General features: G+C 59.9%; 45 protein-coding genes (1 of these 45 cut by a window edge). 17 read left to right on the top strand and 28 right to left on the bottom strand.

Annotation, left to right across the window (positions count from 1 at the left end; all coding sequences use genetic code 11):
- Positions 1-71 precede the first annotated feature (71 nt).
- Complete coding sequence (locus KORLAC_RS18165) at positions 72-1,358, top strand: NAD(P)/FAD-dependent oxidoreductase (RefSeq protein WP_068309174.1); 1,287 nt, start codon at positions 72-74, stop codon at positions 1,356-1,358.
- Positions 1,359-1,559: 201 nt separating this feature from the next.
- Here KORLAC_RS18165 and KORLAC_RS18160 read toward each other — a convergent pair whose 3' ends face one another.
- The 11 genes from KORLAC_RS18160 to KORLAC_RS18110 all read right to left on the bottom strand — a co-directional run bounded on the left by KORLAC_RS18160 (position 1,560) and on the right by KORLAC_RS18110 (position 19,639).
- Positions 1,560-5,630 (bottom strand): calcium-binding protein, encoded by a 4,071-nt coding sequence (locus KORLAC_RS18160; RefSeq protein ID WP_068309172.1) that lies wholly within the window; start codon positions 5,628-5,630, stop codon positions 1,560-1,562.
- A gap of 249 nt (positions 5,631-5,879) precedes the next feature.
- Positions 5,880-6,722 (bottom strand): carbon-nitrogen hydrolase family protein, encoded by an 843-nt coding sequence (locus tag KORLAC_RS18155; protein ID WP_068309170.1) that lies wholly within the window; start codon positions 6,720-6,722, stop codon positions 5,880-5,882.
- A gap of 15 nt (positions 6,723-6,737) precedes the next feature.
- Positions 6,738-7,955, bottom strand: coding sequence for an MFS transporter (locus KORLAC_RS18150; protein ID WP_068309168.1), 1,218 nt, complete (start codon positions 7,953-7,955; stop codon positions 6,738-6,740).
- Positions 7,952-9,661: a serine hydrolase domain-containing protein gene (locus KORLAC_RS18145; RefSeq protein ID WP_139167373.1), complete on the bottom strand. Its 1,710-nt coding sequence runs from the start codon at positions 9,659-9,661 to the stop codon at positions 7,952-7,954. Before KORLAC_RS18145 ends, KORLAC_RS18150 begins: the two co-directional genes overlap by 4 nt.
- Positions 9,658-11,220 carry a tetratricopeptide repeat-containing sulfotransferase family protein gene (locus KORLAC_RS18140; protein WP_241493456.1) on the bottom strand — a complete coding sequence of 521 codons (1,563 nt, stop codon included), beginning with the start codon at positions 11,218-11,220 and terminating at the stop codon, positions 9,658-9,660. Before KORLAC_RS18140 ends, KORLAC_RS18145 begins: the two co-directional genes overlap by 4 nt.
- A 108-nt stretch (positions 11,221-11,328) precedes the next feature.
- Complete coding sequence (locus tag KORLAC_RS18135) at positions 11,329-13,713, bottom strand: TonB-dependent receptor (protein ID WP_068309162.1); 2,385 nt, start codon at positions 13,711-13,713, stop codon at positions 11,329-11,331.
- A gap of 108 nt (positions 13,714-13,821) precedes the next feature.
- Positions 13,822-14,442, bottom strand: a complete 621-nt coding sequence (locus tag KORLAC_RS18130) for a TetR/AcrR family transcriptional regulator (protein WP_068309160.1) — start codon at positions 14,440-14,442, stop codon at positions 13,822-13,824.
- Positions 14,443-14,630: 188 nt separating this feature from the next.
- Positions 14,631-15,443 (bottom strand): HvfC/BufC N-terminal domain-containing protein, encoded by an 813-nt coding sequence (locus KORLAC_RS18125; RefSeq protein ID WP_068309158.1) that lies wholly within the window; start codon positions 15,441-15,443, stop codon positions 14,631-14,633.
- Positions 15,440-16,411, bottom strand: coding sequence for an MNIO family bufferin maturase (gene bufB, locus KORLAC_RS18120; protein ID WP_082714776.1), 972 nt, complete (start codon positions 16,409-16,411; stop codon positions 15,440-15,442). The genes KORLAC_RS18125 and bufB overlap by 4 nt, the downstream gene beginning before the upstream one ends.
- A complete protein-coding gene (locus tag KORLAC_RS18115; protein WP_068309157.1) occupies positions 16,411-18,561 on the bottom strand; it encodes a ferritin-like domain-containing protein in 2,151 nt (716 codons plus the stop codon). Before KORLAC_RS18115 ends, bufB begins: the two co-directional genes overlap by 1 nt.
- Positions 18,562-18,634: 73 nt before the next feature.
- Positions 18,635-19,639: a heme-binding protein gene (locus KORLAC_RS18110; protein ID WP_068309154.1), complete on the bottom strand. Its 1,005-nt coding sequence runs from the start codon at positions 19,637-19,639 to the stop codon at positions 18,635-18,637.
- Positions 19,640-20,143: 504 nt separating this feature from the next.
- On the opposite strand from KORLAC_RS18110, the gene modA reads away from it, so the two are divergent.
- The 3 genes from modA to modC are packed head-to-tail and all read left to right on the top strand — an operon-like array spanning position 20,144 to position 22,681.
- Complete coding sequence (gene modA / locus KORLAC_RS18105; protein WP_206595007.1) at positions 20,144-20,905, top strand: molybdate ABC transporter substrate-binding protein; 762 nt, start codon at positions 20,144-20,146, stop codon at positions 20,903-20,905.
- Positions 20,898-21,587, top strand: coding sequence for a molybdate ABC transporter permease subunit (gene modB / locus KORLAC_RS18100; RefSeq protein ID WP_068309150.1), 690 nt, complete (start codon positions 20,898-20,900; stop codon positions 21,585-21,587). Before modA ends, modB begins: the two co-directional genes overlap by 8 nt.
- Positions 21,584-22,681, top strand: coding sequence for a molybdenum ABC transporter ATP-binding protein (gene modC, locus KORLAC_RS18095; RefSeq protein WP_068309148.1), 1,098 nt, complete (start codon positions 21,584-21,586; stop codon positions 22,679-22,681). Before modB ends, modC begins: the two co-directional genes overlap by 4 nt.
- A gap of 17 nt (positions 22,682-22,698) precedes the next feature.
- Here modC and KORLAC_RS18090 read toward each other — a convergent pair whose 3' ends face one another.
- The 5 genes from KORLAC_RS18090 to KORLAC_RS18070 form a co-directional block, all read right to left on the bottom strand.
- Positions 22,699-23,259: a GNAT family N-acetyltransferase gene (locus KORLAC_RS18090; RefSeq protein ID WP_068309145.1), complete on the bottom strand. Its 561-nt coding sequence runs from the start codon at positions 23,257-23,259 to the stop codon at positions 22,699-22,701.
- A 31-nt stretch (positions 23,260-23,290) separates the two neighbouring features.
- On the bottom strand, positions 23,291-23,641 hold the full coding sequence (locus KORLAC_RS18085; protein WP_068309142.1) for a DUF6916 family protein: 351 nt from the start codon (positions 23,639-23,641) through the stop codon (positions 23,291-23,293).
- 98 nt (positions 23,642-23,739) lie between these two features.
- A complete protein-coding gene (locus KORLAC_RS18080; protein WP_068309141.1) occupies positions 23,740-24,381 on the bottom strand; it encodes a phage tail protein in 642 nt (213 codons plus the stop codon).
- A gap of 20 nt (positions 24,382-24,401) precedes the next feature.
- Entirely contained in the window at positions 24,402-24,848 is a 447-nt protein-coding gene (locus KORLAC_RS18075) for a DUF6916 family protein (protein WP_068309139.1), read from the bottom strand.
- A 45-nt stretch (positions 24,849-24,893) separates the two neighbouring features.
- The gene (locus KORLAC_RS18070) at positions 24,894-25,520 is read right to left on the bottom strand and encodes a phage tail protein (protein ID WP_068309137.1); all 627 of its coding nucleotides are present in this window, start codon (positions 25,518-25,520) and stop codon (positions 24,894-24,896) included.
- Between the two features lie 481 nt (positions 25,521-26,001).
- On the opposite strand from KORLAC_RS18070, the gene KORLAC_RS18065 reads away from it, so the two are divergent.
- Positions 26,002-33,936: a DUF4347 domain-containing protein gene (locus tag KORLAC_RS18065; protein WP_068309136.1), complete on the top strand. Its 7,935-nt coding sequence runs from the start codon at positions 26,002-26,004 to the stop codon at positions 33,934-33,936.
- 103 nt (positions 33,937-34,039) lie between these two features.
- Positions 34,040-35,272: a cation:proton antiporter gene (locus tag KORLAC_RS18060; RefSeq protein ID WP_068309133.1), complete on the top strand. Its 1,233-nt coding sequence runs from the start codon at positions 34,040-34,042 to the stop codon at positions 35,270-35,272.
- Positions 35,273-35,279: 7 nt separating this feature from the next.
- Here KORLAC_RS18060 and KORLAC_RS18055 read toward each other — a convergent pair whose 3' ends face one another.
- Positions 35,280-35,909 (bottom strand): 2OG-Fe(II) oxygenase, encoded by a 630-nt coding sequence (locus KORLAC_RS18055; protein WP_153012243.1) that lies wholly within the window; start codon positions 35,907-35,909, stop codon positions 35,280-35,282.
- The gene (locus KORLAC_RS18050) at positions 35,884-36,093 is read right to left on the bottom strand and encodes a hypothetical protein (protein ID WP_068309130.1); all 210 of its coding nucleotides are present in this window, start codon (positions 36,091-36,093) and stop codon (positions 35,884-35,886) included. Before KORLAC_RS18050 ends, KORLAC_RS18055 begins: the two co-directional genes overlap by 26 nt.
- Positions 36,094-36,223: 130 nt before the next feature.
- Between KORLAC_RS18050 and KORLAC_RS18045 the strand changes: the two genes are divergently transcribed.
- The 3 genes from KORLAC_RS18045 (at position 36,224) to KORLAC_RS18035 (ending at position 41,077) form a co-directional block, all read left to right on the top strand.
- Positions 36,224-37,105, top strand: coding sequence for a LysR family transcriptional regulator (locus tag KORLAC_RS18045; RefSeq protein ID WP_068309128.1), 882 nt, complete (start codon positions 36,224-36,226; stop codon positions 37,103-37,105).
- 139 nt (positions 37,106-37,244) lie between these two features.
- Positions 37,245-39,449, top strand: coding sequence for a TonB-dependent receptor (locus KORLAC_RS18040; RefSeq protein WP_068309126.1), 2,205 nt, complete (start codon positions 37,245-37,247; stop codon positions 39,447-39,449).
- Between the two features lie 158 nt (positions 39,450-39,607).
- Entirely contained in the window at positions 39,608-41,077 is a 1,470-nt protein-coding gene (locus KORLAC_RS18035; protein WP_068309124.1) for a TrkH family potassium uptake protein, read from the top strand.
- 7 nt (positions 41,078-41,084) lie between these two features.
- Here KORLAC_RS18035 and bla read toward each other — a convergent pair whose 3' ends face one another.
- From bla to KORLAC_RS18000, 7 genes are all read right to left on the bottom strand, one after another.
- The gene (bla, locus tag KORLAC_RS18030; protein ID WP_074519232.1) at positions 41,085-41,816 is read right to left on the bottom strand and encodes a subclass B1 metallo-beta-lactamase; all 732 of its coding nucleotides are present in this window, start codon (positions 41,814-41,816) and stop codon (positions 41,085-41,087) included.
- Between the two features lie 130 nt (positions 41,817-41,946).
- On the bottom strand, positions 41,947-42,912 hold the full coding sequence (locus tag KORLAC_RS18025) for an Hsp33 family molecular chaperone HslO (RefSeq protein ID WP_074519266.1): 966 nt from the start codon (positions 42,910-42,912) through the stop codon (positions 41,947-41,949).
- Between the two features lie 64 nt (positions 42,913-42,976).
- The gene (gene argF / locus KORLAC_RS18020; protein ID WP_068309118.1) at positions 42,977-43,915 is read right to left on the bottom strand and encodes an ornithine carbamoyltransferase; all 939 of its coding nucleotides are present in this window, start codon (positions 43,913-43,915) and stop codon (positions 42,977-42,979) included.
- A 35-nt stretch (positions 43,916-43,950) separates the two neighbouring features.
- Positions 43,951-45,144 carry an aspartate aminotransferase family protein gene (locus tag KORLAC_RS18015; protein WP_068309116.1) on the bottom strand — a complete coding sequence of 398 codons (1,194 nt, stop codon included), beginning with the start codon at positions 45,142-45,144 and terminating at the stop codon, positions 43,951-43,953.
- Between the two features lie 501 nt (positions 45,145-45,645).
- Positions 45,646-46,149 (bottom strand): hypothetical protein, encoded by a 504-nt coding sequence (locus tag KORLAC_RS18010; protein ID WP_068309114.1) that lies wholly within the window; start codon positions 46,147-46,149, stop codon positions 45,646-45,648.
- Between the two features lie 292 nt (positions 46,150-46,441).
- Positions 46,442-46,819 (bottom strand): hypothetical protein, encoded by a 378-nt coding sequence (locus tag KORLAC_RS18005; RefSeq protein ID WP_068309112.1) that lies wholly within the window; start codon positions 46,817-46,819, stop codon positions 46,442-46,444.
- A 51-nt stretch (positions 46,820-46,870) separates the two neighbouring features.
- Positions 46,871-47,719 (bottom strand): ABC transporter permease, encoded by an 849-nt coding sequence (locus KORLAC_RS18000; RefSeq protein ID WP_068309110.1) that lies wholly within the window; start codon positions 47,717-47,719, stop codon positions 46,871-46,873.
- A gap of 147 nt (positions 47,720-47,866) precedes the next feature.
- Here KORLAC_RS18000 and KORLAC_RS17995 point away from each other — a divergent pair, with 147 nt between their 5' ends.
- Together KORLAC_RS17995 and KORLAC_RS17990 are read left to right on the top strand one after the other, a co-directional pair.
- Positions 47,867-48,283 carry a GcrA family cell cycle regulator gene (locus KORLAC_RS17995; RefSeq protein WP_068309108.1) on the top strand — a complete coding sequence of 139 codons (417 nt, stop codon included), beginning with the start codon at positions 47,867-47,869 and terminating at the stop codon, positions 48,281-48,283.
- Positions 48,284-48,525: 242 nt separating this feature from the next.
- On the top strand, positions 48,526-48,993 hold the full coding sequence (locus tag KORLAC_RS17990; RefSeq protein WP_068309106.1) for a c-type cytochrome: 468 nt from the start codon (positions 48,526-48,528) through the stop codon (positions 48,991-48,993).
- A 75-nt stretch (positions 48,994-49,068) separates the two neighbouring features.
- Here the strand turns inward: KORLAC_RS17990 and KORLAC_RS17985 are convergent, their stop codons facing one another.
- The 3 genes from KORLAC_RS17985 to KORLAC_RS17975 are packed head-to-tail and all read right to left on the bottom strand — an operon-like array spanning position 49,069 to position 51,682.
- On the bottom strand, positions 49,069-49,728 hold the full coding sequence (locus KORLAC_RS17985) for a cytochrome b/b6 domain-containing protein (protein WP_068309104.1): 660 nt from the start codon (positions 49,726-49,728) through the stop codon (positions 49,069-49,071).
- Positions 49,729-49,730: 2 nt separating this feature from the next.
- Complete coding sequence (locus tag KORLAC_RS17980; protein ID WP_068309102.1) at positions 49,731-50,735, bottom strand: alpha-ketoacid dehydrogenase subunit beta; 1,005 nt, start codon at positions 50,733-50,735, stop codon at positions 49,731-49,733.
- Entirely contained in the window at positions 50,732-51,682 is a 951-nt protein-coding gene (locus KORLAC_RS17975) for a thiamine pyrophosphate-dependent dehydrogenase E1 component subunit alpha (protein WP_068309100.1), read from the bottom strand. The genes KORLAC_RS17980 and KORLAC_RS17975 overlap by 4 nt, the downstream gene beginning before the upstream one ends.
- A 251-nt stretch (positions 51,683-51,933) precedes the next feature.
- Between KORLAC_RS17975 and KORLAC_RS17970 the strand changes: the two genes are divergently transcribed.
- The 6 genes in view from KORLAC_RS17970 to KORLAC_RS17945 are tightly spaced (at most 48 nt apart) and all read left to right on the top strand, a layout consistent with a single transcriptional unit that may run on beyond the window.
- Complete coding sequence (locus KORLAC_RS17970) at positions 51,934-52,404, top strand: SUF system Fe-S cluster assembly regulator (protein ID WP_074519233.1); 471 nt, start codon at positions 51,934-51,936, stop codon at positions 52,402-52,404.
- Between the two features lie 44 nt (positions 52,405-52,448).
- Positions 52,449-53,918 (top strand): Fe-S cluster assembly protein SufB, encoded by a 1,470-nt coding sequence (gene sufB / locus KORLAC_RS17965; protein WP_068309098.1) that lies wholly within the window; start codon positions 52,449-52,451, stop codon positions 53,916-53,918.
- 18 nt (positions 53,919-53,936) lie between these two features.
- Positions 53,937-54,674 (top strand): Fe-S cluster assembly ATPase SufC, encoded by a 738-nt coding sequence (sufC, locus tag KORLAC_RS17960; protein ID WP_068309096.1) that lies wholly within the window; start codon positions 53,937-53,939, stop codon positions 54,672-54,674.
- Positions 54,675-54,722: 48 nt separating this feature from the next.
- Positions 54,723-56,027 (top strand): Fe-S cluster assembly protein SufD, encoded by a 1,305-nt coding sequence (gene sufD, locus KORLAC_RS17955; protein WP_068309094.1) that lies wholly within the window; start codon positions 54,723-54,725, stop codon positions 56,025-56,027.
- Positions 56,027-57,271: a cysteine desulfurase gene (locus KORLAC_RS17950; protein WP_068309092.1), complete on the top strand. Its 1,245-nt coding sequence runs from the start codon at positions 56,027-56,029 to the stop codon at positions 57,269-57,271. Before sufD ends, KORLAC_RS17950 begins: the two co-directional genes overlap by 1 nt.
- Positions 57,271-57,671 carry the 5' portion of an SUF system Fe-S cluster assembly protein gene (locus KORLAC_RS17945; protein ID WP_068309416.1) on the top strand. It continues 115 nt past the right edge of the window, so 401 of the gene's 516 nt are visible here — the first part of the coding sequence; the start codon lies at positions 57,271-57,273; the stop codon falls past the right edge of the window. The genes KORLAC_RS17950 and KORLAC_RS17945 overlap by 1 nt, the downstream gene beginning before the upstream one ends.

Genomic DNA, 57,671 nt, shown 5'->3' with positions numbered 1-57,671 from the left:
TATATTGTATACAATATGTTATTTCAAGTCCTGATTTGATATCAATTCGCGTTTTGTTGGAAAGGTTTGCCATGAACAACCCAGCCCCCCTTAAAGGGCACGCGCCCGCGCGCTCACACCGGCTTGACTGCGAAATCGCCGTGGTGGGCGCTGGGATCATCGGCGTGTGCACAGCGCTTGAACTGCAGGCGGCGGGCCATGATGTCTGGCTCCTGGACCGCAAGGGCGTGGCCGAGGAATGCTCGTTCGGGAACGCCGGCCATATCGCGGTCGAGCATATCTTTCCGCTGTCCAGCCCCGCCACGCTTCTGGAGGTGCCGAAGATGCTGATGGCGCCCAACGGGCCGCTGTCGATCCGGATGCTTTACCTGCCACGGCTGATGCCATGGCTGATGCGGTTCCTGTGGGCCGGGCGCCCGGCACAAGTGGCCCGCGCCACCGCGGCGATTGCCTCCCTGAACGCCCACGCCTTGCTGGCCTTCCGCAGCCTGCATCAGCGATTCGGCCTGGGTGACCTCCTCCATGAAGACGGCACCCTGGTGGTGTATGAGGCCGAGAAAAACTTGGCTGGCGCCAAACATGAACAGCAGGCACTGGCCGCCTTCGATGTGGAAACAGAGCTGATGGACGCCCCGGCGCTGAAAGCCTTTGACCCGGCGCTGAACCCATCGCTCAGGGGCGCGCTACGGTTCCCGCATTCTGCGCATGTAACAGACCCGGCCCGGCTGGTGCGCAAGCTGGCGGGGCATTTCGTGCGCCTGGGCGGCCATATTGAAAAACAGGCGGTCCTGGGCATTGAGCCATGCCGTGCCCGCACGGTACTAACCACAGACCGCGGCCGGGTGCGCACGGAAAAGCTGGTGATCGCGGCCGGTGCCTGGTCACACCAGCTGATGCGCATGTTGGGTCATAAAGTGCCGCTTGAGACCGAGCGCGGCTACCATCTGATGCTCGAGGGACCAAATGCGCAGCCGCGCGTGCCCACCACCTTTTTCGAACGCCGCTTTGTCGCCACGCCGATGGACGGGGGCCTGAGGCTCGCGGGCCGGGTGGAGCTGGGCGGGCTCAAGCTACCAGCCAAAGGCCGCCATGCCCATGCCCTGCTTCCGCTGGGGCAGGACCTGTTGCCGGGGCTTGGCGCCAAGGCCACAACGCCGTGGATGGGTTTCCGCCCCACGCTGCCGGACAGCCTGCCGGTGATGGGCGCGGTGCCGAACCATGACGGCATCTATGCCGCTTTCGGCCATAACCATATGGGGCTGACCCACGGTGCCATCACCGGCGCGCTGATGCGTGACCTGGTGACCGGCGAAAAGCCCGCACTGGACCTGACGCCATATCGGCTCAACCGATTTTAGCGGGTTACCGGTGCCGGAGGACCTCAAGTGGGACCAAGGCCCGGAGCCCCTTCGACCGGGTCCGGGAAGGCGTTGACGGCATTTAACTTGCCGCCCTAGAACTTCCCAAGCCGCACAAGGGCGGCATGGGACCCTGAATATCGGCGCCGAACCTTCCTGCGGCAATCAGTGTGCCGCAGGATAAAGCCAGCCTGCCGCAGCCTAAATTTCGATCGCCATGGTGGCCAGGTCAGCGACGCTGTATCCTTCAATCAGGACGCTACCGTTTCCTAAGTCGATCAACAGGCTGCCTCTATGGTCGCTGGCCGCGGCAACCACCGCGTCGAAATCCGCGAAATAGCCATCATGGGCCCGAAGCTTCAGGGTGTCCTGGTTTATGTCGAAATCCATGATCACATCCTGGCCGTGCCCGGCACCAAAGACAAAGAGGTCTGCGGCGCCGCCGCCGGACAGCAGATCGTCGCCTGCACCGCCCCAGATGACATCCTCGCCGTTGCCTGCGAAAATCGTGTCATTGCCGTTGCCGCCAAAGATCAGATCTGCACCCAAGCCGCCGTCAATCCAGTCACTGCCGCTGCCGGCGTATATTTTATCGTCGCCCGCGTTTGCCAACACCCTGTCGGCACCCGACCCGGCCATGATGATGTCGTCACCCGACGCCGCATGAAACACATCATCACCGGCGCCGCCCTTCATGGTATCGCTGTCGGTACCGTAGGTGAGGGCTTCGCCTTCGTCGAACTGGCCGTTGGCTGCAACAATGCCGTCTACCCAACCGCCGCCGATGATCGTGTCGTCGCCCTCTTCGCCAATCAGATAGTCTGAACCGTCATGCTCGCCGCCACCCACATAGCCGTTTCCGGCCACGGAAAATGCTACTTCAGCGCCACCGCCAATCAGCAGGTCATTGCCGCCGCTGCCGTTCACATGGTCATTGCCGTCGCCGCCAACAAGTGTGTCGGATGCTGCGGTATCCGTGTCGCCATACAGCCGGTCATCGCCATCACCGCCCAGCAAGAGATCTTCACCGTCGCCGCCGTGAAGGGTGTCCGCCCCGCCAGCGCCGAACAGGATGTCAGTTCCGCCGCGCCCGGACAGGGCGTTGGCCTCATCCCCACCTGAAATCGTGTCATTGTCATTGGTGCCGATCACTGCTTCGATTGAATGGAATTCGTCCCAGATGGCATCGCCTGCAGTCCCGGTCCCTGTGCCCAGATCAATGGCGATACCGCCGGCAGACCCGCTGAAGTCCGCAGTGTCGAAGCCGCCTTCGCCAAGGAAGCGCTGATGGTCGTCATACCCGATGAACAGATTATCGCCGTCGTCGCCCTGGAAAGTATAAACCGGGATTTCAGGATCAGGACCCGGCAAAGGCGTACCCCCGCCTGTGCCCGGCCCCTCCACCGGTTCGACATGCGCCAGTTCGTCGCCCACGGCCTGCCAGACAAAATCGGCGATAGCCGCATAATTCTGCTGAACCAGCGGATGAACGTCATCCGGTACCTGGAAGGTATCCGGCGCTGGCTGACCATACAGGGCAGTATAATTGATCAGCGAAGACAGGAAATACATGGTGGGCGTACCGTGCGGGTCGGCATCGACATAGAGGTCACTTGGCGTGATGCCGCCCAGACCCAAGCTGTCGTCTGTCAGCATCTGGCTGATCAGCGATCCAACCGGGATCAGCTCCACGACCACATCTGGGCGCGCTTCCCGGATCGCATCGACATACGTCTCGAACCAGTCGTGGAACTCCCCCTGGGCGTAGTCGTGATATATCGCGAACTCAGCTTCCGTCGGCGGGAACGACAGCTGTCGCGCTGCCATGTCCGGCCAGCTTTCATAGATATAGATAACCGCGCCGGGTTCCTGTTCCTGCACCCAGTCAATGATGGTGAGCGTAGACTGGAGTGGGGTTGTGCCCTCGGGGTTCTCGCCTTCGAAAGGTTCCGTAGGCGCCAGCCCCTGGATGAAATTGCCCGGCGTGATTGTGACGGTGGTAAAATCGGCATCGGCGAAGCTGGTGCCGGATTCCGAGTTCCATGGGTTGGGCACCCCTGCAAAACCCCACTGGGAGACCGGGTTCAGGTCGTCATGAAGGCGCAGGAAGCCGAACTGACCGGTGAAGGCATAGTCATTCCCGGCCGTATCTGCCAGCTGATGCAGCCAGTAGGGCATGGCCGTTTCCGGCACTTCCTGATAATTCACCAGGCTGTGGCCAAAGATATAGTTGCTGATTTCATAGTGGTTTCCGGTGGTCGGCACGCCGCCACCACCGCCGCCGCCGCCTGAACCGCCTGACGTTGAAGGTACCGGCAGCGGATCAAGCTGTATCTGCGTACCGTTGGCGAACTCGATGGTTTCAACAGCGACAAGGCGGTCGGACCCATCCGGGCCCACGACGCGGTAGCCATAACCTTCCACGCTGATTTCATAGTCATCGGCTGTACCGCTCAGCAGCACAATGTCGGTGCCGTCGCCGCCATGCAGGCCGTCATCGCCCGCGCCACCAACAAGCACATCGTCCCCGCTTGAGCCAACCAGATAATCTTCCTGCAAAGTGCCGATCAGTGTGTCGTCGCTACTGGTTCCCTCAGCCTGGACCCCTTGCTGGAAATGGGTGCCGCCCCGGCTTTCCCACCAGGGCGATACGGTGGCATTGAGGGTGTCGATCAATTCTGCGCGCGGGTTTGTGTCCTCCAGAAAGGCCCGCAAGCCCCAGGAGCCGAACTGGCCCGGCGCCGAGACATCCACGAATTGCATGAAGGCTTCGCCACCCACTGCCTGCCAGCCGTCAAACAGTTCCTGATACAACTCGGCCATCTGGTCCGACCGCACAAAGTCAGCCAGAAAATCGCTGAGGATAAGGCTGGACCCATTGGTCCCGGCATAGTGGTGGATATGCTGCCCGCCTTCATAGGACAGAAGCGCGAGGCCATAGTCGGCCGCGAAAGCCTGCTGGGTGGCAAGGGCATCCAGAACCTGCGGGATCGAGCTTTCCACATTTGGGTCCCGCAGAAGGTTTGCGGTTACGTCGAACGCATCCACTGCGGGGTCGTCTATGGCATCCAAAATGGTTTGCCGATGCGTGTCATCAAGCGGGACCGCGCCCCCGAAGTAGGTGGTGACGGCCACGGCGTCGAAATAGGTATGTGGCGGCTCGTACCCTTCCGGATCGGTCTGCTGCCAGGATGAGGCGGTCAGGACCTGCTCGGTCACCCAGGTGTTGTCCGTCATGGACCCGGCGACCCGCACGAGGCTGTCTTCGGCCCGGTCACCATACACTTCGGTAAAGATCTTCATCACCTGCGACGCGCGCATGCCGTACCAGTCAAGCCGAACCTGATAGCTGGGCTCGACGCCCGGAAACGCGGCCTGGCCCAGGGCGTCCATTTCGGCAGAATGGGCAAAGATGGTGTTCCATGCCTCGTTTGAAAACTCCACGGTCACCTTCAGGGCCGGGTCCAGATTGTCCCGGATATACAGGGCCATGTTTTCCACATAGTCGTCAGTTGCCAGGTGGGGGATGTTGATCCAGATATCGGTCCCCGCTTCGTTGGCCAGCTGGACAATCACCTCAATGGGGACGCCGTTGGCCGCATAGGTGAAGTCATCCACCTGTGGCCGATCGGACCATTCGGAAATCGGGGAATGATTGGTGTTCATCCAATCCATGAAGCGAAATTCGCGCATATCGTCCACAAGGTCGAGCCAGGTTGGATTGAAGACCGCGCCCGCCTGATAGAGCTCCAGATGTTCTTCCCGAACGATGGAAATATCCCTGATATAGTCACCGGTATTGGCCGGGTCGGTGTTCGCAATCTCGAAACCGAATGTACCGCCACTGGTATTCTCGAACACGATTTTACCGTCTGTCTCGCTCAATATATTGATGCTGACACCGAAGATATTGATGTCGCCTTCGCCTTCATACTGCAGCACATAGACACCCGCCCGTCCCGCATTCGCCCCTTCGGCAATGGGTCCAAGGTCCCAATCGAAGATGGTCTGGATGCTGTGAAACCCGTCCACCATTTCTGTCGGCCAGCCATTTTCATCCAGCGTCATCAAGGGCCGGAAAGACTCATAGTCCACATACCCTTCGGTGTCGGAGACCCCGAACCAGGGCCGCATCATCTTTGTCAGGTCCAGGAAAGGAAGTTGGGTCGAAGTATCGGTGATTCCCTGAAGGCCGATAGCCACGGAAGGATCAATGTAACCGGTTACATTATTGGCCTGAGCCAAAAGGTCGTTTGCATTTGAGATGGGCATGTTTGATTCTCGCTTAGATTACCTGATGACGCGGTGGGTGCCTGACGCGTGAACTTAGCGTATAGCACGAGCGATACAACCGGCAAAGCCATGCATGCAATTTTCATAAAATTGTCACGGCTGCCGTTCCGGGACAGGCAAGGCCAGCCCCCCTCGGCGCCGTGACAGGTGCGGTGATGCGCGACCCTGTGACCGGCGAAAAGCCCGCACTGGACCTGACGCCATATCGGCTCAATCGATTTTAGCGGGTTACCGGTGCCGGGTGGGGACCTCAAGCGGGCCAAGCGCCTTGAGCGCCTTGCTTGCCTGTGGGTCCGGGAAGGTGTGGGCGGCGTCGCGGAAGCTTTTGAGCGGCTGGCCAAGGCCCAGAACACCGCGTTCCCGGCTGCGGGTAACACGGTCCAGATCCAGCTCCACCACGATGATTTCCTCATCATCGCTCGCGGCGTGGATAACCTCGCCGTCCGGCCCCGCGATCACGGACCGGCCGTAGGCCTGTTCGCCTGCGCCGTTCACGTCCACCACATAGCATTGCTGCTGGGCGGCGGTTGCGCGCACCATGGTGCATTCCACATCGCGGTCTGCGGTGTTCGTCAGCGTCGGGTGGATGATCACCTCCGCGCCCTCCAGCACCATTGCCCGGCTGGTTTCCGGAAACCACATGTCATAGCAGATCGACAGGCCGAACCGGCCTACGTCCGGCACATCGAACACGCAGATGTCGGTGCCTGCGGCCACCCCGACTTCATAAGGATAGAAGGGATACATTTTGCGGTAGCGTGTCACCACCTCACCCGCCGGGTTGATCACCGACGCGGTGTTATAAACATCATCGCCGTCTTTTTCATACAGCGACCCTGTCACCAGCCAGATGCCCAGCTCTTTGGCCAGCGCCGCCAGCTTGCCTTCGGTGGCAGACGGCATGGGTTCCGCCGTGCCGGTGCCCGCACCGCAGATCGCAAGTTCGCTCAGGACCACCATCTGGACCCACGGATAGCGCACAAGCGTGGTGCGGATTTTCTTCACAACAAGATCGAAATTGCCGTTTGGCTTCAAATCCAGCTGCAACCCTGCAATAGCAAATGGTTTCACGGTTGGTTCCCTTCCCTACTCTAACACACCCTGGTCAGGCGCCTTGTAGGCTGCTTCCTTCTGGTCCAGGAGCCGCGCGGGCATAAAGGCCGCGAGCGTACACAGGATGACGCCGGAAACCGCCAGATTGATAATCAGGTTATAATTGTCATCGCCCACCACTTGGGCTGCGATGAAGGGGCCTGACGCCAGGCCCATTTTGGAGAAAAAGCCCGACAGCGCCGCCATCCGCCCGTGCCCGTCAAAGGCTGAGCACATCCCGAGGAGGTATGGGATCAGGAAGGCCCAGGTGATGCCCGTGATGATGTTGGCGGCAAAAAAGACGCCCACTTCACCGGAAAAACGAAACAGGATCATGCCGATAACCGTCAGCACCAGGCCGCCCATCAGCGGCAGCAGGCGGCCAAAGTTGGTCCCCACCCCATAGACAAGCACCGCACCAATCACGGCAATCCAGTTGGCGAGGCCAAGCGTGGTGCTGATGGAGCCAGTCTTGAGCCCGAAGCTTTTGCCCAGTTCAATCACATAGGCCGCGAGGCCCATATTGGCCGCCTGGAAGAAAAACACCGCAAACAGCGCCATCACCAAGGGCTTCAGGTAAACCTTGTCCTCGCCGCCGCTTTCATTTGAAAGCGCCGTCTTTTCCTTGGGGGCGTATGTTCCCATGAACGGCACCATCAGAAGCGTGACAAAGCTGAAGGCAATCAGCGCGAAAAACAGGACCTGCGTACCGTAAAGCGGCACCAGCTTGGGCAGGAACATCAGCCCCAAACCGCCCAGACCATACTGCACGATCAGGAGCATGCCGAAGCTGCGGTCCGGCGCGTGCGTGCGCGCGATCACGGAAAAACCAACGCCCACAAGGAAGCCGCCTGTTGACCCATGGATGAAGCGCATGACGGTCAACAGTGTCGGGTCGGTGATCGTGCTGGAAAAGACATCGAGCGCGATCAGGATCAGGAGCGCGGCAATGGCCGTCGGCCGCCAGCTGAGATGCTTGATGGCAAACACCGCCACAAACGCCCCCAGGGCAGCCCCGTACACATTGGCCGACGCCACATGGCCGGCGGCCTGCTTGGAAAAGCCAAGGCCCTCCACAAGGCCGCTCACCAGCGCAGGCATGATGTTCACATAAAACAGCCCCGCCGTTGTCAGGAAGGCCAGCAGCACACTGGCCAGGTGGCCATTGGGGGCCACCACCGGAAAGCGTGCTTTATTGCCGGTATCGATCATTCTGTCACCCCGCATACCGGGCTGACTTTCGCCAATTCTTTCACCGGTTCTGAAAATGTAAAATTATAGCCGTCACTGAAATAATAATAGACCCTGCCACCCGGCAGCATCACCACCGTGATCCCGCCATAACCAGAGAAGAAAGGCAGCCAGGCGTCGCCCGTGCAGCCCAGCGCATCCTTGGCATTCCAGCCCCAGAAAGCATTGTTGTAGCGCAACGTGCTGCTGCCTGCCTCAGACCCACTGTCAGAAGGGTCGCGCTGCATGGCGCTGTCCAGAAGGCCGGTGTCGAGCATGGTTTCAAGTCGGGCGTCGCGTCCGGCAAGGTCCGTGGCAATGCGGGCGATATCGTCGCGGTAAAACAGCATGCCGTAGCCGCTGAAGGGTTCCGGGTTCGCGCCGCTCGTGCGGCGGATTTCTTGGCTGAGCGGCCCGAGGTGAAGCGCGCGCCACAGCGGGGCCACCAGATCACGATAATAGTCGGCACCACCGCCATGCCGACTTTTGAGAAAGCCGTTCATGGCCACGCCCAAAAGGTAGGTATCAGACGTGTGATACACCCACCGTTCGCCCGGCTGGCTCTTGCGCGGGAAATAGCGGCAGGAAAAATCTGTCTTGTCAGCTGAAATTTCCGCCAGGAAGAAGGGCAGGTAGCCGGTCGAGCCTTCGTCCTCATGGGCTTCGGCGCTGATATAGTTGCCGGTGGTCATGTCCGCCAGATGCTCAAGTGTCACATCCTGCCACTGGCTGCCTGTGCACTGGGGCACAAAACGCTGCAGAGCGCCGTCTTTCAGACCCTGATAGAGCTTCTCCAACCGCATCAGGCCGATGCCGGCCGCAAGCGACTTGGCGACCGAATAGGACGGCAGGGCCATGGTGTCACAGAAGGGGTAGGCGCCGAAGCGCGTGTCGCAGCCGCTGACATAATGCGTGCCGTCATGCACCACGCCAAAGGCGGTCATATTGTCAGAAGCGATGGTGCCGGATTGAGCGAAGACGTCGGCATCCGTGCCCGCGAGGCTTTCGATCGGAGCCGTCGGCAGGCGGTGCGCCACCTCTGCGACATAAGCCGCGCGCACGCCGTCTGCACCGAGGGGGGGCGCATAGGCCCAGGCCGCGTCATAGCTGCCCCACAGGTTGAATTTGAAATAGCCGCAGGTCTCGCTGGCTACCTGCACCAGCGCCCTCGTGGCCTGGCCCGACCCGCTGATACGCACAGTCAGCACCCCGTTGTGGATACAGTTGGCGTTCTTTTCCATCAGCGCAAACGGCAGGGAAATGCGGTTGGCGCCGCTGTCGTCCTGCCACACGGCGCCCGGGGAAAAGACAAGGTCGAAATAAGGGTGCGGGGCGTTCACAATACCGCGCACCACGGGCACGATGGCGTCGCCCGATTGCACCAGCCAGATGTCCATGGCCGGCAAGGTGTTGACCTGGTTGGCTGGCACGTCTGCGATGCCATCGGCATCATCCAGCGCTTCAAAGCCACTGGCCGCCTGATTGCCGCCCAACACAAGGTGGCCGTCCATCAACCGGCTTGTCGGGCTGGCGCCCGCGGGCTTGGCAAAATCTGCAAAATCAAGCGGGTCCGTGGAGGCCGCGCCGCCAAACAGCGCATCAAGATCGGACGCTGCAGCACAGGCCGACAGACCCACGGCCTGAAGGAGCACAGCAGCAGACAGGAAGATGCGGCCACCCACTATCACTTCGCGCCCCCTTCGGTGGTTACACCAGCGGCCTCAAGCCGTGCCTTCAGGGACGCCAGCGCTTCAGCATGGTCTTTCCAGCGCCCGACAGAGGACGCATAAAGGGGCTGCCGCACTTGCGCGGCACTGGCCGTGGCCGACGCGCTTTTGTTTTCATGGAACGTCAGGCAGGCGTCCTCAAATGGCAGGCCACAATGATCCAGCATCCGGCGCGTCTGGCCATCAAGCTCCGCGACCAAGCTTTCATAGGACACATCCAGAATGCGGCCGGGCAGCACAGCATGCCAGTGGGCCATCAGCTTCCGGTAGGCAATGAAATAGTCGGCCAGATCCTCCAGCCGGTAGCTATAGGGGTACCCGAGCCGGAACAGGGTTTTATAGATGGCAAAACAGCTGTCCATGGCCCCGCGTTGCAGATGGATGATCCGGGCGGTCGGCATGGCCCGGGCGATCAGGCCCAGATAGAGGAAATTCGCTGGCGTCTTGTCCACCAGATAGGGGCCTGCCTGCCCGCGCGCCGCCGTGCTGGTGAGATAGGCTTCCCCGAGCGCCTCAAAATCAAGGGCCGCAGATTTTTCAATCAGGTCTGTCTTATTCGAAGCAGGGCCCGCGAGCCTCATCAGCGATTGGGCAAAATCATGAATTTCGCCAAGGCTGTCGACGCTTGAGTGCGAGCTTAATATCCGGTCCACGAGCGTCGTGCCCGTGCGCGGCAGGCCGACGATGAAGATCGGCCCCGGTGCGTCTGAGGTGGATACACCGCCTTTGAAAAAGTCGGCACTGAAAACCCGCTCGATGTCGGCCATGGCGCCTGTGTCGGTGCTGACATGATAGGCCATCATGGAGGCGCGCAGGTCTGCGCCGCGCCGGAGGTGCGCAAAGCTCGCGCCCGCGTCCCCGAGGTCTTCATATTCTTTCGCGAGCGCGTAGAAAAGCTGCACGGCGCCCTTCATGTCGGGAATACCGGACTTGAGCAGCGCTTCCATGTCATTGATGTGATTATTGTCCGCCGTCCATTTCCGCAGCGTGGCGCGGTTATAGTAGGCGTCATAGTCGCTCGGCTTCAGGGCGATAACCTGATCATAAAGCGCAACCGCTTCATCAAGGTCCCCCACCGCCGTGGCGGCAGTTGCCAGATTATAGAGCGCCTGCGTGTCCTTTGGCGCAAGTGCGACCGAACGCTTGAAACAGTCATAGGCCAAATCAAAAACCGCCAGGTGCGTGTAGAGCTGGCCGATATGCATCAACAGATAGCTGTCGCCCCAGGCAAGCGCGCGAAGACGTGCGAGTTCATCTGTTGCGGCTTTCAGCTCGCCTTGCTGGATCAGGGCCTGGGCCACCTTGAGGTGGGCGTGCAGATCTTCTTCCACCAGTTCGACCACTTTCTGGAAGCTTGTGAGCATGGCGCCAAAGTTCCCAGAAGCCTCGTGCACCCGCCCGAGCCGCCGCCACCCATCCGGATTGGTGGGATGCTTTTCCGCCAGAAGGGCCGCAAGATCACCGGCTTCTGCCAGGCGTCGCTCCTTCATCAGGGCATCAATTTGCTGTAGGGCGGTCATGATATTCACAAGGCTCTCTCCGCTGCCGGGACATCTGGTATGCCTGAGCATGCGGCAAATGAGGGGGGGAAGGGAAGCCCCTTCCCCACGGACGCTTTCAGCGTCGCTTTAGAAGTTATATTTGACCGCAAGGCCAACGGTGCGCGGCAGCGTGATTTCGCTTTTAGCGCCGCTGCCCAGATAGTTCTGGCTGGCGTCGGTGCCCATATAGGCGTCGCCGTAAACGGCCGAGATACCGCGGTTGTTGAAGATGTTCTTGGCGAACAGCGTTACGTCAATGTCACCCTTGGTGAAGGTCAGGCCCGCACCCCAGATGGAGAAGCCACCAAGCTCTGCCCCAAGGGTGGCGTTATCATTGTCGATATAGTTCTGGCTGCTGCTTTGAACATAACCGTTCACCCGTGCCACCATCTGGATCTCGCTGGTGATATCGGTGGTGTAATCAAACGCGATATTCAGCATATGCTTGGGCACGCCGGTGAGCTGGTTGCCGTCAGTGGCAATCACGCTGCCGGTTGGCGACAGGAAGTCGCTCGTGAGCTTGGCGTCAGCGAAAGCGTAGCCGAGGTTATAGTGCAGCGCGTTGCCGATATAGCCTTCGACTTCGGCTTCGATCCCGATGGAGCGGGCGCTGTCGCCGTTGGCAACCGTGAAGAAACCCCAGTTGCTTGTCGCCGTGTTGATCTGCGGGTTGGACCAGTCCACATAAAAGCCGCTGACACTATAGCGGACATCCGCGGTCGCGCCCTTGATGCCGATCTCATAGTTGCGGGTGGAGTCCGAGCCGTAGGAAAGCCAGCTTTCGTCTTCGGCGAAGAAGCCAGTGGTGGGCACAGCGGTTGCGCCGCCACGGCGATAGCCTTCAGATACGGTGGCATAGACCATGGTATCGTCATTCACGTCATAGGACATGTTGAACTTGAAAAGCGCGTCTTTCTTGCCGGACGTCTCACCCTCGATCACAGCCGGTGCGAACAGCGTGTTCCAGAACGGCAGGTCAATGCGGGCGTCGGCGGTGACCTTGCTGTCGAAATAGCGGATGCCCGCTGTGACGCTCAGTCGGTCACTCACATCATAGGTCGCTTCACCGAAGAAGGCGGTTTCCTTGATCTTGGTCACGCTGTCGAAATCGAAATCAACGTCGATATCGGAATAGCCGAAGCCGTTGGACATCCATGGGAACACGGTCGACGCCCAGGCCCTGTAGCCCGCCAGCGTGGAGATCTGGTCAGCCGTCTGTTCCTGGTCGTGGTAATAGATACCCGCAACCCAGTTGAACGGCCCGTCACTCTGGGACACCAGACGCGCTTCCTGGATGAAGGCTTCATCGGAATAGCCCCGATCGGCGCGTGCGAGCGGACGCGGCGAGTTATAATAGAAACCCGACAGCCAGTTTTTCTGGGCATAGAAGCCCGTGTTTTCGCTGATGGAGCGGCCATCGCGCTCATAGTAGGACGTTGACGAAGTAAGGGTCGCGAAGCCGAGGTCTATGTTCATTTCAAGGCTTGCAAGTTCGAGATCCGAGTGGGAAGGCTCTAGTTGCACAGACCCGGCTTCATAGCGGCCATACTCATTACCAAAACCGTCCAGGAAACCCTCTGCGGAGCCACGGCGAGCCCCCACTTCGTCGCTTTGACGCGTGTATGTGAGCACGGCATCAAAGGCATCGCTTGGCGCAAACAGCGCGCTGATACGCAGGAAATCAATGTCTACCGTGTCGGCGTCCTTGACCGAGGTGAAGACCGCATCGGTGTCTGTGATATCGCCCGGCACCACGGGGGCACCAGCGCTGTCCAGTTCATAGACATTCACATAATCGATGATACCGGCGGAATCGACCTTGCTGCCCACCACGCGAAGCGCAAGCGTGTCACCGAGCGGGATATTGGCAATGGCTTCCCCCGTCCAGCTGAGGCTGCCGGAGCCCGCTGTGGTTGTCAGCGTGCCGCCAACAGAGCCTTCAAATTCGCCCAGCACAGGCTTGTTGGTGATATAGCGAACCGCACCGCCGAGCGAACCGGAGCCATAGAGCGTTCCCTGCGGGCCCCGCAGCACTTCGACGCGCTCGAGGTCGCTCATCATCATGTTGCCGAACACTGGCGTGTCGTTGATGTAGGTGGCAACCGTTGGCGCAGAAGTCACCGGCACGTCGGAGCGGTTGGCGCTATCCACGCTCAGGCCACGGATACGAATGCCGTTCACCTGGCCTGCGTTGCGCGCACCTTTGTCGCTGACGGCCACACCAGGAATATTGCGCAGCAGTTCCGACGCATCGATCACCTTGGCGGCATCGATGGCAGCGCCGGAGACAGCTGAAATATTATAGGGGATATCCTGGACAGATTCAGACCGGCGCGTGGCCGTGACCATGATTTCCTCAAAACTGATTCCCTCGTCTGCGGCATCCTGTGCAATCGCGGCAGGTGCGAATGCGCCCGACAGCGCCGTGGTGGAAAGCAGTGCGAATGTAGAAACTTTACCGATAGCCGTCATGGCTATTCCTCCCATTTCGATGTCATTTGACAAATTTATGGCAGGCTAATTTTTTATAGTCAACTAAATTTTTATTAGTGACTATTTTTTTAGTCGACTAAAAGATGTCTAGATTTCATAAGGCCCGACAATCATGGCGACATCCGCCGCGATGGCGTTGTGCAGGTCCTCGACCGTCATATCCTTCAGATACACATAATTCAGGAAGTGGATGCGCTCCATGCGGGTCAGCAGGAATGCCAGCTCGTGCATGTCTGTACCAGCCCGCAGCTTGCCGTCGTCCTGATATTTCCTGAGCACACTTTCAATCGCGGTGCCCAGGCCGCTGGCGATGGTCTCGATATACCGGGGGGCAACCGCGGGGTCACTGGCCGTCGCCACAAAGGCCACCACGTGGCCCCAAAGCTCGCGCGACAGGGCTGACAGGGTATCGTTGACGTTCGAGTGGATCACCTTGGCCACCAGCTCGGACGGTGTGTGCGTGCCGGTCTGTTTGGAAAAATCGTCCTGAGCTTCCTCGATCCCCTCCTCGCCGCGCGCCACAAGCGCCAGCAGCAAGTCGCCCTTGGTACCATAATAGTTATAGACGGTGGGGGCGGACACCAGCGCCCGTTCGGCGATCTCTTCGATCGTGGTGTCAGCGAATCCTTTTTCCACAAACAGGTCCGCCGCAGCCTTTTCAATCAGGGCGCGGCGCTGCGCCTTTTGCTTTTCCCTAAGGCCAGCCATGGTCTCTAGTCCCTTAATTTAATTTTTTAACTCGTATATTTTTTTATAGCTGAATAAAATATTTTTGCAACTGTCGGGGAATCACATACCACCAAAAAAATAGCCCCCCACCCGGAACCGGCCGGGTTGCCAATCATTTCTGAATTCAGGGAGAGACGGCAGGCAGCCAGCTACTGCCTGTTTTCCTGTTACGCGTCTCCGCGGCGAATGAAGAAGCCGGCATCAATCCAGCCTTGCCGCACGTCCGTGCGCCAGGAGTTCCTGACGTCCTCAAGGGGCCGCTGGCTCCAGGCCGCGAGGTCTTCGAGTGCCGCATCGATGCTGCCGAGTTGCTGGACTGCCATCAGGAAGCGGTGGTGGAACGGGCTGAGGGGATAGGTGGTGGTCTGGAAATCCCGGCGCACGACGGCGACATACTGCGAGGCGGGGCCCGGATGCGCTGGCGATTTGCCTGCGCGCACTTCGTGATAGTACCAGGCCACCGGGAAACGGTAGTGCCCCAGCACAAGGGACGGCAAAAGCGTCAGTTCCGCGTCAGCCTCCTGCCCATCAGGCCAGGGTTTGCCTTCATGCCCCGGCGCGTCAAACAGGTGAAACAGCGCACGCTCATACGTCGCAAGGTCGATCATGAAATCGATCCAGCTTTCGCGCTCGCTTTCCGGCAGGTCCTTGTCCGGGCGGTTGTCTGAAATCCAGCCTGCGAACCGGCGGCCCAGTTCATAGAGCGTATAGCTGTCTGACGGGCAGCTGCGCAGATATTCGTCCGCGAAATCACAGAACAGGTCCTGCCCCAGGGCGTGCGCGGTGGCCGGGAACTGCTCGATGAGGCACTGCCGAAGCCTGAGGATATAGCTGCGCTGATAGATACCCAGGCAGGCGGCAGCGTCAATGTGGGCGCCGGGCTTGAAGGTACCCGCCACACTTGCGCCGTCCACCCTGCCGGGGGCGATCAGCGCCTCCATCATCCAGCGCTGCATGTCCGGGAGCGTTGCTGTGGTCATAGGGTCTGCATCCTGCTGTCACCCATCACGTTCGGCACCATGAAATCCACTGGCGTGGAGGTGGCGGCACTGGTGCGCGAGCGGGTGGCCACTGCCTCTACCGGATCAATGCCGTCGATATAGGCGCGGGCGCGCAGCACCTCGGCGTGCACGCGGTCGAATTCCGGCACGTCGCCGTCCCACTCCAGAAGTGGGCTGGCGCCGCCGGTTTTCTGCCAGGCGGCGCGGAACAGCTGCCAGACTTCGTCACACACCGGGCCGTCGTGGGTATCCACAATGTGGGTACCGCAATGCTGGTGCCCGGCCAGATGCATCTGAACGACATGCTCAAAGGGGAAAGCCTTCATATAATCGTCCGTGCTCGTCCCCGCATTGAAGCAGGTGACATAGACATTATTGACGTCCAGAAGGAGTTTGCAGCCGGTCTGGTCGCACAGGGCGCGCAGGAAATCCGGTTCGCTGATGGTCGACTGCTGGAACTGCACATAGCTGGAAGGGTTTTCGAGCACCAGCGGGCGTTCGAGCACGTCCTGCACTATGCGCACCCGCGCCGCCACATGGGTGAGGGCCTCTTCGGTCAACATCAGGGGCAGGAGGTCATGGCTGTTGAGGCCCATGATCCCGGTCCAGCACAGATGGTCGCTGACCCACCGGGCCTTCACATCGTCCGCCAGCGCTTTCAGCTTGGCAAGATACGCCCTATCCAGCGGGTCAGTGCTGCCGATGGACATGGACACCCCGTGCAGCACGATGGGATAGCGTTCCTTGATCTGGTCCAGGACCCAGCGCGGTCGTCCGCCTGAATCCATGAAATTCTCGGAAATGGCTTCGAACCAGTCCACCTCGGGCCAGGCCTTCAGGATATGGTCGAAATGGCTGTTGCGCAGCCCGACCCCCAGGCCCAACCTTTCGAAGGTTGAGCCTGGGTTTTCAGCCTGCGCAACGCTTTGCTTTACCGCACCATCCATCAGCTGCAGCTACCTGCGCCGCTCATGCCGGATGCCCCACAGGCGGTCATGCCCTGGCCGCTATAGTCCTGTATCCACTGAATGGTCGGGCCATACTGGAAAAGGTTGGGATGCGGCACAGTGCCGGGCTTTTCGGGCAGGTGCGGCTTCTTCTTGCGGAGTTCCGGGTAGGTTTCCGTCTCAAAGATCTCCCGTGCCCGCACCCAGACGCTCTTGCCCTGGTTCTTGCCCATAGTGGAGAAACGCTCGGCGTTGATCGGCGTCGCGCACGACCCTTTGGTGGCGCAGGCGTTGTTGCTCGGGTCGTTATACTGCTCTTCCGCCGTACCGTAGAGGCCGCAACCGCCCTGGCCTGCACAGTTGTTCTTCACGTGGCAAGTATGGTCGGAGACGATTGGCTCACCCGGTTTGGCATAATTATAGGCAAGCGCTGTCGAGCAGTAACCCTGGCCCGCGCAGGCATTGTCCCGGGTACGGCCCTGCCCCTTGCAGCTGTTCAGCCCCATACAGGCGTGACGCACCTCGTCAGCCCCGATATCCTTTGGTGGATATTGCGGGAATTTCGGAATGCCCTGATAGGGTGTGATGTCGCACACCATCGAAGGCGGGTTCGGCGCTGACGCCGGATAGGTCTTGAAGGTGGTGGCCGCTTTTGCCGCCGCCACATTGGCATCCAGCACATCCGCCGGCACGATGCCCGATGTCCAGTAAGGGCTGACATCAAAGAGGCTAGGGATCATGTTGATATAGCCCTGGATGTCATCGGTGTACCATTTCTCTGTGCCAATTTTTTTGTTCAACTTGATAACCATGTGGCACAGGTTGCCAAACGCCTTGTCGCGGGTGCCAAGGTCGACATTCTCGAACGATGGTGCAAAGGCGACCGTCAGGCAGCTGCCCTTGATGGGCGCCTGCTGGACACGCATGGCCTGAATGACCTTGTCGAGAATCCAGATCATGGACCGGTGCAGGGACTGGTTGAAATAAAGCTTCTGCTGGGCCGGCGGGATCTTGAAGATGGTCTCGGTCATGATCAGCATATACTGGTAAAGACCGTTCACCACATTTGCACAGTCATTGAAGCCGTCTTCATAGTTGGCCGCCACCGGGTTGGTGGGCACATTATAGACGAAGCTCGCCAGATCAGAATTCGTGATGGTTGTCGCGGCGGGCGCCGGCGGGGTCGGGTTCTGATGCGGTATTTTTTCGTGGGCCGGGTCATAGCCCTCAAGGTTCGACTGCAGCGTCAGGAATTTATAATAGTGCGAAAACTCCTGGTCCGATGGATCGTCGAACTTGGTGAAATCATAGCCTTCGCCCTGGGCGTCGATCGTCTGGATCGCGAGGAGCGCACTCTCTTTTGAATTGACGGTCAGAAGCTGCACGCCGCCTGCGTGGCTGTCATCCCGGCTGGAGAATTCCGCCACAGTTGCAGCAGACCCCGCCGTCGGTGTCGGCACCGGGCATTTCTTGTCGAAGCTGCCGGTAGGATAGGCTGTATCAATATTGTTGGGCGAATAGTTGGTGTCCTGGATCTGGCTTGCAGTCTGGCGCTGATTGAAATCTGCGTCCGTGATGTATTTCGACAGGATGAGGCAGCGCACATAGGAATAGACCTGCCCGATCGTCGACCAAGCGCCCGGTTGCGGCGGCGCATCTGGCATGGCCGGATATTCGATCTCAAGAAACTGCCACATCTGCTCGAGCGAGAAGGGCGCCAGCGGTATTTGCATCGCCTTGCCGTCCGGCCCGAGGTAGGTGTGGCCTGGCAGGTTGGCCGGGTAAGGCCATGGTGAATTCCCGTACAGCTCCGGGTCCTGCCCGAGCGAATCAAGAATGTTGGATGCAAGCGACATATGCAGCATCTCTTCCACCGCTACGCTCATGATCAGGCCGCCGGCCTCATCGGCGAAACGGGTCACGTTGGTGGACGGAAAGCCCTCCGGCGTCCGGTTGATGGAATAATAGGTGTAGAGATAGATTGGCAGGGTCGCGAGTTCGATCTTAACCGCCACCTTCAAGTGTTCGGTCAGATCGCTGAGTACTTTTTCCCGGTTCCAGGCGGGCGAGGTGTTGATGGTGTTGATCAGTGCCTTCTCCGCTTCAGTTGGCGGCAGCAGAGGGTCGCTTTTTTGGGTCGTGTCGTACATGGGTGTGTCCTTTGTCTCTATTGGAATGCCTCTGTATCGGGCGCCCGATCCAGCTCAGGCGCCCGGCACTGTTTTAAGAACCCGGAACTTTGGTCAATGTGTTCGCCGTGACATGCGGGAAGGTCAAGAAGCGGCCCCCCACCGGCAGCTGCATCCAGATGGACTGGCTATATTGCAACTGGGTATAATTGTCGGTCCCGTCGAAGGATTCGAGCCAATAGGTGAAATCGTAGCACTGCACGTTGGCGTGCTGCTGTTCGAACCCGATGTTGGTCACAGCGCCCTTGCCGTTCCTTGTGCTCAACGCCAGCTCAAGGAAGTTGCTCGGTTTTCTGGCCGCCAACGCATTCTCAAGCACCAGGTTTGGGTTTGCCGTGAAGTTGGGCTGCGGGTTGGTGACAGGGTCCTGGGTGGTATATTGGGGCGGCAGGCCGCTGAAGCCTTCCGGCTGCACGGTGGCGGGCGGGATCGTTGGGACGCCTGATCCGGCGTTGCTGCCCGTATAATTGCCCAGCGCCAGGATCGAGTTGCCGTGCGGCACCGATACCTGCTTGACCACATTGAAGGCCTGGGTTGGCGCCATGCTGTCCTTGACCGTCTGGTTGCCGATACCCGGCTGGTCCCCATTGCCGTAGGGGCCCAGCTGCTGCGTACCGTCACGCAGGAACAGAAGCGAACCGTTTTCCGCGTGCACCAGCGCATCCTTGTTTGGCCCTTCGGCAAAATAGACGCGTTGCTCGTAAAAGATCGTATAGGCGGTCTGTGTTCCAATACCCCCGCGGTTTGCGGCGCTACCGTGAATGGCTGAAAACGTCAGCTCCTCATAATAGGTGAAATTCTTGAGGATGAAGCCTGACGGGCTCGATGGGTCCACCTGCGGCAGTGGCATTACATTATAGGCATAGGGCGCCTGTGGCCCACCCATGCTGGTGCCTGGCAGATTCTGGTTGGTCCAGGTGCCGATCAGATACTGCAACGGGCCAAGGTCTGCGGTCGGCACACCCGGCGACATCTGCGGCGGTTCGGTGATCAGTGGTTCAGACAGGTTGGGTGCGGTGTTTGGTGGATGAACAGTCATGATGGGTGCCCTTGGTTGCGTTATGGACCGCCCCCTGGCGGCCCGGATACCGGACTGACCACCTACCTGAAGTACAGCTCCCCTATCGGTACAGACACATCTGTACCGCGGGACAGACTGCCGGGAAGGCACCCAATCCTTGCCTCATTACATTCGGGAACTCTTGAACTTTTACATCTATAGCGATGCGATATCTACTATTAGGTGTATATCACTTCGTCAAAATAGCAGCAACGCAATCCATCGTCCTGACGTCAAAATTGTTGTCAGACAGGTTGTATTGAGAGCGTTGCAGAAAAAAACCTGTAAAAATCTCGGGGAGGAAACTGCGCTTTTTCAAGGCCGCCCGACCAAAAACAGACACCCGCCGGAGCAACCAAAATATAATGGTGGGACAACCGAGCTTATAGCCTCTGGGCCGCCTCTTTTTCCCGCCCTTGCCACAACCGCTGGCGCGCGCTAGACATTTTGTTGTGTTTCACGGGAATGATCGGGCGAATGCTGATGCTGCGCTTTGCTAAACTGCTGCTTCTACTGGCGCTGCTGAGCGGCCCCGCGTTCGCAGGCGACACCCGGGTGGCTGTGGCCACCAATTTCACCCATGCGGCCCGCGCCCTCACCACCGCTTTCGAACGCGAAACCGGCCACCGTGTGCGTTTCAGTTTCGGGGCCACCGGCCAGCTTTATGCCCAGATCAGCCAGGGGGCACCCTTTGATGCCTTCCTCGCCGCCGATCAGGTGCGACCCCAACGTGCCGAGGTCGAAGGCCTGGCCGTCCGCGGCAGCCGCTTCACCTATGCCATGGGCGCCCTGGTGCTGTATGGCGGCAACAAGCGCCCGGTTCAGGAAGGAACATTGGCCACGACAGCCCCCGACCGGCTGGCCATCGCCAACCCGGCGACGGCCCCATATGGCGCTGCGGCCCTTGAAACGCTGGCGGCCATGGGCCTGTTGGAGACGTATCAGGAGCGGCTGGTGCGCGGCACCAATGTGGCGCAGGCCTACCAGTTCATTGCCACAGGCAATGCGGAACTGGGCTTTGTGGCACTGGCGCAGGTGTTCGACCAAGCCCCGACGGATTATTGGCTGGTCCCCGCAACCCTCCATCGGCCCATCGCGCAGGATGCTGTGCTGCTGACACGCGGTGAAACCAATGACGCCGCACGGGCATTTCTCACGTTCCTTCAGGGACCAGAAGCCCGCGCCATCATCTCCCGCATGGGGTATCACCTGCCCACAGCCAAGGGAGGCGCCTCGGATGGATGATCTGAATATCTGGTCCCCGATCCTGCTAACGGCGAAACTTGCGTCTGTCACGACGCTGATCCTGATGGTTATCGGCACGCCCATTGCCTGGTGGCTGGCGCGGTCCGGGAGCCGCTTCAGGGAAGCCGTGGCCGCCGTGGTGGCCCTGCCGCTGGTATTGCCGCCCACGGTGCTGGGCTTTTACCTGTTGATGGCGCTGGGCCCGGACGGCCCGGGCGGCATGATTGCGTCGCTTTACGGCGCGCGGTCCCTGGCCTTCACCTTTGAAGGACTGGTGATCGGGTCGGTGATCTATTCCCTGCCCTTCGTGGTGCAGCCCATCAGGAACGCGTTCGAGGCCATCGGTGACCGCCCGCTGGAGGTCGCCGCCACGTTGGGCGCCAGCCCGTGGGACCGATTCTGGAGCGTGGCAGTGCCACTGGCGCGCCCGGGCTTCCTCACCGGCGCGGTGCTGGGGTTCAGCCACACCGTGGGTGAATTTGGTGTCGTGCTGATGATCGGCGGCAACATCCTGGGCGAAACGCGGGTGCTGTCTGTGGCCATCTATGACTATGTGGAAACGCTCAACTGGGCACCGGCCCATATGCTGGCGGCCGGCCTTTTGGTCTTCTCCTTCCTTGTGATCTTTACCGTCATGACGCTTGAAAAGCGTTGGCGGTTTAAAAGGGAGGATCGGCCATGAGCGCTGACATGATCCAGGCGGCCTTCCGGGGGCAGACCGGTGGCTTTGATATCGACGTGGCATTCACCATGCCGCGCGCGGGTGTGACCGCGCTTTTTGGCGCATCCGGCAGCGGCAAGACGACCATCCTGCGCGCCATGGCCGGGCTGGGAAAACTTGAGGGCAGCCTGCAGGTGGGCGACGCCATATGGCAGGACAGTGCGCGCGGTATTTTCAAGGCCCCGCACGAACGCCCGATCGGCTATGTGTTCCAGGAAGCCAGCCTGTTCCCGCACCTCGATGTGGCGGACAACATCCGGTTTGGTGAAAAGCGGGCCCTTCGGGCTGGCGCCACCCCGCCCGTGTTCGGGGACATCGTCGACCAAATGAAAATCGGACGCCTTCTGGACCGCGCACCCCACACCCTTTCGGGCGGCGAACGCCAGCGGGTGGCCCTGGCCCGGGCGCTGATGCGCGGGCCCGAGCTGTTGCTGATGGACGAGCCCCTGTCGGCATTGGACCGGCGCGGGCGCGACGACCTGCTGGGCTGCCTTGAAGCTCTCCACCGGGAAGCCCGAATCCCGATTCTTTATGTCAGCCACGATTCGGCAGAGGTCGCGCGGCTGGCCGACCATCTGGTGATCATTGAAGGCGGCCGGAAGCAGGCGGAAGGCCCCGCGAGCACCCTGTTCAGCCAGCTTGATTTCATCCCGCCGGACGGGCGCGCAGAAGCGGGCGTGATCCTGGAGGCCCGGGTGCAGGATCATGACAGCACCATGCAGCTGACCCACCTGGCGGTGAACGGTCAAACCATGACCACCCCGGCCATTGAAGCGCCGGCGGGCACTGAAGTGACACTGAGGGTCAAGGCACGGGATGTCGCGATTGCGCTCAAGAAGCCGGAGGCCATCAGCATCCGCAACATTCTTGAGGGCACCATTCTGGAAATCCGCGACGCTGATGATGTTGGGCATGTGGATGTGCTGATCGATATCGGTGGGGGCCAGCTCAGGTCCCAGGTCACCCACGATGCCTGCAATGATCTTCAGCTGAAGGCTGGTACCTCCGTCTTCGCGCTGGTGAAAAGCATGTCGTTTGACGGCCCCGGCGCCTAGCCGAGGCCTGGGCATCCCTAAACGGTACCGCCCGCAGCCGCGCGCGGTTTGATGTCCGCGATACCGGCCATCTCATCGGCTGTCGGCATCCAGCTCAGGCGCGCGAACACATCGTCCGACATGCTCGCATCCTCAACGAACCCGTATTTCATCAGGAATTTTCCCATGGCGAAATCATCGCGCCGGGTAGGCACCAGAAGCGGCTTCCGTGTGGTGGCCGCCGCCTTCATCAGCCACAGAAGGATCGACGAGCCATAACCCTTGCCCGAGGCCTTCTTGATGAAATCCAGATCCACCAGGCGAAGCTCAACCGGCTGGACATCCAGTGTCAGGCGCCCGATACGGGTGCCGTTCTTTTCCAGGATCAGATAGATGGCGTTGGGGAACTGCGCCCCATAGCCGCCTGATTGGGCATCAAGCTGCATCTCGATCACGGTTTCGATATAGTCCTTGTCCGCATCGACCATCCGCAGGTCATCGCGGTTGTCCCTGTACATTTTCGCCAGGAAATCCTTGTCATGGCGGCCTGCCGGGCGCGCGCTGATGCCGTGAGGCAGGTTGACAGTTCCTTCAATCATGCTGTGTCTCCATTATCGGTAACGGCAGGGATCAGTTGAACATCACCTGATAGTAGGCGCCTTCCGGCAATTGTGCCGGGCGCATCATCCGGTGGATCATCAGGCCATCAAGGGAACCGTCCTTGAGCCCGACGATGCTGCCGTTAAATTCAATGGTTTGCTGCATCAGGTGCGCTTCATCGACATCGGCCCGGAATATCAGCAGGAAGGGCGTACGCTTGCTGTCCGGCCCGGCTGAATCAGGTCTCTCTGTGCATTCCATCAACCGAACCGGCATTGCCAGATCGCCCGCGACAAACTGATAGTCCTGGTCTTCGCCGCCAGCAAAAAGCTGCGCATTCGCGGTCCCGACAGAAAGCTGTGCTGTCTCTGTATTGGTCATGATTGTCTCCCGAATTGGTTCCACCCACTCCCGCCTTCCCTGGCGGGTGGGGCGCCGCGCGAACGCGGCACCCGATCTCTGACAAGTTCAGGCGCGCCTTAGGAACGCGACGGATAAATGCCAGACATGCAAATGCTGTAGTGCACAGCCTGCGTTGGTTGCTGGATCTCCACAGCCTGCGTCGCCTGCGGCGTATTCGCAATAGTGAGACGGGTATTGTCGAACTGCACATCCCCCGCCGCGATCACACCGCCAATTGTTGCCTTTGTCGTGACATCTGCCGGTGCGGCAAACATGTTATTCTGAATCGATCCGAAATTGTCGGCAGGTGGTGCAACATAGTCTCCAACAGCGGGCGTCTGTTTCTTGCCGCCACTGTTGGTGGCCACATGCATATTGAGACTAATACCCGAACCGGCGCCACTGCCGCCTGTGTAGCTGAAGCTGTGCAGGTGTTCCGGCATTTTTGAAAGCGACAATACTTCCTGGTACAAGCCAGGCATTGTGCCCATTACCCTGGGCGTCAACCCTGGACTTTGCCCCCACCCCATCGGGATACGCCCCCTCAGGTCAGGCAAGTTAAAGGTCGTCCTGCAATCACCGCCAAACCGACAGCCCAGAAGCGAAAACAGCGCCGTGAACTGCGAAATATCGATTATGGCACCATTGCAACGGCCCCATTCTGCCGGTGTGAATTGAAACCCAAGCGCCTTGATAACGCCCATATATTGTTCATACATGATAAATCTCCTGCCGCCCGTTATCCGAAATTGATTTCGTAAAGCACAACAGGGCTGGGCTGAGTTTCCTGCTCGTTATCGACGACCGTCACATCATCGGCTTTTTTCTTGGCCTTGGCGGGCGCCTTTTTCTTGGCTGCCGCTGCGGCCTTCTTCATAGCCTCTGTGTTGAAATCCTCGCTTTCAGGATTGTCAGCCTTGTTGTCCACATACAGGCCCTCAAGCACGCCGACCTTATCAACCGCAAGGTTGTAACAACCGTCAGGCGCCTGATAGGACTCGGGTCCGCTCAGGATCACCGTGAAGGGTTTCTTACGGCACCCGGCGGGGCGTTCGTCGTCCTTCTTGATCTTGACCTCATGAACCTCCTCGACCGTCAGGTCGATGTCAGGGCCGTCCATGATCGTCAGGGTCACTTTTGACCCGATGATATCCTTGAAATTCTTTGATGTTACCTTGTCCAGCATAGCTAAACCTCCTTCTATAAGGGCTGGATAATCCGTCCCTTGGGGTTAGCTGCGTGATGGGAACATACCCTGCATGCAGATGGCGAAGTTGATCACCGTACTCGGTTGAACGATGGAGAAAGGATAGTTCTGGCCGGTGTTGTGGATAGCGAACGCGCTCGAATCGAAACCACCCTCCCCTGAGATGCTGACACCGCCAATAGGAACGGATGTCTTTACATCTGCAGGGGCGGTGAAGATATTGTCCTGGATGGAACCAAAATTATCAGCCGGTGGGGCAAGGTAATCGCCGTCGGCTGGCGTTTGCTTCTTGCCGCCCGTGGAAGCCACTTCTACCTGCGCGGCCAACGTACCGCCACCACCACCGGCATAAGAGTGGGTGTGGGTGTGTGCCGGGAGATGGGCGCTATGCAGCGTAACGCTTTCAACACCCACCTTTTGCCCCATGATATAAGGGGGAAGCCCCGGCCCCGTGCCAAAGCCCATGGGGACACGGCCACGCAGTTCGGGCAGACCAAAACTGGAGCGACCATCGCCACCAAAGGCTGTCCCCAAAAGCGAGAACAGCGCTGAATACTGACTGATCGCGAGCAGTCCGCCTGCACACGCGCCGTAGTTGCGCGGTGTAAAATTGAAGCCGAGAGCCTCGATGACTCCAAGATAGCCTTCCATAGGATTTCCCCTAAAATTATTGGAATGGATGCAAAAAACTCGGAAAACACACGCATAACAAGAAGTGGGATTGAAACCCTAAGATTGTTATTCGTCAACCTATTAGTGCTAACGAAAACTTGAACAATCGTAACAGTGGTTGAATGAGCTGACCTGACAAAAATCGTAAAACCCCTTAAAGTCCTTACTTTACGTAGGGAAAATTCATCTTCCCCTCATCCACCGCCCTCCACTTACAACTAAAATACAACCATTGAATCGCCAAAAAGTCGAAAATTATTGTTTCTTGTGAAGTAATTCTCCACTATTTTTCTACGTGCGTATGAATAGCTGCGAACTGTTTGAAGTTTCGATTGTCGCGATTGTTTTAGCAAAATCTGCACGTGTATTTGGGGGCATAGTACACTCGAGCAAGCTGCCGGAACCGCGCCAGGGCGGGACTGAGACAGGTTGGTCAGATATTCAGCAATAGGATCATACCATGGTAGACGGCTTCTACGGCGCCACCACTTCAACGAGCCTTCCTTTCACCGACAATTCGGATTTTGACAGAAACGCAGAAGCACACGAGCCTTCAGCGGTCCTGATTGTCGATTCGACGGTTGAGGACGCGGCAGTCCTACTTGATGGTCTTGACCCACACATACATGTGGTACGGACGGAAGACGGTAAGCTTGACGACGCTATCCAGAGCCTTGAGGCCCTGTCGCCCGCTGGCGCTGTCCATATCCTGACACACGGTGAGCCCGGCGCCTTTAATCTTGCCGGCGAGCGCATTGATGCCGCCTACATTGAAAGCCACACGTCTATTGCAAACGCCCTGGCCCATGTCGCCGCCTCAGCCAGCAGCGTCGCTTTGTGGGCCTGTAATGTTGCAAAAGATTCGGTTGGGCAATCCTTTGTCAAAGCCCTGACCAGCCTGACAGGCGCCAACGTCTATGCGGCCCAAGCCCCTGTTGGTGCCGCAGCCCAAGGTGGATCGTGGTTCATAGGCACACAGGCCCCATTCAGCCGCCAAGCGCTGGAGGCCTACCCACACACGCTGCCAACTTTCGATTTCACCGGCGGTACGCTGGGAACGGCAAGTGGCGCTGACAGTATTGCCGATAACGAATTCCAGGAGACGGAAAGCGGTGTCACCATGACCGTGGCCTTCGATGACGGCAGCGCCACGGCAGACGACGACGCAACGCTGCCGAACCTGACGGTGCAAGACCTGTCAGGCGATTATCTACGCTCCTCCGGCGGCATAAATGTAACCACCGTTACAGTTTCATTTGATTCAGCCATCCAGGTGGATTCGTTCGTGATTGGCGTTCAGTCAGGAACCGTCCCAGGCACCTATACCTTCACACCGGTCGGGACGGGCTCCGCCTTCACGATGACTGCTCCCGACGATTTCACCAACTCGGCCACTACTGTCGTGACCCCGGCCGACTGGACCAGTGTGACCAGCTTCACCGTCACCAGCTCCAACGGCCAGTGGGACGCGGTTGTCGATACGGTTACATTCACGTTGCCGGCCAACAATGCGCCGACGGTCTCGGGCGCGCCAACCGATATTACAGTTACTGAAGATACGGCATCGAGCGTTGACCTGTCCGCCGTTACGTTCGCCGATGCGGACTCTGGCGACACTCTTACCGTCACACTGAAAGTTGACAGCGGCACCTTCAGCACACCAGCGGATGGTTCGGGCGAGGGCGCCGGTGTTGACGAAACGCTGGTGAACAGCACCACCATCACGCTCGTGGGTGATCCGGACGATATCAATAGCTATCTCGATACCGCCTCCAACATCCAGTATACAGGTGCGTCAAATGCTAGCGGTGGCGACGCAGCCACGCTGACAATCGCGGCAACCGACGGCACGGACAGCGCGGCCAACAATGACGTCAATATCGACATCACGGCGGTCAATGACGACCCGACGATTTCGGGCCTGGCGGCTGACGTCACGGTCACGGAAGACACCGCTTCGAACCTCGACCTCTCGGCGAGCGCTATTGCGGATGTGGACAGCACGGGCACCATTACCACCTATCTGATTGCCAGCGCCGGCACCCTTGCCGCGACGTCGGGCGGCAGTGTTACGGTCAGCGGATCGGGCAGCGGCACGCTGACACTTTCGGGCACAATTGCCAACATCAACACCTTCCTCGACACCGCCTCAAACGTGACCTATACCGGCGCGTCCAACGCCAACGGCAATGACGCCGCCACCCTGACGGTGCGCGCGAACGACGGCGACGGATCGGGCAATGTGGATCTGGGCACCGTCAATCTTGATATCACCGCCGTTAATGATGATCCGGAAATTTCCGGCCTGGCCAGCGACGTAACGGTCACAGAAGATACAGCCAGCAACCTCGACCTGTCAGCCAGCGCTTTCTCTGACGTAGACAGCTCAGGCACAGTCACGGTTTATCTGATCGCCGGCGCCGGCACCATGACGGCCACGTCAGGCGGCAGCGTGACCGTTGGCGGGTCGGGCACGGGAACGCTGTCGCTTTCCGGCACCTTCACCAACATCAACAGCTTCCTGGATACCGCGTCGAACGTTCAATATACTGGCGCGTCTGACGCCAGCGGCAATGACGCCACCACCCTCACTGTGCGGGCAAACGACGGCGACGGATCGGGCAATGTGGACCTGGGCACCGTCAATGTGGATATCACCGCGGTCAATGACGACCCAACCCTCTCGGGCCTGCCTGCCGATGTGACAGTCACTGAGGACACAGCCTCAAGCGTGGACCTGTCTGCCGCCAATTTCGGTGACGTGGACAGCAGCAGCATCACCGTAACCCTGACCGCCAGTGCCGGTACTTTCAGTACGCCGGCAAGCGGCGCAGGAGCGGGCGCAGGCGTCACGGCAACACTGGTCAACAGCACCACCATCACCCTTGCGGGGGCCCCGGACGACATTGACACCTATCTCGATACCGCGTCGAACATTCAGTATACCGGCGCGTCGAACACGAGCGGCAACGACGCTGCCACCATCACGGTAACAGCCAATGATGGCGACGGATCGGGCGATGTATCGCTTGGCACCGTCAACCTGGACATCACAGCCGTCAATGACGACCCGACCATCTCGGGGCTCGCAACCGACGTAACGGTCACAGAAGATGCAGCCAGCGACCTCGACCTGTCCGCCAGCGCCTTCGCAGATGTGGACAGTGCAGGCACAGTCACGGTTTATCTGATCGCCGGCGCCGGCACCATGACGGCCACGTCAGGCGGCAGCGTGACCGTTGGCGGGTCGGGCACGGGAACGCTGTCGCTTTCCGGCACCTTCACCAACATCAACAGCTTCCTGGATACCGCCTCGAACGTGCAATATACTGGCGCGTCTGACGCCAGCGGCAATGACGCAACTACCATTACCGTAAGGGCGAACGACGGGGACGGCTCCGGCAACGTGGACCTGGGCACCGTCAATGTGGACATCACGGCGGTCAATGACGCGCCGGTGCTGGACAGTGGCCAGTCGCCAACCCTGACCGCGATTGACGAGGATGCAGGCGACGATGACGGCTCCGGCGCCGACGGCGACGATGACGCCACCAACGATGCCAACAACGGCGGCACCACGGTCGCCACCATGGTGGTTGACAGCTCCATCACCGACGCGGACGGCAGCGCGGTCGAATCCATCGCGGTAACCACGGTCGATAACACCAATGGCGTGTGGCAATATTCCACCGACAGCGGCACAAGCTGGAACAATTTCTCCGGCACCACCGGCACCAGCGTCGATATCGAGACGTCGGCGCGGCTCCTGGACAGCGCAGACATGATCCGCTTCGTGCCGGACGCGGACTATAACGGCAGCGCCACCATCACCTTCCGCGCCTGGGATGAAACATCGGGCACGGCCGGTGGTACGGCTAATGCCTCCTCAAATGGGGGCAGCACGGCTTTCTCAAGCGCGAGCGACACCGCGAGCATCACCGTCAACGCAGTCAATGACGCGCCCACTTTCGCGGGCCTTGACGGCGCGCCCAGCTTCACCGAGGGCGGCAGCGTTGTCACCTTCGACAGCGATGTGACCATTTCCGACCTTGAGCTGGACGCCGCAGACGACTTCTCCGGCGCGAGCCTGACGATCGCCCGCAACGGCGGCGCTGACAGCAATGACGATTTCGACTTCGACACGTCGGGCGCCAGCTTCACCTTGTCGGGCGGCAACCTGCAGTCCGGCGGCCAGACCTTCGCCACCTTCACCGACAGTAGCGGCACGCTGACCATCAACTTCACATCCGGCAGCACAGCGGCAACCGGCGCGCTGGTGGATGATGTACTACAGCGTATCACCTATCAGAACACCAGCGACGACCCGGCCTCCAGCGCCCAGATGGACTGGACTTTCAGTGACGGCACGGACAGCGACAGTGGTTCGACAACCGTGTCGATCACGGGCGTGAACGACGAACCCACGCTGACCGCCACCGGCCAGGACCCAACCTTCACCGAAGGTGGTTCGAACCAGGATCTGTTCTCCGGCGTCACGATAGACACGGTTGAGAGCGGCCAGACCATCACGGGCATGACCATAACTGTCACCGACGTCTCCGACACCGGTGAGGAGTTCATGGAGATCGACGGCTCGAGTATCGATATCACGCAGGCAGACAGCGGCACGACGACGACCAACAGCCTAAGCTACAGCGTGGCCTTCTCCAGCGGCACAGCCACCATCACCCTGTCGGGCAGCCTGAGCGAGGTCGCAGCCCAGACACTGGTTGACGGCCTGACCTATGGCCATACCGGTGACGATCCAACCACCGGGTCAAGCCGTGTGGTCGCGCTGACCAGCATCACCGACAGCGGCTCCAACACCGGCGATAACGACAATGTGGCGGCACTGGCCGTCAGCTCAACCGTCTCCATCACTGCGGTGAACGATGCGCCTGTGGTCTCGAACCTCAACGGCGACAATGCCAGCGAGATTGTCGCCGGCGACGGCGCGCAGGATGTCACGGACCTCAATGACGTCACGGTCACCAATGCAGATTCGTCTGATTATAACGGCGGGTTTATCACGCTCAGCCAATCGTCCGGCACTACAAACGGTGACTGGTCGGTGGACGGCACGAATGTGACATCCGGCGGCGACGCCACCATTTCGGCAGGCGAAACCATCCAGGTCGGCGGTGTATCCATTGGTACCGTGGACGCCACTGATGATGGTCAGGGCGGCACGCTAACCATCAACTTCAGCTCAGCCAATGCCACAAACGCCAACGTCCAGACCCTGATCCAGAATCTGGAACTTTCGGCAGCGACAGGCCTGGGTGACCGTTCCTTCACCCTGGTACTCAATGACGGCGACGGCACCGCAAACAGTGGTGACGAAGATACAGCCGCCACCTTCACTGTCGGCGTCACGGGCAACCCGCCAGCGATTGGCAATCTGGATGGCGACAGCCTGACCTTCACAGAAGGTGACAGCGCAACGCTGATTGATGTCAGCAGCAATGCAACGCTGACAGATGCGGATTCGAGCAATTTCGACGGCGGCAACATGACAGTCACCTTCCAGTCGGGCGGTCAGGCCGCGGAAGACCTGCTGACGCTCGACACTTCCGGCACGGTATCCCTTGCAGGCACCACCGCAGGCTCGAACGTATCGGTCAGCGGTACCGTGGTCGGTACCCTCGGCAACAATATCAGTGCGGGCAATGACCTGGTCATCAACTTCAACACCGACGCCACTCCGGCCCGTGTGCAGGAGCTGTTGCAGGCGGTCCAATATAACAATGTGGGTGGCGACAATCCGACAGACGGCGACCGCGTCGTTCGCGTGACAATCACCGACGCGGCATCAAACGCAGCCACCGGCACAGCGGACATCACCGTGAATGTGGACCCGGTCAATGACGCCGCATCAGGCGCCAGCCTGCCAACAGATGTCACTGTCACGGAAGACACAGCAAGCGATGTGGACCTTTCGGCAGCCGACTTCACAGACCCGGACAGCGCCAGCGTTACCGTAACGCTGACCATCGATGACGGCACCTTCTCAACCCCAGCCGACGGTGCAGGTGTCGGCGTCGACGAAACACTGGTCAGCAGCACTGAGATTACGCTGGCGGGCAACGCGGACGATATCGATACCTATCTCGATACAGCCTCGAACATCCAGTATACCGGGTCTTCGAACACCAACGGTGGTGACGCGGCCACCATCACCGTTACTGTCAATGACGGTGACGGGTCGGGCGACGTAGCTGTCGGCACCGTCAATATTGACATCACCGCCGTGAACGACGACCCAACAGTCGCCAGCCTGCCAACGGATGTGACGGTCACAGAAGACACGGCCAGTAATGTTGACCTGTCAGCCGCCAACTTCGGCGATGTGGACAGCGCCACGATCACCGTCACCCTGACCCTTGATGACGGCACCTTCAGCTCGCCGGCAGACGGCGCAGGCGTGGGCTCGGGTGTCACCGAAACGCTGGTCAGCAGCACGGTGATCACTTTGGTGGGCGATGCGGACGATATCGATACCTATCTCGATACCGCGTCGAACATTCAATATACCGGCAGCGCAGACACCAACGGCGACAATGCCGCCACCATCACCGTGACAGCGAACGATGGCGACGGCTCTGGCGATGTGGCGATGGGCACGGTCAATATCGACATCACGGCCGTGAACGATGATCCGACAGGCGCAAGCCTGCCAACGGATGTGACGGTCACGGAAGACACAGCAAGCGATGTGGACCTGTCGGCCGCCGACTTCGGCGACGTGGACAGTGCCAGCATCACCGTGACATTGACCCTCAGCGATGGCACCTTCGGCACCCCGGCCGATGGTGCAGGCGTGGGCGTCACGGCAACCCTGGCCAACAGCACCACCATCACACTGGCGGGCGACGCAGACGATATCGATACCTATCTCGATACCGCATCAAACATTCAGTATACCAGCGCCGCCAACGCGGACACGGACGATGCTGCTACCATCACCGTCACTGCCAATGATGGCGACGGGTCGGGCGATGTGGCGATCGCCACAGTCAATGTGGATGTCACCGGCGTGAATGACCTGCCAACCAGCAGCGGCGGATCGATTTCCACCGCTGAGGACAGCAACAAGACCTTCGCATCCAGCAACTTCAACTTCAGCGACGTGGATACCGGCGACACGCTGCAGAGCGTCCGTATCGACACGCTGCCAAGCACTGGGACGTTGAAGCTCTCGGGCGTGAATGTGACCGCAGGCGACGTGATTGCCGTTGGCGATATCGGCAACCTGACCTTCAATCCGCCGTCAAATCAGTCGGGGTCAACCAGCTTCACCTACAGCGTCAATGACGGCACCGGCTTTGCCACCAGCACAGCTACGATGAATATCTCCATCTCGGCGCGCAACGATGCGCCCACCAACGTCAGCCTGAGCAACAGCAGCGTGCAGGAAGTTGTGCCGGGTGCAGTTGTGGGCACTGTCAGCGCCAGCGATGTGGATGACAGCAGCCTGACCTATACGGTCAGCGACAATCGCTTTACCATCGACAGCAACAATCAGCTGAAACTGAAAGCCGGCCAGATCCTTGATTTCGAAACCGAGCCGACGGTCACCGTCACACTGACGGCAACCGATGATGACGGCGCAAGCGACAGCGACGATTTCACCATCACCGTGATCGACGTCAATGAAATCATCAACGGTGGCAGTAACGATGACACCATCGACGGCACCGACAACGACGACTATGTGCAGTCGGGCAGCGGCAACAACCGCATCAGAACCGGCGGCGGCAAGGACACCATCGACGGCGGCGACGGCAACGACGACATCGGCGGCGGTAATGATGACGACTTCCTCAAAGGCGGCGGCGGCAATGATACCGTCGATGGCGGTCTGGGCAATGACCTGGTCTATGCCGGCCTTGGCGACCTGGGCGACGACACGGTCCTGGGCAGTGGCGGGTTCGACAGCCTTGGTGGCGGCGCCGGCAATGACAAGCTGGATGGCGGCGACAATGACGACCTCCTGTGGGGCCGGTTCGGCGACGACACGGTCGATGGCGGAACGGGCGACGACATGCTCTATAACGGCGAAGGCAGCGATACCGTCATGGGCGGCACCGGCGACGACACGCTGTGGGCTGGCGCGGGCGACGATGTGCTGTCGGGCGGATCGGGCGAGGATGTCTTCATCTTCGGCACCGCTTCGGGCAACGACACCATCAGCGACTTCGAGCTGGCGAACGACACCCTGGACCTGCAGTATAGCGGCGCAGGCTTTGACGCCCTCGCCGACGTACAGGCGGCCGCAAGCGATGTCACCCAAAACGGCGAAGCCGGTTTGCTGATCGACCTGGGGAACGGCCAGAGCGTGTTCCTCATAGGCCTTGATACCGGGGACCTGGCCAGCATGACCGTCACGCTCTAGCCCACCAATCCATCAGCCAGCGGCTTTATGTCGCTGGCTTTTTCCCCTTGGCGCCCATTCTTGATGGCTGGCCTTCAAGGGCAATTGCCGCCATGATGACATCATGAATATGATGCTCGCGCTTTTTGTGTTTCTGCTGTTGGCCCGCTTGGGCGGACACCTTGCCGACCGCGCACGCCTGCCGGTGTCCGTGGGCGAAATGGCCGCCGGTGTGCTGGTGGCGCTGGCAGCCAGCCAGTTCGGGGACACCTTTCCTGTCCTGCCGTCCATCATCAAGGACGATTTCCTCGCTGCGGCTGCCGATATCGCCGTCTTTTTCCTTGTCCTGCTGGCCGGCATCGAACTGGAACCGCGCGAGATTGCCCAGGCGTCCGGCAAGGCCCTCTGGATTGCGCTAGGCGGCGTCCTGTTACCGCTGGTGGGTGGCGCCTGGCTGGCCTGGACGTTCCTGCCGGCAGGGCCGGAACATGATAGCCAGGCCCTTGTAACCGGCGTGGTGCTGTCGATCACGGCGCTGCCAGTGGTGGTAAAGGTGCTGACAGACTTCAACATGCTCAGGGGGGCAGCCGGCGAGATGATCGTCACAGCCGCCCTGTTCGATGACATCATCGGCCTGGTGCTGATCGCGCTTCTACTGGCCATTGTCGAAACCGGCGGCCTGCCGGGCCTGGCGGACCTTGGGGTGATGGCGCTGAAGGTTGCGGCCTTTTTCGCGGTCACTGTGCTACTTGGGGTGCATGTCTATCCCCGGGTGCAGAAAGGCCTGAAGCTCCTGAAGGCGTCGGCGATTGAGTTCAGTGCGCTGGTGACTGCCGCACTCGGCTATGGCTGGCTGGCGGAGGCCATGTCCCTGCACTGGGTTGTCGGGGCCTTTATGGCCGGGCTGTATTTTGAAAAATACCGCGTTGGCGCCCGCAGCTACACAGAGATCATGGCCCTGGTGACCACAATGGTGCAGGGCGTGCTGGGGCCGCTGTTTTTCCTGTCCATGGGCCTTTATGTAGATATCGGCGCAGCCGCCGACATGCCGTGGATTCTGGCCGGTCTGCTGGCCTTCGCGCTTCTCAGCAAAATTGCCGGTGCCGGGCTGCCGGCGCTGGCACTGGGCTTTGGTGTCCGGGATGCGCTGACCATCGGCACAGGCATGGCCGCGCGCGGGGTGGTTGGGCTTGTGGTGGTGGGCATTGCCGTTGACGCCGGGGTCTTTAACGGAACCGGGGAAAACCCGGCAGGCGGGCCGCTGTTGTCGGCGCTGGTGCTGGTCAGCGTGCTGACCACCGCGCTGACGCCCCTCTTGCTGCAATTGATCCTGAAAAACAAGCAACCTGACGGCTGAAAGAACCTCAGCGGAAGGCCGGGCCGTGCGCCCAGGCGGCAAGGGAATAGCGCCGTCCGCTGGTTACAGGTGCGACCCGGTGCAGCACATAGCTCGGGAATGCCGTCAGGGACCCGCGCGCAAGCGGTTGCGCCGCCGGTGTGCCGTCCGCATTCACCTCAAGCGTGCCGCCTTCATAGTCAGCGGGGTCTGAAAGCTGCAGCACAAGGCTGAGCTTGCGACTGGCGTTCAGGCCCTTGCGGCCGATATCGATATGCCAGTCATAGAAGTCGCCACCGTCAGCCGCCCCGTCATAGCGCAACAGCTGGAAGCCTTCATCGAAGCCCATCAGGGCGAAATCGAACCAGCGCCGGTTGAGGAGCGCGAGGCCTTCGATCATACGGTCGGTGAACCAGGGGAGGGTGTCATCATCGAGCCACAGGGTGCTGGCGGACCGGATGCCGGAAACCATGACCCCACCGGTCAGGCGACCCGGCGCCATGCCTTCGGATTCCCCGAAAGCGGTCAGGCGCTCGCATTCCTCCGCGCTCAGGAAGTCCGGCAGGGTAACAACCGTTTCTCTGGCAGCAAGAGGGGGCGCAAGGCCGATATCGCCGCGGGGTGTCATGGCCTCAATGGTCCAGGTCGTACATGTCAATCAGGTCGGCAACTTCGCCCACACTGACATCATATTTCTGGGCAATCTGGCTCATGGTGCGTCCCCGCTGCAGCGCAGCTTTGAGCGTTGCTTCATCGATGGGCCATTCGTCGTCATACTGATCGCTGTAGCTGGGATCGTCGTCCAGCCCCAGTTCGTCATCAAAAAATCCAGACCGACTCATTTCCGTTCTCCCGATGGGGCTATTCCCCGGAAAGGACACTCATATTTGTCGTTCTGCGCTTGCTCTTTTCATTTGAAAAGCGGATAAATCAAATAGTTGATATCGAATAATTCGATACATGGAGAAACCCATGGACATCACCCAGGCGCGAACCTTCCTGGCGGTTCTGGAAACCGGCACCTTCCTGGGCGCCTCTGACCGGGTGAATGTGGCCCAGTCGACTGTCAGCAGCCGCATCAAGGCGCTGGAGCAAATGCTGGGGCAGGAACTGTTCACCCGCAACAAAACGGGCGCCGTGCCCACGCGCGCGGGCCTTGCCTTCGCCCGTCATGCCCGCGCCATCCAGCGCCAGTGGGACCAGGCCAAACTGTCGCTCGCGCTCCCCGAAGGCCAACAGAAGCTGCTGACCATCGGCGGCCAGCCCAGCCTGTGGGACGGTTTCCTGCTGCACTGGCTGCCCTGGATGCGCCAGAATGCTTCTGAGGTTGCCGTCCGCGCCCAGATGATCGCTTCCTCCAGCCAGCTTATGCAGCAACTGGTGGACGACACGCTTGACCTTGTGGTGCTCTACCGGCCCGAAGCGCGCCCGGGCACGGAAATCCGCCAGATTTTCGAAGAACAGCTGGTGCTGGTCAGCAGCAGCAATAGGCCCGATGACCCGGGCGGGTTGGGCGATGCCGAATATGTCTATGTGGATTGGGGGCCCGAGTTTGAAGCCGACCATGCGCTCAATTTTCCCGATGCCGCCACACCGCCCCTGAATTTGAATGTCGGCTCGCTGGGGATCTCGTTCCTCCTGAACAATGCGGCAGCAGGCTATTTTCCCATGCGCATTGCGGCCCCCTATATCGCAGCTGGCAGCCTGGTGCGTGTACCTGACGCCCCTACCTTCACCTATCCGGTCTATGCCGCCTTCCCGGAAGACCGTGACAGCGCCCTGATCGGCACCGTGTTGAGCGGCCTAAGGCAGATCGCGGCCGAAAACAGCGGCGTTAGCGCGGGCACTGCATAGCGACAACAGCCACAGCCCACTCAACCAGACATTTCCTCCCATTCCCGGATAATATGTATAAAGTTTGCGGCTTTAGGGGCTTTTTTCTATAGTGAACTGCCCTAAATGAGGGGTAGTTCTCACGCTAGGGGTCATTGCCGTGCCACGTATCCGCCGCACCTATCTGCCAATGCTGCTTGGCTCAGCTCTGGTTCCTGCCCTGTCGGTCCCGGCCACAGGCGTGGAAGCCGAAGGCCCGGTTGAAGAGATCATCGTGCATGCGCGTAAGCGCGAGCAGACGCTGACAGACACGCCCGTATCCATCAGTGTGGTGGGCGCGACCACCATTGAAGACTGGACCCTGACATCCCTGGAAGACCTGGAACTGGCTGTGCCCAACCTCAGGACCGCCGCCCAGTTTGCCTACAATAACACTGTGTCGCTGCGCGGCGTGGGCACCTACAGCCGCAACATCGGCTTTGACGAGCGCGTGGGCCTCTATCTGGACGGCATCTATCTGGGGCCGTCTTATGGCTTGAACCAGTCACTGCTGGACGTGGCGCAGGTGGAAGTGATGCGCGGGCCGCAAGGCACGTTTTTTGGCCGCAACGCCATCGCGGGCGCCGTGACCCTGATCAGCGCCAAACCTGGGCCAGAGGTGTCAGGCAGAGCGCTGGCACGCTATGGCCGGTTCGACACCCGTACCTTTGAAGGCAGCCTCAATATACCGCTGTCGGACACACTGTTCGCCAGCCTCTCCGGCAGCCTCCATAAGCGCGACGGCCTGACCACCAACCTCTTTGACGGTTCGAAAATCGACAACCGTAACCGCAACAGCCTGCGCGCCCAGATGCTCTATCGCCCCAGCGACCGGTTTGAGGCACACCTGAGCCTGGACCGCAATGAAATCGACGAAGCCATGCTGGTGGGCGACCCCAATTCGGACACCTTCGGCATCTTCCCCGACACAGTGGCACCTGCCCCGTTCGAGGTGGACTTCAATGTTGCGCCAACCCAGAAAGTGATCACCAAGGGCGCCGGCCTCAGCATGACCTGGACCTTTGAAGGCGGCATGGAGCTCAAGTCCCTGACGGGGCTGAGATCCACCGACGCCGCGCATCACTATGATACCGACTATACGAGTATCGATATCCTCTATGTGGATTACGCCGAAGACTATGGCCACTTTTCCCAGGAACTCAGGCTGACGTCGCCGGACGACGGCAACCGGTTGGGCTATGTGCTCGGGGTCACCTATCTGGACCAGAAAGGCGAGACCGACCGGCACGCCATTGGCGGCGCTGCGGCCTTCATTCTGGGGGCTGCTGAAGGCGCGGACATGACCAGCATCGGCCGTGTGGACACGGAAGCCTGGGGGCTTTATGCCAGCTTTGATTACCGCCTCAGCGACGCGCTTACCCTGTCAGCCGGGCTCAGGTGGTCACGCGATGAGAAAAGCGTGGACTGGAGTGTCGACACAACCGGCGCGCCGGCATTCCAGCTGGCCACCGGCACGCTCAAGGACAGCCGCCATGACACAGACGTCTCCCCCACGTTCAGCCTCAGCTACGCGCCAACCGACGCCATCACCGCGTTCCTGCGGTATGGTGAGGGCTTCAAGAGCGGCGGCTATAATCTGGATTATGTCAGCGCCGCCATTTTCCCGGACCAGCTGGAATTCGAAAAAGAAAGCGCCCGCAGCTATGAAGCCGGCATCAAGGGCAGCCTGTGGGACGGCATGGCCTGGTTCAGCGCCACCGCTTTCTGGGTGGACTATAGAAACTTCCAGGTGAACCAGTTCCTGGACCAGGGCGGCGGCAGCACGATCATCGTGATCTCAAACGCCGCCAAGGTGCGCACCAAGGGCCTGGAACTTGAGCTGACCGCCCGGCCCACCGACGGCCTTTCTCTCACCACATCGCTGGCGCTGCTGGACGCAAAATACCGCCAGTTCGTCGATGGCGGCGTGGGGGCGACGGACGTGTCCGGCAACAAGCTTGAGGCCCCCGATGTAGAAGCCAGCATCGCCCTGGCGTACGAGCGCCCGATCAGCGACAGCCTCATGGGCTTTATCAATCTGAACGCTTCCTTCGCCGACAGCTATTTCGTCACGCCCGACAATATCACCGAGCAACCCTTGCTGGGTGGTGGCAGCGTGCCATTCGGGCAGATCTCCAGCCGGTCGCAGCTCAATGCCAAACTGGGCGTCGGCAGCCCGGCTGACGGCTGGACGGCTGCCTTTTGGCTGCAGAACGGCTTTGGCGACGGCGGCACCGCCGCCAGCCTCAGGGACTTTTTCGGCACCATCGTGGAAGCGCAGACCGTGCCGCGAAGCTACGGTGTTGAACTGACGTATGAGTTTTAGGCGCGCGCGAGAAGCTTGACTTGGTCGCCCGGTGTTTCTAGCGTCCGGCAGGATACGGCCTGATGATTGAGATCAGCCAGACAAGCAAAGGAAGAAGCCTGCGGACTGGTTTATAAGGGACCTGTGCCCCGCCTGAGCCGCCAAGGGCAACCACGACCATGACTTTCCGCATCGACGCTCGCCCAATCGTCCAGGTTATTGGTCTCCTTCTGGTGGCGCTGGCCGTCTTCATGATGGTCCCTGCCGTGGTGGAAGCCAAGATGGCGGGCTCCACCCCCTACGAATTTCTTTTCTCTGCTGCCTTCACCGGCTTCATGGGCCTGGCGCTGGTGCTGGCCACGCGCGACAACGCGCCCTTCAGCCTGGACATCAAGCAGGCCTTCCTGCTGACCGCCGCCACCTGGCTGGTGCTGCCGGTGTTTGCGGCGCTGCCGCTCATTGGCATGGGCCTGCCGCATGACGCCGACCTCAGCTATACCGACGCGGTGTTTGAGACCGTATCGGGTATCACGACAACCGGCTCCACCGTCATCTCCAACCTGGACACCGTGCTGCCCGGCATTCTGCTGTGGCGGTCGCTCCTGAACTGGATCGGCGGTATTGGCATTGTGGTGATGGCCATCATCATGCTGCCGTTCCTGCGCATCGGCGGGATGCAGCTGTTCCGCACCGAAAGCAGCGACAAGTCTGAAAAAATCATCCCCAAATCCACCGAACTGGTGAAATGGATCACCGGCGTCTATGTGGCCCTGACAGTGGCCTGCACACTGGGATACCTGCTGACCGGCATGAGCTTCTTTGACGCGGTCAACCATGCCCTTGCAACGGTCGCGACCGGCGGCTTCAGCACACACGACGATTCCTTCGGCCACTTCGGCATGGCCAGCCAATGGGTTGGTATCCTGTTCATGATTGCCGGCAGCATTCCCTTCATCGCCTTCATCAAATTCGCCCGCGGCCGCAAGCGCGCCTTCGCCAGCGATCCGCAGATCAACGCCTTCCTGAAGTTCCTGGCTGTGGTGATTTTGGGCGCCACCTTCATGCTGATGATGGACAGGGACTGGGACTTCTTCGAAGCGCTGACCGCAGCGGCTTTCAATATTGTCTCCATCGTCACCACCACAGGGTTTGCGTCCACCGACTATACGCTGTGGGGCACGGGCGCTGTGGCCGGCTTTTTCCTGCTGACATTCGCGGGCGGCTGCGCGGGCTCCACATCCGGCGCGATCAAGATATACCGCTTCCAGGTGCTGTGGATCACGCTTCGGGAACAGCTCCTGAGGCTCAACAGCCCCAACCGGGTGGTGATCCTTAACTATCACGGCGCGCGCATGCCCACAGACCTGCCCCTGTCGGTGCTGGCGTTCCTCGCAGCCTTCTTCGCTTCCATCGCCATCGTCACCCTCATGCTGGCGATGATGAATATTGATTTCGCCACGGCATTGTCGGCGGCCACCACAGCCATAACCAATGTGGGGCCCGGCTTCGGCGACGTCATTGGCCCGGCGGGCAATTTTAAAAGCCTGCCCGACGCCGCCAAATGGCTCTTGTCCTTCGCCATGATTCTGGGGCGGCTGGAGATTTTCACCCTGATCATGCTGTTTGACCCGCACTTCTGGCGGGACTAGGCGCACCTTATTGGTCTGCCAGATGGTCCGATACCAGGGCCGCTGTATGGTCCAGCAGGCTGGCGTCACCGACCGCCCCGTGGCCGGGAATAACAACTGTTGCGCTTCCGTAACGATCCTTTGCAAGCGCCATGGCATTGCCCCAACCCGCCGGATCACCTTCCTTATAATAGCCGATGCCCCGGGCTGAAGCTTCACGTACCGCGCAGCCGCCGAACAAAAGCTTCTGCTGCTTCAGCCACACCATGAGATTATCGGTGGTGTGGGCCGCGCCGGGATACATGATCTCCAGCGGCCCGAGGGTGGTGGTCGCGCCGGCCTCTGCCGCGATATCCAGTTCATAGTCTGGTGGGGTCTCGCCGCGGGCGATCATCAGCTGGCGGGTTTTCGGGGAGGCATAGAAACGGATGCCGCGCTCGCGCATCACTGCAGCGCCTGCCGCACGGTCCGCGTGGGAGTGGGTGGCCACCGCCATGGTGACCTTGAGGCCGATGGCGGCTTCGATTTCATCCAGAAGGGTGGCTGTGGCCGCGTCGCCCCAGGCGCTGTCAACCAGCACCAGGTGCCCGCGTTCGCGCACGATCAGCCCGTTGGAGGTATAGCGCGTGCCGTCCTCGAACGTGTGGCTTGAGACATGCAGCCACACACCGTTTGTCAGCGGCCGGATGCGCACATCGCCGTCCTCGGCCCGGGCGCCCGGAACGAAAAGAAGAACCAGAAGTATCAGCAGTGCACGCACAAAGACCTCCCTGAAGTTACCGTCCACACCGACCCCTTGTGCCACCCAATGAGGGCAAAAAGATGGAGAAACAAAAAAGGCGCGCCATGGCGGCACGCCTGTTTCGAGATTTCTGAAGTCATTGCCTGCCTCAGGCCTTGGCTTCCTCGGCCGCAGCGCGCGCCTCATCGGGCGTGAAATCGTAGGTGGAGTTGCAGAACTGGCAATTGACGCTGATCTTGCCGTCGACCGTCATGTGATCCACATCGTCGTCCGAGAACTGGCTGATCACGGTAAGCAAGCGGTCGCGGCTGCAGCGGCAGGCGTGAACAAGGGCCACGCTGTCGAACACACGCACGCCGTCTTCGTTGAACAGGCGGTACAGCAGCTGGTCAAGTGTCAGCTGCGGGTCCAGAAGCTCTTCCGTCTTGACGCTGTGCATCAGCACGCTGGCACGGTTCCACTCTTCTTCGGTGTTGCGCTCCAGAAGGCGTTCACGCCCTTCTTCACCACGGGCCAGATGCTGCACCATGATGCCGCCGGCGCGCCAATGGTTGGTCACCGGGTCATGGTCACACCTGAGGCGGATTTCCGTGGGCGTCTGTTCGCTGTTTTCAAAATAGTTGCGCGCCACTTCCGAAAGCGTCTCGCCCTTCAGCTCAACGATGCCCTGATAGCGCTCCATGTCGTCGCCCTGGTCGATGGTGAGCGCCAGATAGCCGTTCTTGGAGCCGATCAGGCCGTGGAAGCTGGGGTTTTTGCCGTACTGGGCCATGACCTCGGCGTTGATGTCCGCATAGCCGCGCAGGCGACCAACGCCGTCATCCCGAAGCTCATAGTCCGCCACCATCATCGGCACCGGACCGCCGGATTTGGTCTGGATCGTGACAATGCCGTTGAATTTGAGCATGGACCCCAGCATGGCGGTGAGCGTGAGCATCTCGCCCAAAATCTTCGCCACCGGTTCCGGATAGTCGTGCGCCTTCAGGATCTGGTCCACCACCGTGCCCAGCCGCACGGCGCGACCGCGCACATCCATGCCTTCAATGGCAAAGGGGCGGATTTCATTGTCCCGGCTGCCCGCCGGGTCTTTGACAACAATCGGGGTGTCGTTCATGGGAACGCTTTCCATACTCAACTAAAAGGCCTTTGGGGGCCCAAGGGGCCCGTTCGGGGCGCTTTTATATCTTTCCGAGGCACCAAGCAAGGATTGCCTTCTGGGCGTGCAGGCGGTTTTCCGCCTCGTCCCACACCACGCTCTGGGGGCCATCCATCACATTGTTGGTGACCTCTTCGCCGCGGTGCGCGGGCAGGCAGTGCAAGAACACGGCCTCGTCGGCCGCCTTTTCCATCAGCGCCCGGTTGACCTGGAAGGGTTCCAGCGCGCGCACGCGGCTGCCGGTACGGTCATCACCCATCGACACCCAGGTGTCTGTAAACACGGCGTCGGCGTCCCACACGGCAGCCTCGGCGTCGGTGACCACATGCACATCGCCGCCCTGCTGTTCAGCCCATTCGAGCACGTCGTCATAGGGCGCAAAGTTTTCCGGGCAGCCCAGCATCAGCGTGAAGTCGAACTTCACCGCCGCTTCAATGAGCGACGTGGCCACATTGTTGCCGTCGCCAACCCACGCCAGTTTCTTGCCCTTGATGGGCCCGAGGTGTTCCTCGATGGTCATGATATCGGCCATGATCTGGCACGGGTGCGAGCGGTCGGTGAGCGCGTTGATCACCGGCACATCGCCTTCTTCCGCCAGTTCTTGCACGGCTTCGTGCGTGTTGGCGCGGATCATGATGGCGTCGACATAGCGGCTCACGACCCGGGCCGTGTCGCCAATGGTCTCGCCGCGCCCCAGCTGCATCGAGCCGCCCTGCAGCACGACGGCCTTGCCGCCCAGCTGGTGCATGGCCATCTCGAAACTGATGCGCGTGCGGGTGGAGGATTTCTCAAAAATCATGGCAAGCGCGTGGCCGGCGAGCGGCGCGCCTTCGTCCACCGCACCCTTGGGGAGATGACGTCGCGCCTCTTTCCATTCCTTGGCCGTATCCAGGATAAGCCGCAGGGTTTCCGCAGGGATATCCTTCAGGTCAATAAAATGGCTGTTGGGTGTCTTCGTCATCTCACCTTTTCCTCTTCACACAAGTTTGCTGGCGGCTATTTGCCGGGAATGCCGTTTTTCCGCCAGTCGTTCATGGCCGCGTCCAGATTGTCCATGGCCTCGTCCAGATGTTCGTCTTCAATGATCAGCGGCGGCAGCATACGCATGACCATGTCGCCCGCCACAGCCGGCAGCATGCCGCGGCCGATCATGTCCACCACCGCACCCCTAGTTGGGACTTCCGGCAGGCGGATACCGGCCATCAGGCCCATGCCGCGCACTTCAGAAATAAAATCACCGTGGCGTTGCTGCAGTGCGCCCAGGCGGGCCTGCAGCTTGTCGCCCATGTCGCGCACGCGCTCAAGGAAGCCCGGCGCCAGCATTTCGTCCAGCACCGCGTTGCCGACAGCCATCGCCAGCGGGTTGCCGCCATAGGTGCTGCCGTGGGTGCCAACGGTCATGCCGGAGGCCGCTTCTTCGGTCGCGAGGCATGCGCCCAGCGGGAAACCGCCACCGATGCCCTTGGCCGCCGTGACGATATCCGGCTTCACGTCAGACCATTCGTGGGCAAACAGCTTGCCGGTCCGGCCCATGCCGCACTGGATTTCATCCAGCACCAAGAGGAGGCCGTTTTCGTCACACAGGTCCCTGAGCGCCTGCATCTGGTCTTTACTGAGCGGGCGGATGCCGCCTTCGCCCTGCACGGGCTCAACCATGATGCCGCCGGTCTCGGGGCCAATGGCCGCCTTCACGGCTTCAATGTCGCCAAACGGCACCACGTCAAAGCCGTCCGGCAGGGGCTCGAAGCCCTTCGTCAGTTTTTCCTGGCCCGCGGCGGCGATGCCCGCCAGCGTGCGGCCGTGGAAAGCGTTCGACATGGTCACCAGGCGGTATTTGCCCGCATTGCCTTTGTCATAATGATACTTGCGCACCATCTTGATGGCGCATTCGATGGCCTCGGCGCCCGAGTTGGTGAAGAACATGGTGTCGGCAAACGAGGCGTCGCACAGGCGCTCCGCCAGCTTTGTGCCCAGCGGGATTTCATAGGTGTTGGCCGTGTGCCACAGCTTGGCCGCCTGGTCCTGGATGGCTTTCACCAGCGTCGGGTGGCTGTGCCCCAGGCACATCACGCCGATACCGGAATAGAAATCCAGATATTTCTTGCCGTCGGTATCATAGAGATACATGCCCTCGCCGCGCTCGAAAGCGACAGGGATACGGGCGTATGTAGGCATCAATGGGCTAATCACGTCTTCTCTCCATCCGGCCTCTTGTGAGGCTCTGTTCAATTGAAGAAAAGTCCCTCGCTTGCGCTCAGTGTACTTTCCTTCAGCTACCATATGGCGACGACAAGGCTTGAGGCGGCTCTGCGCCTTGCCGTCAAATTTCTTCCTGGCAATCCGCACTGCCGGATTGCCTAAGCAATCGTTTAAAACTGGGCCGAAGACCCGCTTCGAGGACCAGTTTTTCATTAATTCCCCGAGGAAAAGTACACTGAGGCAACGCCGAAGGACTTTTTCTCGATCATTTAAATGCTATTAGCCGGAGTGCCCCCGCGCCCCGGCCTGATTGGCACGAAGGATGCCCCCATGGCCGGGCCAAGTCAATGGCAGCGCACCGCAGGAAACACGAAAAAAACTGGGCTATACGGGAAGTTCTGTTGATTTGGGGGGATAGGTTGCTGACTGAAAATTCTTTCAATCACCAAATACAAAAAGTGTTTGTTGGAATTGATTCAGTGAAGCTCCTCATCAACCTGCTTTCTTATGTGGCAGAGCGGCCAGGCCTTGAATTGTTTTCCAGTAGAACTTCACCTTTTGGTGCTTCTCTTCCTTCCATGCATCGTCTCTCTCACAGGCATCGATTTCTGCGGCCAATCCTTTCAGGTAAGTCATCGCTTCAGGATACCTTCCAAGCTGGATCAAACAGTCTACTTTCTGCAGCGACACGAATATTTTTACGGAAGGTTCGTCAGGCGATTTCGCATCCCAAACCCCCAGCAGTTTTTCATACTGATTGGTCGTCTTGAGCCAGGTCCAATAGATTGCCTGATATAATTTTTTCCAATTCAGCGGGTTGATGGCCTTACCCAACAGGGTGAGCAGCAGCTTTGATGATTCAAGCCACGGTGCAGTGGTTGAAGGCTTATCTTCATCGACGAAAGTTTCCCGCTCTTTGGCCTCAAACCCAGCGCGCTTCACGCCGGCTTTCCGCTTCCCGTATTCCAGTTTTTCATTCTGTGATTGCTGCAACATCCAGCCCCTTGCTGCCCATTCCCCATATCGGCCGTAGCCAACAGCCCCTTTTTAGGTATCGGACATTTCCTTGAATACACCCCCTGTCCCAACACAACACAATAAAAAAAGGGGAACCGGCTGAACCGATCCCCCGTTTGGAAAGACTTTCCTGCATGGGAAAACGTTGCAGGAAACCCTTCCCGATAAGTTTCGCAGAGGGCCAAATGGCCACACTTGCATAGAAGACGAAGTCGGACCGCATTCTGGGAATACCACTTGAGGCCCAGCTCTTTTGAGGTCGCAATAAGTATTATCTGCGTTTGACACAAAATGGTTGGTAAGGGGAAGTCCCCTTCAATTGCACTCGTCGTGCCTCAATATCCACGGTTCCCAAATATCGTTCCAGTTTGGAAAACCCTTCGTCAAAACTGCCTCGGGGCGTTGATAAAAACGCCAAATAGGAAGGGATATCTTCCGGAACCAGTAGGTTCATATCCAACATATCCAAATGCGCCAGAACTTCATTGGAGACAGAGTTTTCTTCCTCGCCCTCCCAATCCTCAAAATCAAAAGCGTCATTCTGATAATGGTGCTCTGCCCAGACATGTACGTCCTTCGCAGACAATGCGCCTTGCGCCCATCTTCCTAGAATTTCTCTAATAATATTTCGCGAGATTATCTGCGTCATTAGCCTACTACAAACTGACCGATTGACTGAGCTGGATTATGTATCTCTACCTTACGCCTTCAGGCGGTAGCCGGTCTTGAACACGCGGTAGACCCACAGCGTCAGGATGATATTGAGCGCCAGCGTATAGATGATCCCGGTCGTCAGGTCGCTGTCGCCGCGGCCGATGAAGCCGTAGCGCACACCGTCGATCATATAGAAGAAAGGGTTCAACTGGCTGAACACCTGCCAACCGGTCGAGAGGCGCTCGATGGAATAGAAGGTGCCCGACAGCAGGCTGAGGGGTGCGATGACGAAGTTGGTGATGGCCGCCGAATGGTCAAACTTTTCCGCCCATACGCCGGTCAGCACACCAACAAGCGACAGCATCACGCTGGCCGCCAGCGCGAAATAGGCCACGGCCCAGAGGTGCTCGATGGTCATGGTGACACCCGGCATGGCCCAGAAGGCAGTGCCCACGGAAAGGCCCACCAGCAGCCCGCGCGTCACCCCGCCACCCACGAACCCAAGCGTCAGCTCAAGGGCGGACAAGGGCGGCATCAATGTGTCGACAATATTGCCCTGCACCTTGGCAATCAGGATCGATGAGGACGTGTTGGCGAACGCATTCTGCAGGATGGCCATCACAATCAGGCCCGGCGCCAGGAACTGGGCATAGGGCATATCCGCCACCATGCGGCCCCGACCGCCCAAGGCCAGCGTGAAAATGATCATGAAAAGGATGGTGGTGACGGCAGGTGCCGCCAGCGTCTGCGCCCACACTTTCATGAAGCGGCGCGATTCGCGCGCATAGAGCGTCCACAGCCCCACCCAGTTGACGGCACCAATGGTACGGCTCCCCAATTCCGGGTAGCTGTCCTTAGCGTCCTTGGGTGCAATGCTGGAAGTGCTGGATTCCATGGGCTGACTCCATAAAAAAATGAGGGCCTCACCATATGGTGTCGTTTGTCCCCTTGGCAAGAGGGGTCGTTGGGCGATATAAGCTTTAGGGAATCGGGTGACTCGGGAGTCACCGACGCCCATAAAAAGAAATACAGGGAAAAGACCATGGCATGGACGGACGATCGCATTGATCAGCTCAAGAAACTTTGGGACGATGGCCTCAGCGCCAGCCAGATCGCGAAGGAACTGGGCGAGGGTGTGACCCGCAACGCCGTGATCGGCAAGGCCCACCGCCTTGGCCTCAAATCACGTCCATCCCCGGTGAAAGCCGACAAGGACAAGAAGAAGGCCGCACCCAAGAAAGTCGCAAAAAAGGCGGATAAACAACTAGTTACGCTGCTGGACCTGACAGACCGCATGTGCAAATGGCCGATCGGTCACCCGGGCGACACAGACTTCCATTTCTGCGGCAAGCAGGCCGAAGCGGGCATGCCTTATTGCGCTGGCCACTGCGCTGAAGCCTATCAGGCCCAGCCGCCCCGCCGCGACAAGCGCCCACAACCGCCGCGCACCATCCTTTAGGGCATGCGCCAGCCCATCCGGGCATAAAGCCGAATCAGACAGTGCGACTCGCAGGAGGTTTTCCTCCCGCGAGTTTTTCTTTTACAGGCGCCGCGGGCCAGCGATCACATTCTCGCGAGGGCTGGCGCCCATGGCGGATTCGACATCAAACCGGGCTTGCCCTTCGCGCGCGCCGCGTTACAGTTTGAACAAACAAACCAGATGGGCGCCGGGGGGCGACCCGTCACACTTGGGAGTTAGACATGAAAAAAACAGTCCTGACAGGCCTTGCGACCGCAGCCCTGATGCTGGGCACGGCCCTGCCGGCCTTCAGCCACGGCGATGACCGCTTCCCCGAATCGCAGGTACGCCACGACGTGATGGAAGTGTTCGGCAAAAGCTTCGGCAAGATCAGCAAGATCATGAAGGGCGAAGAAGGCAGCCCGGCAGACTTCCCTGCCATCGCAGCCGACATGGCGGAGGCGGCCTCCAAGACCAAAGCCAGCTTTGAGAAAGACACCCGCGGCATGCACGGCTTCACCGAAGCCAAGGACAACATCTGGGAAAACTGGGACGATTTCGCCGAGCGTCTCGACAAGATGGAAACAGATGCCCAGGCGTTCCTTGCAGCCGCCAACAGCGGCGATATGGCCAAGATTGGCCCGGCGATGAAGGAACTTGGATCCAACTGCAAAAGCTGCCACGACAAATATAAAGCCGACCTGGACTGACGCACGTTCAGGACCGAAAACAGGAAGGGCGCCAACTGGGGCGCCCTTTTTTATGGCTTCCAATACAAGCCGGACCTAACCCAGGATCAGATACCAGAGCGTGCCAGCCAGCGGCACAAGGATGGCGAGCGCGCGCCACGGTGAGGCCAGTTTCGGCGCCCGTTTGGCGGCAGGTTTGGTGCCGGTGATCATGGCGCGGACCAGCCCGGCCTTCTTGATCAGCGTATAATAAAGCACCACCAGGATATGCAGCCCGGCAAGGGCGAGGAGCACGAGGCCTGTCTGTTTGTGCCAGCGCGTCAGCCGCCCGGCCCAGTCGCCCGCCTGGTCTGACAAGGGCCCGGAGAAGAACATATCATCGGTGGCAAAAAGCCCCATCACTGCCTGCGCCAGAAGAAGAAGAAGCATCAAGACCACGCTCCAGGCCCCCAGCGGGTTGTGGCCCGGGCATTTGGCCGCGTCGCCATGCTTGAGGTACCCCATGATGGCCTTCGGCCCCCGGACAAAGCTTGTAAAGCGCGCGCTTTCAGACCCGGCAAGACCCCACAGGATGCGCCAGCACACCAGGATCAGCACGCAAACACCCGCGTAGGTGTGCATGTTCGCATAAATGCCGAACTTGTCCTGAAAGGCTGACCAGGCCGAAAAGGCAAAAGCCACCACGAGCGCCCAGTGGAACAGCCGCAGGGCAATGTCCCAGATTTTCACGCCTTCCTGCGGTGCGTCGCCGCGCATGATTAAGCCTCCATCATTTGCTTTGCCGCTTTAATGATCGTCTCCGCCGTCGGCAGCCACTTGGCCTCCGCCTTGCGCCCATAAGGCACGGGTATGTCCAGCGGGGTGACGGCCACAGGCGCCGCCTTGAGGTCGGCGAAGGCCGCGCGGGTGACAAAACTGATCACCGCGTCCGCAAAGCCGGCGAAGGCCGCGTCCTCGCTGGCCACCAACAGCCGCCCGGTCTTTTTCACGCTTTCAAGGATCAGCGCTTCATCAAGCGGCTTGATGGTGCGCGGGTCGATCACTTCGGCCTCAATACCGTCCTTCTTGAGCGCCTCAGCCGCCGCTTCGGCCTTATGGACGAAGGCGGAAACCGCGATGATCGTCAGGTCCGTACCTTCCCGCACCACCCGGCCCTTGCCCAGCTTTACCGCGGGCAGATCATCTTCCACCGTATCCGCATGACCATAAAGGCCCTTGTGCTCCATCAATATCGTCGGCCCCTTGGCCGCTACCGCAGACTTCAAAAGCCCCGCCGCATCTGCGGGCGAGCTGGGACACGCCACCATGAGGCCCGCGACACTGCTGAGCATGCCGAAAGTGGACTGGCTGTGCATGGCGCCCGAACCATCCCCCGCGCCCATGGTGGTGCGGATCGTGAGCGGCAGGTCAAACCGGCCGTTCGACAGGAAGCGCGCCTTGGCCGCCTGGTTCATGATCTGGTCAAAACAGACGCCCATGAAATCACAGAACATCACCTCTACAATCGGCTTAAGGCCGGTCATCGCCGCACCCGTGGCCATGCCGACGAAGGCGGTCTCTGAAATCGGCGTGTCGATCACCCGGCCGGCGCCAAACCTGGACGCCAAACCGCGCGTCACACCGAACACGCCGCCCAACTCCTGCCCGCCGGTCACCCCGCTGCCGCCATGGATGTCTTCGCCGATAACAATGATATGGTCGTCAGCGGCCATTACATCATGGTGCGCGCGGTTCAGCGCCTGGGAAAGGGTCATCTGGGTCATGCCTGTGCCTCCGCCATGAAGGCCTCAAGGGCTGTGTCGCTCGCGTCCGGTGCAGCGGTGGCCTCATCAACAATGGCCAGGGCATCGGCGTGGGCACGGGATTTCATGTCTTCAACAAGACCCTCAGGCACATCGCGGGACAGAATCATCCCCTCCAGCCGATCCAGCGGATCGGTCGATCTGCCGTCCGTGGTGCGGTAACGCTCCGCGTCGCCGTGATAGTGGCCGGAAAGACGCGGCACGCTGGCCTCGAGAAACGCAGGCGAGCCGGTATCCCGCACCCAGGCGGCAAGCCGGTGCGCGGTCTTGGTGGCCTCAAGGGGGTCGGTGCCGTCCACATGGGCGGCGGCCAGGCCGAAAGCCCGCGCGCGACCAAGGAGACTGGTACCGCCCGCCGCATAAGCTGATGCCGTCGACTGGCCGAAGCCGTTGTTTTCGCACACAAACAGGACCGGCAGCTTCAGGACCACCGCGAGATTGAGCGATTCGAGCACAGCGCCCTGGTTGGCCGCCCCGTCACCGAAATAGCTGACGGCAATACCGCCGGTCTTGAGTGTTTTGGCCGAAAGCGCGGCGCCCAGCGCCAGTGGCACCTGCCCGCCAACAATCCCGTTTGAGCCCAAAAGGCCGCTTTCCGGCGCGATCAGATGCTGGGTGCCGCCAAGGCCCTCAGACAAGCCACCCTCGCGGCCCAGGATTTCACAGGCCAGCGCCAGCGGGTCGACGCCGAGGGAAAGCGCAATGCCGTGGCTCCTATGCGAGCCGGTCACCTGGTCCTTCGGCAGGTCAAGCGCCGAGGCCACCGCCAGTTCCAGAATCTCTGCCCCGTTCGACAGATGCACCAGGCCCGGCACCTCACCAGCGTCGGAAGCCGCAGCAAGCGCGCCCTCGAACGCCCGGATAAAGTGGGCCTTTTCAAACATCAATGTCAGGTCTTCAAGTTCCATAAAACGTCCGTCAGAATGAAGCTTCCCTCTCTCGGGGTTTAGCGAAATTTGGCGGTCTTAACCACAGTTTTACCCGGCGTGCGTAATAAATAGGTGTAATTTTGTCAGAAATGCGTAATAAGGCGCTGCAAATCGGTTGACTCCTCCGCCTGACACGCCCATATGTGTGAAATCAGAGTAAATTGGTAAGAATTTACTGATATGATTTGAACTGGCGCCCCACACCGGGGATTTAAAATAAGGATAGGGCCGTGATCCGGCTAACCAACTTAGCAGACTATGCCGTGGTGTTAATGTGCGAAATGTCGCATGCTGACGGCCGGTTGAGCGCGCAGGACCTCTCGAGCGCCACCAGCATCCCGGCACCCACCGTCGCCAAAATCCTGAATGCCCTCGGCAGAGGCGGTCTTTTGACCTCCCACAGGGGCCTGAAGGGCGGCTTTTCCCTGTCGCGCCCGGCGGATGAGATTTCTGTCGCTGACATTATCGAGGCCATCGACGGCCCGATCTCGCTGACGCACTGCGCCGAGACCGGCACCAGCGATTGCTGCTTCGATGACATATGTCAAATGCGCCCCCGCTGGCAGCTGATAAACAGTGCCGTCCGCGGCGCACTTCTTGACGTAAAGCTGTCTGCGCTTGCAGGGCCCGAGGATAGTTTCGACCTGGCCGCCCGCTTCGAGCAGAAAGCCAAAGAGAGCAAGAAGACCGCCACGGCCTGAGGCCGCCAGTAAACTGAGTATGGATAACGTAAGGAGCCGCCACCATGGCCGGAACCGCTGAAGCCCAAAAACAAGTCCAGGATGTTACGGGCGAATATAAATACGGGTTTGTTACCGATATCGACATGGATATGGCCCCAAAGGGCCTGTCCGAAGACGTCATCCGTTTCATTTCCGCCAAGAAGGAAGAGCCGGAGTGGATGCTGGAGTGGCGCCTGAAGGCCTATGCAGCCTGGCTGAAGATGGATGAGCCCGACTGGGCCAAGGTGAACTACCCACCGATCGACTATCAGGAAAGCTATTATTTCGCCGCACCCAAGAAGAAAGACGGCCCCAAGAGCCTGGATGAAGTAGACCCCGAACTGCTGGCCACCTACGCGAAACTCGGCATCCCGATCCGCGAGCAGGAAGTGCTGGCGGGTGTTGAGGGCGCCGCGAAGGTTGCCGTCGACGCCGTGTTCGACAGTGTGTCTGTTGCCACCACCTTCCGCGAGGAACTGAAGAAGGCCGGCGTTGTCTTTATGTCGATTTCGGAGGCCATCCGCGAATATCCGGACATGGTGAAGAAATATATGGCGAGCGTTGTTCCCGTGCGGGACAATTATTTCGCCGCGCTCAATTGCGCTGTCTTCACCGACGGCACGTTCGTCTATATCCCGAAGGGCGTGCGCTGCCCGATGGAACTGTCGACCTATTTCCGGATCAATGCGGAAAACACCGGCCAGTTCGAACGCACACTGATCGTGGCCGATGAAGGCTCGTATGTCTCCTACCTTGAGGGCTGTACGGCGCCCATGCGCGACGAGAACCAGCTGCACGCCGCTGTCGTGGAACTGATCGCCATGGACGACGCCGAAATCAAATATTCCACCGTCCAGAACTGGTATCCGGGCGACAAGGAAGGCAAGGGCGGCATCTATAATTTCGTGACCAAACGGGCGCTCTGTAAGGGCAAGAACTCGAAAGTCAGCTGGACCCAGGTTGAGACCGGCTCTGCCGTCACCTGGAAATATCCAAGCTGCGTGCTGGCCGGCGACGGTAGCGTGGGCGAGTTCTATTCCGTGGCCGTGACCAACAATTACCAGCAGGCCGATACCGGCACCAAGATGATCCACCAGGGCAAGAACACCCGCTCGACGATCATCTCGAAGGGTATCAGTGCGGGCAAGAGCCAGAACACCTATCGTGGCCTGGTGAAGGTCATGTCCGGCGCCGAGGGTGTGAGGAACTACACCCAGTGCGACTCGCTCCTGGTATCCAGTGAATGCGGCGCACACACGGTGCCTTATATCGAAGTGAAGAACCCGTCCGCCACGATTGAACACGAGGCGACGACCTCCAAGATTTCGGAAGACCAGCTGTTCTACTGCCGGGCCCGCGGGCTTGGGGAAGAAGAAGCGGTCGCCATGATCGTGAACGGTTTCTGTAAGGAAGTAATGCAACATCTGCCCATGGAATTTGCCGTGGAAGCCCAGAAGCTTCTTGGCATCTCCCTTGAAGGCAGCGTTGGCTAGAGAGTGATTGAGAGAATTATGCTGAAGATCAAAGACCTCCATGTGAATGTCGCCGGCAAGGAAATCCTCAAAGGCCTGGACCTTGAGATTAACGCGGGCGAAACCCACGCCATCATGGGCCTCAACGGCGCCGGCAAATCCACGCTGGCCAACACCATCGCGGGCCGCGACGATTATGAAGTCACCAAGGGCACCATCGAGTTCATGGGCCAGGACATGATGGAAATGGAACCGCACGAGCGTGTGGCCGCGGGCCTGTTCCTCGGCTTCCAGTATCCGGTTGAAATCCCCGGCGTGTCGAACCTGAATTTCCTGCGCACGGCGCTCAATAGCGTGCGCAAGCTGAACGGCGAAGACGACATGTCGGCGGCTGAGTTCATGAAGCTGGTGCGTGAAAAGGCAACCCATCTGAACATGGACCCGGATATGCTGAAGCGTTTCGTCAATGTAGGCTTCTCGGGCGGCGAGAAAAAGCGCAACGAGATGGTCCAGATGGCGGTATTGAACCCCAAGCTGGCGGTGCTCGACGAGACCGACAGTGGCCTTGATATCGATGCGCTCAAGACAGTTGCCGAGGGCATCAATGTGCAGCGCCGCGAAGACACGGCGGTCTTGCTGATCACCCACTATCAGCGGCTTCTCAGCTACGTGCAGCCGGACAAGGTGCATGTGATGATCGACGGCAAGATCGTGAAATCGGGCGGCAAGGAACTGGCGCTTGAACTTGAAGAAAAAGGCTATGCGGACGTCGCGTAAGCGCGCGGAGCCCTCTATCTGGCCCCTCTTTCTGGCAAGGACCAACTTATGGACGACGCAGTAATACAGAGCTACGAGAAGCAGGCTGAAGCCCTTGAAGGGTCGGTTGCGGGCATGGACGACCTGCGCGCCAAGGCAATCAAGGATTTCGCCGCCCAGGGCTTCCCGCACGTCAAGGCTGAAGACTGGCGCTATAGCGACCTGAAGACCCTGCGCACCAAGGCCTTCAGCCCGGCAAACCACGCGGGCGAAACCCCGGACATTCCCAAAGCCTTCACCGACTGTGCAGCGCGCTTTGTGTTCGTCAACGGCCGCTTCAGCGAAAGCCGGTCCGACATGGGTGACCTGTGGCAGGCAGCTTCCGTGCGCCCACTCGCCAACCATTTCATGGCCAACCCGGACCGCGCAGCGGAACTGGTGCGTGGCCGTGACGGTGTCGGCATGCTCAACACGGCGCTCGCGAAAGACGGCATGGTGATTGCGGTCCCCGCGGGCGTAGAGATCGACGACCCCGTCGAGATTATCCATATCATGACAGGCGCGGACGACTGCGCGGCCCACAGCCGCCATATCGTTGAGCTTGGCGAGGGCGCCAGCGTCCATATCATTGAGCGTTTCATTGGCGACGACAGCAGCTACTGGACCAACAGCATGCTGCAGGCCCGCGTGACGGAAAGCGCGAAGCTCTATCACACACGGCTGCAGGAAGAAGGCGCAAACGCCATTCACACCAGCAAGGCCTATGTGAATGTGGGCGCGGGCGGCCAGTATCATGCCTGTAACCTGTCGCTCGGGGCGAAGGTTGGCCGGTTTGAAGCCTATGTGCGCCTGCTGTCGGATGAAAGCAACGCTACCATCGACGGCGTGGCGCTGGCGGGCACGGGCCAAAGCCACGATACGCTGACCCACATCAGCCACACCATGCCGCACACCACCAGCGACCAGATTTTCCGCACGGTGGCCGACAGCCGCGGCAAAACATCGTTTCAAGGAAAAGTGACCGTCGACAAGGACGCCCAGAAGGTTGAAGCGGACCAAAGCTTCAAGGCGCTTGTGTTCGACCGCACGGCGGAAGCGAACGCGAAGCCGGAGCTTGAAATTTTCGCCGACGATGTCAAATGCAGCCACGGTGCCACCGTGGGTGACCTGGACGCGAAAGCGATCTTTTATCTGACCAGCCGCGGCATTGACCCGGTGACGGCGCGCCAGATGCTGGTGGAAGCTTTTGCAGCCGCCGCGCTGGAGCGCATTGAAATTGAACCCCTGCGCGACGCCCTGATGGCCCGTGTGGGTGACTGGATGGCAGAGCGCAAAGCGAAGCCCATCCCGGAAAACAAGTCGCGAGTAGAGTAATGAACGACGCTGCACCGATCATAAAAGGCCTGGATGTCGAGGCGATTCGCAAGGATTTCCCAATCCTTTCGGAAACCGTCTACGACAAGCCGCTGACCTTCCTGGATACCGCCGCGTCGGCCCAGAAGCCGCGCGTTGTGATCGATGCGGAGACGGCGCTGTATGAGCATTATTATGCCAACATCCACCGCGGCGTTTACAAGTTCAGCCAGGATGCGACGGAGGCCTATGAGGCCACGCGCGAAACGGTAAAAGCCTTCATTAATGCGGCGAAATCCAAGGAATGCCTGTTCGTGCGCGGTGCGACCGAAGGCATCAACCTTGTGGCACAAGCCTGGGGCCGGACGTTCCTCAAGGAAGACGACGAGATCATCCTTTCCGAGATGGAACACCATTCCAACATTGTGCCGTGGCAGATGGTGGCCGAGGAGCGCGGCGCGAAAATCCGCGTGATCCCGGTGCTGGACGACGGCTCCTTGGATATGGACGCCTACAAGGGCCTGCTCTCGGACCGCACCAAGATGGTCGCGGTGGTGCATATCTCCAACTCGATCGGCACCATGAACCCGGTCAAGGACATCATCCGCATGGCGCATGACGTGGGTGCCGTGACGCTGATTGACGGCTGTCAGGCCGCGCCCCACCTGAAGATTGACGTGCAGGACCTGGACGCGGACTTTTACGCCTTTTCCGCCCACAAGGCATACGGGCCCACCGGTATCGGCGTGATCTACGGCAAGGAAGACCTGCTGGACCGCATGCCGCCATGGCAGGGCGGCGGGGACATGATCTCCACCGTCACGTTCGAGAAAACCACCTATAACGACCTGCCGCACAAGTTCGAGGCGGGCACCCCCAACATCGCGGGCGGTATCTCGATGAAGCATGCGCTGGATTACATCACGGCGCTGGGGCAGGACAATATCGCGGCACACGAGAAGGCGCTCCTTGAGTATGCCACCAAGGCGCTGGGGGCCTTCAACAGCCTGCGCATCATCGGCACGACGCCTGAGAAAGGCGCGCTGATCAGCTTCACCATGGAGCATGCGCACCCGCACGACATCGGCACCATCCTGGACCGCCAGGGCATCGCCGTGCGCGCCGGGCACCACTGCGCCCAGCCGATCATGGACCGCTTCGGCGTCCCGGGCACTGTGCGCGCCAGCTTCGGTATTTATAACGACACATCTGACGTGGACCGCCTGGTGGCGGGCCTCAAAAAAGTAACGGACATCTTTGGATGATGGATACAGATAACAAACGCGATATCATGGACCTCTCGGGCAGCCCTGAGGTGCCTCAGGAAAACCAGCCGAAGGCGGACGTTGAGCGCCCGACCGTCAGCCCGCAAGAGGGCGGCTATTTCCTCAACAAGTTCCTGGAGCAGGACAAGAAAGAGGACGCCGCCAGCGAAGACGCTGCGCCCAAGAATGGCGGCACGCCGCCAGCGTCGAAAGACGAGCTTGAGGCCCGCATTGTTGAGGCGCTCAGGGAAATTTACGACCCCGAGATCCCGGTCAACATCTATGAGATGGGCCTGATTTACGGTGTCGATATCGACGATGATTGGAACGTCAAGATTACCATGACGCTCACCACCCCCCACTGCCCGGTCGCGGAATCCATGCCCGGCGAAGTGGAGCT

This window comes from Kordiimonas lacus (assembly GCF_001550055.1).
In the GTDB taxonomy this organism is placed as follows: Bacteria; Pseudomonadota; Alphaproteobacteria; order Sphingomonadales; family Kordiimonadaceae; genus Kordiimonas; species Kordiimonas lacus.
Note: the sequence above shows the minus strand (reverse complement) of the source record. Positions and strands in the feature narration are given on the sequence as shown.

Bases quoted from the DNA above. Each gene is read 5' to 3' on its own strand.
- KORLAC_RS18165 (WP_068309174.1), top strand. From the start codon at position 72: ATGAACAACCCAGCCCCCCTTAAAGGGCACGCGCCCGCGCGCTCACAC.
- KORLAC_RS18160 (WP_068309172.1), bottom strand. From the start codon at position 5,630: ATGCCCATCTCAAATGCAAACGACCTTTTGGCTCAGGCCAATAATGTA.
- KORLAC_RS18150 (WP_068309168.1), bottom strand. From the start codon at position 7,955: ATGATCGATACCGGCAATAAAGCACGCTTTCCGGTGGTGGCCCCCAAT.
- KORLAC_RS18140 (WP_241493456.1), bottom strand. From the start codon at position 11,220: ATGACCGCCCTACAGCAAATTGATGCCCTGATGAAGGAGCGACGCCTG.
- KORLAC_RS18135 (WP_068309162.1), bottom strand. From the start codon at position 13,713: ATGACGGCTATCGGTAAAGTTTCTACATTCGCACTGCTTTCCACCACG.
- KORLAC_RS18130 (WP_068309160.1), bottom strand. From the start codon at position 14,442: ATGGCTGGCCTTAGGGAAAAGCAAAAGGCGCAGCGCCGCGCCCTGATT.
- KORLAC_RS18125 (WP_068309158.1), bottom strand. From the start codon at position 15,443: ATGACCACAGCAACGCTCCCGGACATGCAGCGCTGGATGATGGAGGCG.
- bufB (WP_082714776.1), bottom strand. From the start codon at position 16,411: ATGGATGGTGCGGTAAAGCAAAGCGTTGCGCAGGCTGAAAACCCAGGC.
- KORLAC_RS18115 (WP_068309157.1), bottom strand. From the start codon at position 18,561: ATGTACGACACGACCCAAAAAAGCGACCCTCTGCTGCCGCCAACTGAA.
- KORLAC_RS18110 (WP_068309154.1), bottom strand. From the start codon at position 19,639: ATGACTGTTCATCCACCAAACACCGCACCCAACCTGTCTGAACCACTG.
- modA (WP_206595007.1), top strand. From the start codon at position 20,144: ATGCTGCGCTTTGCTAAACTGCTGCTTCTACTGGCGCTGCTGAGCGGC.
- modB (WP_068309150.1), top strand. From the start codon at position 20,898: ATGGATGATCTGAATATCTGGTCCCCGATCCTGCTAACGGCGAAACTT.
- modC (WP_068309148.1), top strand. From the start codon at position 21,584: ATGAGCGCTGACATGATCCAGGCGGCCTTCCGGGGGCAGACCGGTGGC.
- KORLAC_RS18090 (WP_068309145.1), bottom strand. From the start codon at position 23,259: ATGATTGAAGGAACTGTCAACCTGCCTCACGGCATCAGCGCGCGCCCG.
- KORLAC_RS18085 (WP_068309142.1), bottom strand. From the start codon at position 23,641: ATGACCAATACAGAGACAGCACAGCTTTCTGTCGGGACCGCGAATGCG.
- KORLAC_RS18080 (WP_068309141.1), bottom strand. From the start codon at position 24,381: ATGTATGAACAATATATGGGCGTTATCAAGGCGCTTGGGTTTCAATTC.
- KORLAC_RS18075 (WP_068309139.1), bottom strand. From the start codon at position 24,848: ATGCTGGACAAGGTAACATCAAAGAATTTCAAGGATATCATCGGGTCA.
- KORLAC_RS18070 (WP_068309137.1), bottom strand. From the start codon at position 25,520: ATGGAAGGCTATCTTGGAGTCATCGAGGCTCTCGGCTTCAATTTTACA.
- KORLAC_RS18065 (WP_068309136.1), top strand. From the start codon at position 26,002: ATGGTAGACGGCTTCTACGGCGCCACCACTTCAACGAGCCTTCCTTTC.
- KORLAC_RS18060 (WP_068309133.1), top strand. From the start codon at position 34,040: ATGAATATGATGCTCGCGCTTTTTGTGTTTCTGCTGTTGGCCCGCTTG.
- KORLAC_RS18050 (WP_068309130.1), bottom strand. From the start codon at position 36,093: ATGAGTCGGTCTGGATTTTTTGATGACGAACTGGGGCTGGACGACGAT.
- KORLAC_RS18045 (WP_068309128.1), top strand. From the start codon at position 36,224: ATGGACATCACCCAGGCGCGAACCTTCCTGGCGGTTCTGGAAACCGGC.
- KORLAC_RS18035 (WP_068309124.1), top strand. From the start codon at position 39,608: ATGACTTTCCGCATCGACGCTCGCCCAATCGTCCAGGTTATTGGTCTC.
- KORLAC_RS18025 (WP_074519266.1), bottom strand. From the start codon at position 42,912: ATGAACGACACCCCGATTGTTGTCAAAGACCCGGCGGGCAGCCGGGAC.
- argF (WP_068309118.1), bottom strand. From the start codon at position 43,915: ATGACGAAGACACCCAACAGCCATTTTATTGACCTGAAGGATATCCCT.
- KORLAC_RS18010 (WP_068309114.1), bottom strand. From the start codon at position 46,149: ATGTTGCAGCAATCACAGAATGAAAAACTGGAATACGGGAAGCGGAAA.
- KORLAC_RS18005 (WP_068309112.1), bottom strand. From the start codon at position 46,819: ATGACGCAGATAATCTCGCGAAATATTATTAGAGAAATTCTAGGAAGA.
- KORLAC_RS18000 (WP_068309110.1), bottom strand. From the start codon at position 47,719: ATGGAATCCAGCACTTCCAGCATTGCACCCAAGGACGCTAAGGACAGC.
- KORLAC_RS17995 (WP_068309108.1), top strand. From the start codon at position 47,867: ATGGCATGGACGGACGATCGCATTGATCAGCTCAAGAAACTTTGGGAC.
- KORLAC_RS17990 (WP_068309106.1), top strand. From the start codon at position 48,526: ATGAAAAAAACAGTCCTGACAGGCCTTGCGACCGCAGCCCTGATGCTG.
- KORLAC_RS17985 (WP_068309104.1), bottom strand. From the start codon at position 49,728: ATGCGCGGCGACGCACCGCAGGAAGGCGTGAAAATCTGGGACATTGCC.
- KORLAC_RS17980 (WP_068309102.1), bottom strand. From the start codon at position 50,735: ATGACCCAGATGACCCTTTCCCAGGCGCTGAACCGCGCGCACCATGAT.
- KORLAC_RS17975 (WP_068309100.1), bottom strand. From the start codon at position 51,682: ATGGAACTTGAAGACCTGACATTGATGTTTGAAAAGGCCCACTTTATC.
- sufB (WP_068309098.1), top strand. From the start codon at position 52,449: ATGGCCGGAACCGCTGAAGCCCAAAAACAAGTCCAGGATGTTACGGGC.
- sufC (WP_068309096.1), top strand. From the start codon at position 53,937: ATGCTGAAGATCAAAGACCTCCATGTGAATGTCGCCGGCAAGGAAATC.
- sufD (WP_068309094.1), top strand. From the start codon at position 54,723: ATGGACGACGCAGTAATACAGAGCTACGAGAAGCAGGCTGAAGCCCTT.
- KORLAC_RS17950 (WP_068309092.1), top strand. From the start codon at position 56,027: ATGAACGACGCTGCACCGATCATAAAAGGCCTGGATGTCGAGGCGATT.